The sequence below is a fragment of the Streptomyces sp. NPDC054975 genome (assembly GCF_053609105.1).
This window is the reverse complement of record NZ_JBSGWV010000033.1, coordinates 1-57671: the sequence shown is the minus strand read 5'-3', so window position 1 is coordinate 57671 and position 57671 is coordinate 1. Positions and strand designations below refer to the sequence as shown.

At 71.5% G+C, this 57671-nt stretch carries 44 protein-coding genes and 5 pseudogenes (1 of these 49 running past the window's edge); 31 read left to right on the top strand and 18 right to left on the bottom strand.

Annotated features, from left to right (window positions below; all coding sequences use genetic code 11):
* From ACWF79_RS25050 to ACWF79_RS25040, 3 genes and pseudogenes are all read right to left on the bottom strand, one after another.
* Window positions 1–788, bottom strand: the 5' portion of a protein-coding gene (locus tag ACWF79_RS25050; RefSeq protein ID WP_453730376.1) for a class I SAM-dependent methyltransferase. It extends 70 nt beyond the left edge of the window; 788 of the gene's 858 nt are visible here — the first part of the coding sequence; the start codon lies at window positions 786–788; the stop codon falls past the left edge of the window.
* A 103-nt stretch (window positions 789–891) separates the two neighbouring features.
* The gene (locus tag ACWF79_RS25045; RefSeq protein ID WP_453730388.1) at window positions 892–1722 is read right to left on the bottom strand and encodes a PEP/pyruvate-binding domain-containing protein; all 831 of its coding nucleotides are present in this window, start codon (window positions 1720–1722) and stop codon (window positions 892–894) included.
* Window positions 1723–1781: 59 nt separating this feature from the next.
* Window positions 1782–2045 (bottom strand): annotated as a pseudogene (locus ACWF79_RS25040) (hypothetical protein); the annotation flags it as partial.
* A gap of 73 nt (window positions 2046–2118) precedes the next feature.
* Between ACWF79_RS25040 and ACWF79_RS25035 the strand changes: the two are divergent.
* From ACWF79_RS25035 to ACWF79_RS25025, 3 genes are all read left to right on the top strand, one after another.
* Window positions 2119–2694 (top strand): TetR/AcrR family transcriptional regulator, encoded by a 576-nt coding sequence (locus ACWF79_RS25035; protein ID WP_453730375.1) that lies wholly within the window; start codon window positions 2119–2121, stop codon window positions 2692–2694.
* 81 nt (window positions 2695–2775) lie between these two features.
* Window positions 2776–2994 carry a DUF6480 family protein gene (locus ACWF79_RS25030; RefSeq protein WP_453730374.1) on the top strand — a complete coding sequence of 73 codons (219 nt, stop codon included), beginning with the start codon at window positions 2776–2778 and terminating at the stop codon, window positions 2992–2994.
* Between the two features lie 118 nt (window positions 2995–3112).
* Complete coding sequence (locus ACWF79_RS25025; RefSeq protein WP_453730373.1) at window positions 3113–4927, top strand: thiamine pyrophosphate-requiring protein; 1815 nt, start codon at window positions 3113–3115, stop codon at window positions 4925–4927.
* A gap of 12 nt (window positions 4928–4939) precedes the next feature.
* On the opposite strand, the gene ACWF79_RS25020 is transcribed toward ACWF79_RS25025, so the two are convergent.
* Window positions 4940–5563, bottom strand: a complete 624-nt coding sequence (locus ACWF79_RS25020; protein ID WP_453730372.1) for a flavodoxin family protein — start codon at window positions 5561–5563, stop codon at window positions 4940–4942.
* A gap of 313 nt (window positions 5564–5876) precedes the next feature.
* Between ACWF79_RS25020 and ACWF79_RS25015 the strand changes: the two genes are divergently transcribed.
* Window positions 5877–6710 (top strand): RICIN domain-containing protein, encoded by an 834-nt coding sequence (locus ACWF79_RS25015; RefSeq protein WP_453730371.1) that lies wholly within the window; start codon window positions 5877–5879, stop codon window positions 6708–6710.
* A 40-nt stretch (window positions 6711–6750) separates the two neighbouring features.
* Here the strand turns inward: ACWF79_RS25015 and ACWF79_RS25010 are convergent, their stop codons facing one another.
* Window positions 6751–8154 (bottom strand): family 43 glycosylhydrolase, encoded by a 1404-nt coding sequence (locus ACWF79_RS25010; protein WP_453730370.1) that lies wholly within the window; start codon window positions 8152–8154, stop codon window positions 6751–6753.
* Window positions 8155–8573: 419 nt separating this feature from the next.
* Between ACWF79_RS25010 and ACWF79_RS25005 the strand changes: the two genes are divergently transcribed.
* Both ACWF79_RS25005 and ACWF79_RS25000 read left to right on the top strand, forming a co-directional pair.
* Entirely contained in the window at window positions 8574–9521 is a 948-nt protein-coding gene (locus ACWF79_RS25005) for a hypothetical protein (RefSeq protein ID WP_453730369.1), read from the top strand.
* 94 nt (window positions 9522–9615) lie between these two features.
* Window positions 9616–10068: a hypothetical protein gene (locus ACWF79_RS25000; protein WP_453730368.1), complete on the top strand. Its 453-nt coding sequence runs from the start codon at window positions 9616–9618 to the stop codon at window positions 10066–10068.
* A 67-nt stretch (window positions 10069–10135) separates the two neighbouring features.
* Here the strand turns inward: ACWF79_RS25000 and ACWF79_RS24995 are convergent, their stop codons facing one another.
* The 3 genes from ACWF79_RS24995 to ACWF79_RS24985 all read right to left on the bottom strand — a co-directional run bounded on the left by ACWF79_RS24995 (window position 10136) and on the right by ACWF79_RS24985 (window position 13205).
* A complete protein-coding gene (locus ACWF79_RS24995; RefSeq protein WP_453730367.1) occupies window positions 10136–10945 on the bottom strand; it encodes an SDR family oxidoreductase in 810 nt (269 codons plus the stop codon).
* 50 nt (window positions 10946–10995) lie between these two features.
* Window positions 10996–12096, bottom strand: a complete 1101-nt coding sequence (locus ACWF79_RS24990; protein ID WP_453730366.1) for a carboxylate-amine ligase — start codon at window positions 12094–12096, stop codon at window positions 10996–10998.
* A 125-nt stretch (window positions 12097–12221) separates the two neighbouring features.
* The gene (locus ACWF79_RS24985) at window positions 12222–13205 is read right to left on the bottom strand and encodes a glutathione S-transferase family protein (protein ID WP_453730365.1); all 984 of its coding nucleotides are present in this window, start codon (window positions 13203–13205) and stop codon (window positions 12222–12224) included.
* A gap of 554 nt (window positions 13206–13759) precedes the next feature.
* Here ACWF79_RS24985 and ACWF79_RS24980 point away from each other — a divergent pair.
* Window positions 13760–13948 (top strand): CsbD family protein, encoded by a 189-nt coding sequence (locus ACWF79_RS24980; protein WP_453730364.1) that lies wholly within the window; start codon window positions 13760–13762, stop codon window positions 13946–13948.
* Window positions 13949–14110: 162 nt separating this feature from the next.
* Here ACWF79_RS24980 and ACWF79_RS24975 read toward each other — a convergent pair whose 3' ends face one another.
* Complete coding sequence (locus ACWF79_RS24975) at window positions 14111–15424, bottom strand: MFS transporter (RefSeq protein WP_453730363.1); 1314 nt, start codon at window positions 15422–15424, stop codon at window positions 14111–14113.
* Window positions 15425–15731: 307 nt separating this feature from the next.
* Here ACWF79_RS24975 and ACWF79_RS24970 point away from each other — a divergent pair, with 307 nt between their 5' ends.
* The 12 genes and pseudogenes from ACWF79_RS24970 to ACWF79_RS24915 all read left to right on the top strand — a co-directional run bounded on the left by ACWF79_RS24970 (window position 15732) and on the right by ACWF79_RS24915 (window position 31727).
* On the top strand, window positions 15732–16559 hold the full coding sequence (locus ACWF79_RS24970; protein ID WP_453730362.1) for a class I SAM-dependent methyltransferase: 828 nt from the start codon (window positions 15732–15734) through the stop codon (window positions 16557–16559).
* Between the two features lie 926 nt (window positions 16560–17485).
* The gene (locus ACWF79_RS24965) at window positions 17486–18325 is read left to right on the top strand and encodes a M48 family metalloprotease (RefSeq protein WP_453730361.1); all 840 of its coding nucleotides are present in this window, start codon (window positions 17486–17488) and stop codon (window positions 18323–18325) included.
* Between the two features lie 28 nt (window positions 18326–18353).
* Complete coding sequence (locus ACWF79_RS24960; RefSeq protein ID WP_453730360.1) at window positions 18354–20537, top strand: hypothetical protein; 2184 nt, start codon at window positions 18354–18356, stop codon at window positions 20535–20537.
* Window positions 20538–20644: 107 nt separating this feature from the next.
* On the top strand, window positions 20645–23413 hold the full coding sequence (locus ACWF79_RS24955) for an ATP-binding protein (protein WP_453730359.1): 2769 nt from the start codon (window positions 20645–20647) through the stop codon (window positions 23411–23413).
* Window positions 23410–24618: a C2 family cysteine protease gene (locus ACWF79_RS24950; RefSeq protein ID WP_453730358.1), complete on the top strand. Its 1209-nt coding sequence runs from the start codon at window positions 23410–23412 to the stop codon at window positions 24616–24618. The genes ACWF79_RS24955 and ACWF79_RS24950 overlap by 4 nt, the downstream gene beginning before the upstream one ends.
* 1 nt (window position 24619) lies before the next feature.
* Window positions 24620–24871, top strand: coding sequence for a DUF6406 domain-containing protein (locus ACWF79_RS24945; RefSeq protein WP_453730357.1), 252 nt, complete (start codon window positions 24620–24622; stop codon window positions 24869–24871).
* Between the two features lie 59 nt (window positions 24872–24930).
* Window positions 24931–25521 (top strand): exonuclease, encoded by a 591-nt coding sequence (locus tag ACWF79_RS24940; RefSeq protein WP_453730356.1) that lies wholly within the window; start codon window positions 24931–24933, stop codon window positions 25519–25521.
* 306 nt (window positions 25522–25827) lie between these two features.
* Window positions 25828–27240, top strand: coding sequence for a family 2B encapsulin nanocompartment shell protein (locus tag ACWF79_RS24935; RefSeq protein ID WP_453730355.1), 1413 nt, complete (start codon window positions 25828–25830; stop codon window positions 27238–27240).
* Between the two features lie 63 nt (window positions 27241–27303).
* A pseudogene (locus tag ACWF79_RS24930) lies at window positions 27304–28395 on the top strand (family 2 encapsulin nanocompartment cargo protein terpene cyclase); the annotation flags it as partial.
* Between the two features lie 14 nt (window positions 28396–28409).
* Window positions 28410–29294, top strand: coding sequence for a geranyl diphosphate 2-C-methyltransferase (locus tag ACWF79_RS24925; RefSeq protein ID WP_453730354.1), 885 nt, complete (start codon window positions 28410–28412; stop codon window positions 29292–29294).
* A 125-nt stretch (window positions 29295–29419) separates the two neighbouring features.
* Window positions 29420–30712 carry a cytochrome P450 gene (locus ACWF79_RS24920; protein WP_453730353.1) on the top strand — a complete coding sequence of 431 codons (1293 nt, stop codon included), beginning with the start codon at window positions 29420–29422 and terminating at the stop codon, window positions 30710–30712.
* Between the two features lie 61 nt (window positions 30713–30773).
* Window positions 30774–31727 (top strand): immunity 49 family protein, encoded by a 954-nt coding sequence (locus tag ACWF79_RS24915; RefSeq protein ID WP_453730352.1) that lies wholly within the window; start codon window positions 30774–30776, stop codon window positions 31725–31727.
* 30 nt (window positions 31728–31757) lie between these two features.
* Here ACWF79_RS24915 and ACWF79_RS24910 read toward each other — a convergent pair whose 3' ends face one another.
* Both ACWF79_RS24910 and ACWF79_RS24905 read right to left on the bottom strand, forming a co-directional pair.
* Entirely contained in the window at window positions 31758–32669 is a 912-nt protein-coding gene (locus ACWF79_RS24910; RefSeq protein ID WP_453730351.1) for a hypothetical protein, read from the bottom strand.
* Complete coding sequence (locus ACWF79_RS24905; RefSeq protein WP_453730350.1) at window positions 32666–33154, bottom strand: hypothetical protein; 489 nt, start codon at window positions 33152–33154, stop codon at window positions 32666–32668. The genes ACWF79_RS24910 and ACWF79_RS24905 overlap by 4 nt, the downstream gene beginning before the upstream one ends.
* Before the next feature lie 168 nt (window positions 33155–33322).
* On the opposite strand from ACWF79_RS24905, the gene ACWF79_RS24900 reads away from it, so the two are divergent.
* Complete coding sequence (locus ACWF79_RS24900; RefSeq protein WP_453730349.1) at window positions 33323–36754, top strand: CHAT domain-containing protein; 3432 nt, start codon at window positions 33323–33325, stop codon at window positions 36752–36754.
* Window positions 36755–36796: 42 nt separating this feature from the next.
* Window positions 36797–38014 (top strand): tetratricopeptide repeat protein, encoded by a 1218-nt coding sequence (locus ACWF79_RS24895; protein WP_453730348.1) that lies wholly within the window; start codon window positions 36797–36799, stop codon window positions 38012–38014.
* An 11-nt stretch (window positions 38015–38025) separates the two neighbouring features.
* Here ACWF79_RS24895 and ACWF79_RS24890 read toward each other — a convergent pair whose 3' ends face one another.
* The 3 genes from ACWF79_RS24890 to ACWF79_RS24880 are packed head-to-tail and all read right to left on the bottom strand — an operon-like array spanning window position 38026 to window position 41679.
* The gene (locus tag ACWF79_RS24890) at window positions 38026–39072 is read right to left on the bottom strand and encodes an ABC transporter ATP-binding protein (RefSeq protein WP_453730347.1); all 1047 of its coding nucleotides are present in this window, start codon (window positions 39070–39072) and stop codon (window positions 38026–38028) included.
* The gene (locus tag ACWF79_RS24885) at window positions 39069–40658 is read right to left on the bottom strand and encodes an ABC transporter permease (RefSeq protein WP_453730387.1); all 1590 of its coding nucleotides are present in this window, start codon (window positions 40656–40658) and stop codon (window positions 39069–39071) included. Before ACWF79_RS24885 ends, ACWF79_RS24890 begins: the two co-directional genes overlap by 4 nt.
* Before the next feature lies 1 nt (window position 40659).
* Window positions 40660–41679, bottom strand: a complete 1020-nt coding sequence (locus tag ACWF79_RS24880; RefSeq protein ID WP_453730346.1) for an iron ABC transporter substrate-binding protein — start codon at window positions 41677–41679, stop codon at window positions 40660–40662.
* 172 nt (window positions 41680–41851) lie between these two features.
* On the opposite strand from ACWF79_RS24880, the gene ACWF79_RS24875 reads away from it, so the two are divergent.
* The 3 genes and pseudogenes from ACWF79_RS24875 to ACWF79_RS24865 all read left to right on the top strand — a co-directional run.
* The gene (locus ACWF79_RS24875; RefSeq protein WP_453730345.1) at window positions 41852–44479 is read left to right on the top strand and encodes an AMP-binding protein; all 2628 of its coding nucleotides are present in this window, start codon (window positions 41852–41854) and stop codon (window positions 44477–44479) included.
* A 212-nt stretch (window positions 44480–44691) separates the two neighbouring features.
* A complete protein-coding gene (locus tag ACWF79_RS24870) occupies window positions 44692–46326 on the top strand; it encodes an ABC-F family ATP-binding cassette domain-containing protein (protein ID WP_453730344.1) in 1635 nt (544 codons plus the stop codon).
* Between the two features lie 87 nt (window positions 46327–46413).
* Window positions 46414–46959, top strand: a pseudogene (locus ACWF79_RS24865) (CGNR zinc finger domain-containing protein); the annotation flags it as partial.
* Window positions 46960–46981: 22 nt separating this feature from the next.
* On the opposite strand, the gene ACWF79_RS24860 reads toward ACWF79_RS24865, so the two are convergent.
* The gene (locus ACWF79_RS24860; protein WP_453730343.1) at window positions 46982–47176 is read right to left on the bottom strand and encodes a hypothetical protein; all 195 of its coding nucleotides are present in this window, start codon (window positions 47174–47176) and stop codon (window positions 46982–46984) included.
* A gap of 85 nt (window positions 47177–47261) precedes the next feature.
* Complete coding sequence (locus ACWF79_RS24855) at window positions 47262–48320, bottom strand: alpha/beta fold hydrolase (protein WP_453730342.1); 1059 nt, start codon at window positions 48318–48320, stop codon at window positions 47262–47264.
* A gap of 297 nt (window positions 48321–48617) precedes the next feature.
* Between ACWF79_RS24855 and ACWF79_RS24850 the strand changes: the two genes are divergently transcribed.
* The 6 genes from ACWF79_RS24850 (at window position 48618) to ACWF79_RS24825 (ending at window position 53843) form a co-directional block, all read left to right on the top strand.
* Window positions 48618–49049, top strand: coding sequence for an organic hydroperoxide resistance protein (locus tag ACWF79_RS24850; protein ID WP_453730341.1), 432 nt, complete (start codon window positions 48618–48620; stop codon window positions 49047–49049).
* A gap of 334 nt (window positions 49050–49383) precedes the next feature.
* Window positions 49384–51705 carry a nitrate- and nitrite sensing domain-containing protein gene (locus ACWF79_RS24845; protein WP_453730340.1) on the top strand — a complete coding sequence of 774 codons (2322 nt, stop codon included), beginning with the start codon at window positions 49384–49386 and terminating at the stop codon, window positions 51703–51705.
* Window positions 51702–52106 (top strand): roadblock/LC7 domain-containing protein, encoded by a 405-nt coding sequence (locus ACWF79_RS24840; protein ID WP_453730339.1) that lies wholly within the window; start codon window positions 51702–51704, stop codon window positions 52104–52106. The genes ACWF79_RS24845 and ACWF79_RS24840 overlap by 4 nt, the downstream gene beginning before the upstream one ends.
* A complete protein-coding gene (locus ACWF79_RS24835) occupies window positions 52106–52489 on the top strand; it encodes a DUF742 domain-containing protein (RefSeq protein ID WP_453730338.1) in 384 nt (127 codons plus the stop codon). Before ACWF79_RS24840 ends, ACWF79_RS24835 begins: the two co-directional genes overlap by 1 nt.
* A gap of 16 nt (window positions 52490–52505) precedes the next feature.
* The gene (locus ACWF79_RS24830) at window positions 52506–53066 is read left to right on the top strand and encodes a GTP-binding protein (protein ID WP_453730386.1); all 561 of its coding nucleotides are present in this window, start codon (window positions 52506–52508) and stop codon (window positions 53064–53066) included.
* A 171-nt stretch (window positions 53067–53237) separates the two neighbouring features.
* Window positions 53238–53843 (top strand): GOLPH3/VPS74 family protein, encoded by a 606-nt coding sequence (locus ACWF79_RS24825; protein WP_453730337.1) that lies wholly within the window; start codon window positions 53238–53240, stop codon window positions 53841–53843.
* A 783-nt stretch (window positions 53844–54626) separates the two neighbouring features.
* Here ACWF79_RS24825 and ACWF79_RS24820 read toward each other — a convergent pair.
* Together ACWF79_RS24820 and ACWF79_RS24815 are read right to left on the bottom strand one after the other, a co-directional pair.
* Window positions 54627–54968, bottom strand: a pseudogene (locus tag ACWF79_RS24820) (transposase family protein); the annotation flags it as partial.
* 83 nt (window positions 54969–55051) lie between these two features.
* Window positions 55052–55158 (bottom strand): annotated as a pseudogene (locus ACWF79_RS24815) (IS5/IS1182 family transposase); the annotation flags it as partial.
* A 479-nt stretch (window positions 55159–55637) separates the two neighbouring features.
* Here ACWF79_RS24815 and ACWF79_RS24810 point away from each other — a divergent pair.
* A complete protein-coding gene (locus tag ACWF79_RS24810) occupies window positions 55638–57611 on the top strand; it encodes an RICIN domain-containing protein (protein ID WP_453730336.1) in 1974 nt (657 codons plus the stop codon).
* The last annotated feature ends 60 nt before the right edge of the window (window positions 57612–57671 follow it).

Sequence of the window (57671 nt, the reverse complement as noted above, 5' to 3'; positions counted from 1 at the left end):
TCGAGGACGCCCTCCTGGTAGGCCTTGAGGAAGTTACGGGGCCATGTGCCCGGCTTCCACTGGTCGGACAGCCACCGGTCCCAGCCCTCCCACACCTCCGGACCGATGGAGTCGGCCCGCGCCTCCGTCAGGCCCGCCCGGGTGAACGCCTCCGTCAGGAAGGTGACGGGCCGGGCGATGTCAAGGCCGTCGGCGTACGAGTCGAGGAGGGCCGCGAGGCGCGCGCCGTGGCCCGGGTCGTCGTCCGGGGTGAAGAAGCTCGCGACGGCCACCCTCCCACCGGGCGCCAGGACCCTCGCCGTCTCGTGGGCGAAGGCGATCAGGTCGTCGAAGTGCTGGGCGGCCTCGACGCTGTGGACGCGGTCGAACTCGCCGTCCCCGAACGGCATGCCCTCCGCCGCACCCCGGACGAACCGGAGCTTCGACGGCGAGCCGTCCAGCAGGGCCGCGTTGGCGTGGCGGGCGCGGTCCAGCTGCTGCGGGTGGATGTCCATGCCGGTGACGTACGCCGGCTCGTACTCCCGCAGAGCCAGCGCACACCCGACGCCGAGCCCGCAGCCGACCTCGAGCAGCCGCCGACCTGCGAGCGGTCCGGCGGCGTCGAGCACACGCCGGTACATGTCCTCCTGACTACGCACCCGATCGTCGACCGAGAGCGGCCCGGCGAGGTCGATCGACCGCCAGTAACCGAAGTTGATGAACCCTCCGGCGAACACCGGGACCGAACTGAGGTCGGCCGGCCCGTACGTCTCCCGAACCGCGTCCCGCATTTCCACCGATTCCGCCACCCGCGTCACCTCCGCACACAGTGTGACGGCCCCAACCCGCCCCTGTCGACGGCGCCTCTCCCGCGCGTCGGCGGAGGCCCGGGCCCCTTCCGGGGCATGCCCTCTACCCCTCCAGCGTGACCGTGCCCGTAGCGCCGTCCACGGTGATCAGCTGCCCGTCGGCGATGCGTGTGGTCGCGTTCGGGACGCAGATGACGGCCGGGATGCCGTACTCGCGGGCGACCGTCGGGCCGTGGGCCATTACCGCGCCGGTCTCCGTGACGAGGCCGCCGGCTGTGAGGAACAGCGGGGTCCAGCCGGGGTCGGTCGTCGGGGCCACGAGGATGTCGCCGGGTTCGATGGACGCGTCGGAGGGGTTGCGGACGACCCGCGCGCGGCCGGTGACGCGACCGGGCGCCGCGCCCATGCCCGTGAGCGACCGGCCGTCGGACGGCTCGGCGGGCAGGAGCGTCTCCACGTCCGTACCGTCCGAGAGAAGGGCGACCGGGACCGTGCGACGGCGCAGTTCGCGCGCGTACTCCGCACGCCGGGTGGCGATCGTGTCGCGTAGATCGATCTCGGAGGCCACCACCTCGCGCAGCTCGGGGAGTTCGAGGAACATGACGTCGTCGGGTCGGTCGACGAGCCCCTTCGCGTGGAGTTCCGCGCCGACGGTGAGGCAGCCGCGCTCCCCGTCCTGCGTGCCGTCGAGCACGTAGTGGTCCGCCGCCGCCGTGCCGTCGACGACCGCCGTCCCCAGTCCCGGGGCGGCGTCGACCACGCTCGCGCCGCGCGAGCCGGTCAGCGGGTTGGCGGTGAACAGCACTCCCGCGACGTCGGCGTCGACCATGCGCTGGACGACGACGGCCATGCGGACACCGTCGTGCGGAATGTCGTTGGCCTCGCGGGAGGCGGTCGCGCGCTCGCTGTGGAGCGAGGCCCAGCAGCCCTCGATCGCCTCGATGAGGGCCTCGCCGCCGGTGACGTCGAGGTACGTGTCCTCTGGCCTGCGAAGCTCGCGTGCGGCAGGTCCTCGGCGGTGGCACTGGAGCGCACCGCGACCGGTCCGCCGCCGAGCCGGTCGTACGCCGCGAGCACCTCGGCGCGCGGCACCTCGCCGCTCGCGTACGCGTCGCTCGTCACGCAGAAGCCGTCCGACACCTGCTCGCCGAGGCGGATCAGCGCGGCGAGACCGGCGGCCTTGCCGCCCACCAGGTCCTGGTGCCCTCCGCCGATCGCCCTCAGGTCGAGCACGTGACTGCCGACGACGCCCTTCATGCCCGACCACACCCTTTCCAGTACGACTGCAATGTATAGCCATGACAATACAGGTGCAATGTAAAGTGGTCGTATGCCACGCAAGGTCGACCATCGTGAACGCCGAGAGCTGCTCGCCGACGCCCTGATGCGGCTGGCCGCCACACACGGCCTGGAAGGCGTGAGCCTGCGCCAGGTGGCGGCCGAGGCGGGCGTCTCGACCGGGATGGTGCAGCACTACTTCCGCACCAAGGACGAGATGATGACGTTCGCGCTCGGCATGGTCGCGGACCGGATCCGCGCCCGCACCGAGGAGGCGCCCGGGCCGACGACACCGCGCGAACTCGTCCGAAGCGTCCTCCTCCAGATCCTGCCGCTCGACGACACGCGACGGCTGGAGGGCCACGTCGGGCTCGCGTTCCTGGCGTACGCCGCGGTGAAGCCGGCGATCCAGGCCGGCCGGCGGGAGGACTCGGCGGGGATGCGCCGGTTCCTCGCGGAGCAGCTCCGGGCGGCCGGGGCGGACACCACCGACCCCGAGCTCGCGGCGCTCGGCCTGATGGCGCTCGTCGACGGCCTGGGCATGCAGCTGCTGTCACGGCAGTACGCCGAGGAGGACGCCGTCGCCTCGCTGGACGCGCAACTCACCCTCGTCTTCGGCGCGGCCTGACCACCCTGGGGCGGCATGTTCGGCGCATCCGGGGGCAGCCGCAGGGCGTCACACCCGCCCGGGAGCGGAAAGGAGTGCGACATGGCCGCCTACAACCCCGACCCGGATCCGCGCCAGGACCCGCGTGGCGCCACACAGCCCGGAGAGACACCACCGGCCGAGTCGAGCACCAGTTCGGGCGCCGGCCCGTACCGCCCGCTGAAACGAGGCTGGGGCAAGGGGCCGCTCGTCATCATCGTCGTGCTGGCCGTGCTGGTCGCCCTGTTCTTCCTCGCCTACGCGATCGTCCTCGCCGCATGAACCCGCTTCGGCGCCCCGCCACGGGGCCGCCGGAGCGCGGGCAGGTGTCGGGGCGGGTGCCCCTCACTCGGGTGCCGGGGCGGGTGCTCATCACTTCTACGGACGGAGGCACGTTCTCGTGAGCAAGGAAACGGTGGGAGACCGGATACTGGAGCGCCTGCGGGCCTGGGGGGTCCGTCATGTCTTCGGCTATCCCGGCGACGGCATCAACGGCTTGCTGTCCTCATGGGCGCGGGCCGGTGACGATCCTCGGTTCATCCAGGCGCGGCACGAGGAGATGGCCGCGTTCGAGGCCGTGGGATATGCCAAGTTCTCCGGGCGCGTCGGCGTCTGCGTGGCGACCTCGGGCCCAGGCGCGGTCCACCTCCTGAACGGGCTGTACGACGCCAAACTGGACCACGTCCCCGTGGTGGCCCTGGTCGGGCAGACGGACCGCAGCGCGATGGGCGGCTCGTACCAGCAGGAGGTCGACCTGCACAGCCTGTTCAAGGACGTGGCGGCGGACTACCTGGAGACCGTCAACGTGCCCGAGCAGGTGCCGAACGTCATCGACCGCGCCATCCGCACCGCGTACGCTCGCCGCGCCCCCACCGCCGTCATCCTCCCGGCGGATGTGCAGCAGCTGGAGTACTCCCCGCCCGAACACGCCCACAAGATGGTCCCGTCCAGCCTCGACGTCAGCGGTTGGACGCCGGTGCCCGACGACGACGCCCTCGCGAGGGCGGCCGAACTCCTCAACGAGGGACGGCGGGTGGCGATGCTCGTCGGTCAAGGGGCGGCCGGCGCGCGGCGGGAGGTGGCGGAGACGGCCGAACTGCTCGGCGCCGGCGTCGCGAAGGCCTTGCTCGGCCTGGACGCGCTGAGCGACGAACTGCCCTACGTGACAGGCTCGATCGGACTCCTCGGCACCCGCCCGTCGTACGAGCTGATGCGCGACTGCGACACCTTCCTCACGGTGGGCTCCAGCTTCCCGTACTCCGAGTTCCTGCCGCCCTACGGACAGGCGCGAGCCGTCCAGATCGACATCGATCCCCACATGATCGGTCTGCGCTACCCCAACGAGGTCAATCTCGTCGGGGACGCCGCCGCCACACTGCGCAAGCTGATCCCCCTGCTCACACGCAAGCAGGACCGGTCCTGGCAGGAGGCGACCGTCGACGGGGTACGCCGATGGCGGACGGTCATGGAGCGGCGCGCCGCGCTCGACGCCGATCCGGTCAACCCGGAGTTCGTGGCGCGCGCCCTCGACCCGCTGCTGCCGGACGACGCGATGATCACGTGCGACTCCGGTTCGACCGCCAACTGGTACGCGCGGCACCTGACGTTCCGTGGACGCATGCGCGGTGCGCTCTCCGGGACGCTGGCCACGATGGGCAGCGCCGTCCCCTACGCGATCGGCGCCAAGTTCGCCCACCCCGACCGGCCCGCCATCGCGCTCGTCGGCGACGGAGCCATGCAGATGAACGGCCTCGCCGAACTGGTGACCGTGGCCAAGTACGCCAAGGAGTGGAGCGATCCCCGGCTGGTGGTCGCGGTGTGGAACAACCACGACCTCAACCAGGTGAGCTGGGAGATGCGCGCCCTGGGCGGTACGCCTCCGTTCGAACCGTCGCAGTCGCTTCCCGACGTTGCGTACGCGGACTTCGCACGCTCGCTCGGCATGGACGGAATCCGGGTCGTCCGACCGGACGACGTCGAGGACGCCTGGCGGACCGCGCTCACCGTGGAGGGCCCCACGGTCCTGGACTTCCGTACCGACCCCGCCGTACCGCCGATCCCGCCCCACTCCACCTGGGAACAGATCGAGGCGACCCTGTCCGCCCTGGCGCACGACGAAGGCCGTTTGCATGTGGTCGCCCAGGGCGTGAAGGCGAAGCTCCAGGAGGCCCTGCCCCGCTCGCCGAAGGGCGGGGCAGGGGGCCGGGGCGACTGACCTGGGCCGACGTCAGGAGGGCGGGTACTGCGCCCCTTTGAGGCGTCGGGCGAGGTGACTGGTGTTGGCGGCCAGGGTCTTCGTGGTGGCGGCGGTCTTCTCGGGGGTCTTTTCGAGGTCCTTGAAGTCGGTACCCTGCATGGCTTCGCCCACCCAGTACGTGACGGCGTTGGGGGCGAGCGTGAAGCCGACGTCGTTCAGGCCCTGGAAGAGGTCCGCGCTGACCTTGTGCGCGCCGTCCTCGTTGCCGACCACGCAGACCGCCGCCACCTTGCCGTAGGTGAGCATCCGGCCCTCGTCGTCGGACTCGCCGAGTTCCGCGTCCAGTCGCTCCAGGACCCGCTGGGCGACGCTGGAGGGGTGGCCGAGCCAGATGGGGGTCGAAAGGACCAGGATGTCCGCGCCGAGGATCGTGTCCCGGATCTCGGGCCAGGCATCGCCTTCGCCCATGTCGGCCTCGACCCCGGCCCGCACGTCGTGGTCCACGATCCGGATCACCTTCCCCGTGACGCCGTGCTCGCCGAGCGCGTCCATGACGTGCTCGGCGAGCAGCTGGGAACTCGAGGGGGCGGGCGACGGGGAGAGGGTGCAGACGAGCGCGACGGCGCGCAGTGGTGTGGTCTTGTTCGCTTCCATGAACACGCGGCTACCCCGGCGCTGCCAGGTCATATCAGCGGAGTGGCAGGTTTGACCCGTTCACGGCGGGCGCGGCGCCCGCTCGCCTTGACGGGCCGGCGGCCGCCTCCTCGGGCCCCTGGAGGCCCCACGTAGCCGCTTTCGGCGGTCAACAAAGGGCCCCGGCTTCCCTCTGGAGAGTGGCGGCGGTTGCCCCCAAGATCCGCCGCGCTCTAGGGTTCTGACCGTTCTGACCTGCTGCAACACCATCTGCCCCTCTTGCGGGGCCGGTTGCCCGCACATCATCTGCGGCCCGGAACAGAAGGACGCCCTCATGGCTGCCGACCGGCCTGACGACAAGGAACCGGCCCGCGCGTTGGGCAGGGCGCTGCGCGACCTCCAGCGGCGCTCCGGCTGCACGCTGCGTTCCCTCGAAACGAGCGTGCGCATCAGCGACTCGTCGCTGTCCCGCTACTTCCGGGGCACCACCGTGCCACCGTGGGCGACGGTGCGCGACCTGTGCGAGGCCCTCGACGGCGACCCGGCCGACTTCCGGCCTCTGTGGGAGGCGGCGGACCGGAGCCAGCGCAGACCGGCACAGGGTGCGGACCTGAATGAAGGGGACCCGGAGGCGGCGGAGGACCCGCCGCGCCGTCCCTTCCTGCGGAACGGGCGCGCGGTCTGGGCCCTGGCCGGCACCGCGCTCGGCTTCGTACTCGGGGCCACGGCCGTCGGTCTCCTCCAGCCGGGGAGCCCGGCAACCGGTGACGCGGCCCCGACGCCCGCGCCCGGTGCGACCGGCGCGAGCGGCCACCCCAGGATCTTCGTGAACCGTGCGACGGGTGCCTGCCTCGACGACAGCCTCGACATGGGCACCCGCTCGTACCCGTGCAACGGCCTGCCGTACCAGCGGTGGACCGTCCGCACGGCGGCGGACGGCAGCGTGCAGCTGAGGAACCACGCGACCGGCGAGTGTCTGGACCACCACCCCAGCGGCCCGCGCACCGTGGCCTGCGGTTCGCCGGCCACCCAGCGGTGGTCCGTCAGCGAGCCGGACGACACGGCGGCCCAGATCAGCAGCACGGCGCCCCGAGGCTGCCTGGACGACAGCGCGGAAGGCCTACGGGTCGTGCCGTGCGACCGGACCGCCCGGCAGAAGTGGGCCTGACGCCGGTCCGGTCGGTTCCGGACCGGCGTCCACGCCCGGGCTACGCGACCTCCACGGCGTCCAGCTCCGTGTAACGCTCCCCCTTCGTGAGGCGGACGGTGTTCCACCCGGCGCGCAGCTTCACCGGCACCTCGCGCGCCTGCCACGCGTCCCAGCCGGTGTACGGGTAGTCGACCGTGCCCGCCGCCGCGCCGTTGACCGTCAGCGTGTGGGAAGCCGCCGCCGGCGCGCCCGAGGCGTCCAGCGAGCCGTTGCCGTGGCGGACGGTCAGAGTGTGCGGCCCCGAGGAGGCGGCGAAGACCCGGAACTCCACGAAGCTGTCGGGCTCGTCGATGTGCCCGACGGCCCGGCCGCCCCAGGCGTCCCTGGCCTCGCGCACGGTCGCCCGGTGGACGCGGGCGAGCTCCGCCTCGTGGAGCACCTTGCTGCCGCGCACGACGGGGCGGCCGTCGGCGAAGCCCAGGTCGGCGGCGTACAGCACCCGGCGTTGGCCGTCCGCGCCGTGGCCGTGGAAGAGGATCCGGTCGTGGCCGCCGGGGCGACCGGTGACGACGTCCTGGCCGCCGGGTCCCCTGACCGCTCCGGAGAAGGACCGCGTCGTCATGAGCGGCCCCTCCCCCTTCACGTACGGCCCGGTGAGCGTGTCGGACGTCGCCCAGCCCGTCGCGTAGCCGTCGCCGCGGTAGTCGCCGGCCGAGTAGAGGAGGACGTACCGGCCGTCGCGCTTGACGAGGGTCGGCGCCTCGACGAGGCCGCCCTCCCACGCGCGGTCCTGCTTGACGAGCCGGACGGGGTCGCCGGTGACACGGGTGCCGTCCCAGGAGACGGGCTGGATGTGGAGCCAGGTGTCCTGCCCGCAGCAGTTTCCGTCGCTCTTCCAGAGCAGGTGGCGCTTGCCGTTCTCGGTGTAGCTCGACGCGTCGATGGCGCCGCCCGCCTCGGTCGGACAGACCAGAGGGCGGTCGCCGACCGGCCGGAACGGGCCGTCGGGCGAGTCCGCCACGGCCGCGCCGATGCACTGGCGGCCGCCGGCCCGGTCGCGGGCCGTGTACTGGAGCGTGAATCCGTCGCCGTTGTCGAAGACTTCGGGCGCCCACACGTGGTTCGGAGGATCGAGCGTGACCCACGCGCCGACCTCGGGCAGCACGTCCGTCGCCTCGACGGTCCAGTGGACGAGGTCCGTGGAGGTGGCGTGCTGGACGTTCCTGCCGTGGGCGTTGGTGGCGTAGGCGTGGAAGACACCGCCGACGGCGACGACGTCCGGGTCGGCGAAGTCCTGGTCGAGCACGGGTGACACGCCCCCGACGCGCGCCCCGGCGTCGGCGGGCATCGCCGCCAGGCACGCGGCCGCGGCCAACGCCAGGGCCGCCGCGAGGAGCCCCCGTCCGGGACGACTTCGTTCCCTGCGGCCGAGCCCGCTCTTCTGCCTGCTCCGGTGGTCCACGGATCCGCTCCTTCGTTTCCTCGTCGGCGCCCTCGGCGACGCGGCCTCTGCGGCGCGCCCGGACACACCACGAGAACGACACGGTCGCGGGTGCGTTGCGGGCGGGCGCGGTTGTCAGGGCGGTCCGGTCCTCTCCCCCGCCACGGCGCCCTGTCCCGGGCTCCCGCGCATCCCGGGACATGAGCTTCCTTGCAGGTCAGAGGGGTGGGAATCCCGACTTCGGCGAAGCGCCCGGGACACGGTTGCGGGTCGCTTCCCGACCGGCACAGACTTCGGTTGTCCGGCTGCGGCGCCGCTCGACGGCAGCGTCCCGACCGGTGACCCGACCCCGTGCGCTCCCGTAGCCACGCGGCGGGGCCCAAGGGATTCGCACCCCGTCCCCGGCCCCCATCCCCACCCCTCTTCCCAGGAGATCCCTCATGCCCCGGCACAGCCATGCCCGCCACCGCTCGCTCCTCGTCACCGCCATGGCCGTCACGGGCGCCGTGATCGCGCTCGCCGCGTCCGTACTGACCGGCCCCGACGCACCGGCGGCGGGCGAACGGCCTCCGCCCGCGCTCCCCCCGCTCGCCGGCGGCGTACAGGCGCCCGGCGAGGAAGACCGGCTGCTGCATGACGCCGAACAACTGCTGCTGCGCGACTGCATGGGCCGGCAGGGGTTCACGTACCAGGTCTTCCCGCTCGACGACGATCCGACGGCCACACGCTTCGTGTACGTCCTCGACGACGCGGCCTGGGCCCGCCGGCACGGTTACGGCGCCGAGTTGCGACGGCAGCGGGCGGACCTCGCCCGGCGCGACCCGAACCGCGCCTACTTCGCCGCTCTGCCTCCGGACCGCAGGTCAGCGGCGCTGGTCGCCGCCAACGGCCCTTCTCCCGACGGGCTGACCGTCGATCTGCCAGGAGGCGGGACGGTACGGCGGAGCGACCGCGGCTGCGTCGCGGAGGCGCAGCGGCGGCTCTACGGAGACCTCGGCGCCTGGTTCCGCGCGTCGACCCGGGTGGAGGCTCTGGAGCAGCTCCGGCGGAGCCGCGTCACCAACGAGGCGGAGTACCAGGAGCGGCTCGCCGCGTGGGGGCTGTGCATGCGGCGCGCCGGGCACGCGTTCACCACGCCGGCCGCCGCCCGGGCCGCCGCGCTCTCCTCCGTACGCCCGCTGTCCACGGCGCACGAGGTCGCCCTCGCCCTGGCGGAGGTGCGGTGCGCCGAGGAATCGGCCCTGGCCCGTACCGCCCGGCGCCTCGACGCCCACCACGGCGGGCTTTTGGCCCGCGAGTTCCGCACGGACGTGGAGGCGCGGGACCGGCTCAGGGCCGCCGCGCTGCCCCGTGCGCGCCACGTCCTCGGCGACGCCCCGCAGGCCTGACCTGCCCCCTCGAACTCCGCCGCGTATCCGCGCGGCGGTCCCCCGGCCGCACCGCGACGGACGGTTCGGCCACTCTCGAAGAAGGAGAAGCACCATGCGCACCACCCGTGCCCTCGCGACGGCACTCACCGTCGCCGCCCTCACCCTGCTGACCGCCCCCGGAGTCGAGGCCACCGCTCCCGCGTCCGGCACGGCACCTGAAGCCGCTGTCGCCCCGGCCGCCGTTCCCCCCGCGGACGGATTCCTCTACGCCTGGGAGCACCCCCACGCGGGCGGTTTCCACTGCAAGTGGAACGCGGACAACGCCAACTGGGCCGGCTGCCGTAACAAGGTCTCGGACGTCTGGAACAACGGCTACCCCGGCCGTGCCGAGGACGTGCAGCTCTTCTACGGCCTGGACTGGAGCGGGTCGTGGGTCTGCCTCCACCAGGGCCACTCCCTCCCCGACCTCGGCCTCTCCGGCCTGAGGTTCTTCGGCCCCGGCGCGGGCAAGGGGCAGCTCGTCAACGACAACGTCTCCTCGCACCGATGGGTGGACGCCTGCTGAGCCCCCTCCCACCAGCGACGGCCCGACGGAGCGCCTCCGCCGGGCCGTCGCCCTGGGCGCCGGGGTTTCAACCGCTGCGCCAGGTGTCCGCTTCCATGTGCGAGCCCGCCATCGGCCCCATCCGCAGCATGCCGCCGTCGACGGCCCAGGACGCCCCGGTGACGTAGGAGGCGTCAGGGCCGGTGAGGAACGCGATGACGGCGGCGACCTCGCGTGCGTCGCCCGGCCGTCCCAGCGGGACGCCGGGCCGCTGCTCCGTGGTGACGTCGGTGTCCTCCTGGCCGGTCATCGGCGTGGCGATCTCGCCCGGGGCGACGGCGTTGACGGTGATGCCGTGGGCGGCGAGTTCGAGGGCCATGACCTGGGTCAGCAGCCCGAGGCCGCCCTTGGCCGCGCAGTAGGGGGCGGCGCCGACCCTGGGCTGGTGCTCGTGCACGGAGGTCACGTTGACGATGCGGCCCCCGTGGCCCTGACGGATCATGCGCCGGGCCGCGCGCTGGCCGCACAGCAGGGGGCCGACCAGGTCGACGTCCAGGACCTGCCGCACGGTGTCGTGGTCGAGTTCGACGAAGGGCGTGGAGGTGCCGGTGCCGGCGTTGTTGACGAGTACGTCGATGCCCCCGAGCCGGTCCGCGAGCACGTCGACCACGTCCGCGGCGCCCGGCAACCGGGTCAGATCCAGGTGCTCGACGTGCGCCTTGCGTCCCTGGGCCCGCACCTCGGCCGCTGTCTCCTCCGCGCCCCGCCGATCACTGTGCCAGGTGACACCGACGTCCATCCCGGCCGCCGCGAGCCGGACGGCTGTCGCCCGCCCGATGCCTGAGTCCGCGCCTGTCACGACGGCGGTCCGGGGGTGGAACCCCTGTGGGCTGCTCATGGAATCCTTCTCCCTTCGGGCCGCGGGGGCGCGGACATGTGCGGCCCCTCTCAGGGGGCCGCGGTGAGGGCTGCGACGTCGTCGACCACCGACGCGAACCGCCTCAGCCGGCTGTACGTGGCACGCTGGCGCACGGCTCCGTTGCCCTGCGTCCTCAGCCGCTGCCACTGCTCCTCGACCATCGGGGAGTCACCGTGCGCGTCGAGGCCCGGACCAGCTCGGTCGATCAGTGCGTGCACCAGGTCGACGGCCGGCCGCTCCTGTCCGGTTTCCGGGTCGAGGCCGATACCGGACAGGCCGTGGGCCGCGGCCAGTTCGTGCGCCAGGAGGAGCTGGGTCAGCGGCGTCCGAGGCGGGGCGAGCTCGGCCTCAACGTCCTGGAGCAGAGTCGCGGCGAGCCCTCTCGTCAGCGCCGCGAGCAGGATCACCGTGTCAAGGTCCGCGTTGACGTCGGCCACGCGGACCTCGAGCGTCGGTACGTGCTCCGACGGCCTCGCGTACCAGTACAGCATCCGCCGGTCGAGGACGGTTCCGGTGCTCACCAGGCGTGCGACATGTTCCAGATACTGAGCCTCGTCGAGGACGGGGGGCGGGCCCACGGTGGGCCACACCTCGTACGCGACGAAACGCCAGCTGTTGAAGCCGGTGTCGCGGCGGTAGGCGAACGGGGAGTTTCCCGCGATCGCCTGCAGCACCGGCAGCCAGGGACGTATGTGAGCGGCGAGAGCCAGCGCGGTCGCGCGGCTGAACGAGCCGATGTGGACATGGCAGCCGCAGACGGGATTCCCGTGGGCTCTGACAAGGGTGGGGAAGCGGGCGGCCATGGTCCGGTAGCGCTCGGAACAGGTCACGCTCAGGGGGCCCTCGGACGGCAGAACCGGGGTTCCCGTGGCCACGGGCAGGCATCCGTGCGCCTCGGCCGCCTTGGCCACGTGGGCGCGCAGCTGAGCGAGTTCGTGCCGCAGGTCGCGGCACGACGCGGTCGGGCGGGACGCGATCTCGACCTGTGATTCGAAGAGTTCCGTCTGCACCTGATCGCCCAGGTCCTCGACGGCGTCATGGATCACCAGAGGCGCCCGGCCGACCGGCTTGCGCGTGGCGCGGTCCACGAGGAGGAACTCCTCCTCGACACCCATGGTGAGCCTCTTCATCTCCACCACCTCATGTCGCCAGGCATGTGCCCCGCGCCCGGCCCTTCATGCGCGCCCCCCACCCGGGCAGAAAGAGAACACATTTCAACATAAATCAACCACGAAAACGCCCTCCCCGCCAACGCTCACGGCGCCATGACCCGCTCCGCCGGGGGCGGGGGGCCTGGAGGCGTACCGTCGCCGAAGGGGCGGCCGCCGAGCTCCGCGCGGCCGTGGGGCGAGAGCCAGCCACCGGTCTCGGGGCCCTGGGGGACGATGCCGGTCGGGTTGATGTCGTGGTGGACGACGTAGTAGTGCGCCTTGATCTGCTGGAAGTCGATCGTGTCGCCGAACCCCGGCGTCTGGAACAGGTCCCGCGCGTATCCCCACAGCGCCGGGAGCTCGGTCAGCTTCTGCCGGTTGCACTTGAAGTGGCCGTGGTAGACGGCGTCGAAGCGGACGAGGGTCGGGAAGAGACGGACGTCGGCCTCGGTGAGGGTGTCGCCGACCAGATATCGCCGGTCGGTGAGCCGCTCCTCCAGCCAGTCCAGCCGCTCCCACAGCCTCCGGTACGCCTTGTCGTACGCCTCCTGGCTCTTGGCGAAACCGCACTTGTACACGCCGTTGTTGACGTCCCGGTACACCTTCTCGGCGACGTCGTCGATCTCGTCGCGCCACTTCTCCGGATAGAGGTCGGGCGCGCCGTCCCGCTGGTGTGCCGTCCACTGGCTGCCGAGGTCGAGGGTGATCCGCTCGAAGTCGTTGGTCACCACTTCGCCGGTCGGGATGTCGACGATCGCGGGAACGGTGATGCCGCGCGCGTAGCCCGGCTCGCGCCGGAAGAACGCCTCCTGAAGCCGTTCGATGCCGAGCACCGGATCCTTGCCGCCCGGGTCCAGGTGGAACGACCAGCTGCGCTCGTCGTGCAGAGGCCCGGCGATACCCATCGACAGGACGTCCTCCAGGCCCATCAGCCGCCGGACGATCGCGGCCCGGTTCGCCCAGGGGCAGGCGCGGGCGATGATCAGCCGGTAGCGCCCCGGTTCGACGGGGTAGCCGTCCCGGCCTTCGGCCGTGATCCGTGTCGTGATGTAGTTCCGGTCCCGCTCGAACTCGCCGTCACCAGCCATGTTGGCGAACCTGACCCTCCGCGTGCGGCCGACCCGGCCTTGCAGGCCGGGGCATTCCGGTCATATACGCAGGGGCGCATACCCGCGTCGATCCGCCCTACGCACGGCATGGCGTCCCGGCCGGCACGCGAGCCGGGCACGGGTGGTTCGAGGCGTCGACTCCGGGGCCGCGCGTGCCGCGCCGGCTTGGGCCGCCCCTGGGGCGCCGAGGTGCCGTACATCCGGTCCTCGACCCGGTCCAGGGCGACGAGCATCAGCGCCAGCGAGGGCAGAAGCAGTAGGGCTACGGCGATCACGGCCTTGCCTCCTCGGCGAGTCCCAGCTCTCCTCCTCCAGTTCGGCTGCCCGGTACTCCGTTCGGCGCGCATCCCCGGTCGTGAAGATTCTGCGAGGAGATGGCGGACGAGAGGCGCGGCGCCGGGCTTGGAGGCGCGGCCCTCGACGGCGACGGGGATCCCCGTCGGCGGAGCGGGCGGCCGGTTCGACGGGCGGGATTTCGGGAGCGGGCCTAGCGTGACTCTGGAGCCAATCCACAGAAAAGGAGCACATCGATCATGGCTGGTAAGGGAAAAGCGGAGAAGGCCAAGGGCAAGCTGAAGGAGACCGCCGGCAAGGCCATGGGCAACGAGCGCATGGAGACGGAAGGCAAGACGGACCAGATGAAGGGCAAGGCCCGGGAGGCGGGCGAGACGACTCGTGAGCGCACCCAGGGCGTCCGCGACTCCCTCGACCGCGACGAGTAGGCCCGCCCCCTGGGCCTCACGACGCAGGCTCACCGCGTAGGCCTCACCACGCAGGCCCATCAGGTGGGCCCGTCGAGCGGTACCGGCGTCGATGCCGCTGCCCCCGCCCCTCATCGGAGGAGGCGGGGGCATCGCATGCCCGCCTCCGGTCACCTCGCCGGGTCAGCGGTCCAGTTCCTTGTGCGCGGTCTCCGGCAGCCGGAGGTACACCACCGAGGAGACGAGGCACAGGACGGCCACGTACCAGGGGAAGAGACCTGGGCGGTCCAGTTCCTTGAAGAGGGTCCCGACGTACGGGGCCGTTCCGCCGAAGATCGCGACCGTCAGCGAGTACGGGAAGCCGATCCCGGCCGCCCGGACGCGAGCGGGGAACATCTCGGCGTTCACGGCCGCCGAGATCGACGTGAAGCCGGTCAGCAACAGCATGCCGGCGCACTGCACCAGCAAGAGGTTGAGGAACGAGCCGTCGAGCGCGCGCAGCAGCGGTACGCCGAGCAGGGCGAAGCCGAGACCGAAGAAGAGCAGGAGTGGCCTGCGCCCGAACCGGTCGGAGAGCAGCCCGCCGATTGGCTGCAGGAGGGCGAAGAACGCCAGCGACAGCGTCCCGGCGAGCAGCGCGTCCGCCTTGTCGATTCCGGTGTTGAGCTCCGCGTACGTCGGGAGGTAGGAGGTCCACGTGTAGTACGCGAGGGTTCCGCCGGCCGTGATGCCGCCGATCAGGAGCGAGGCGCGGGGATGGTGCCGTAGCGCCTCGAAGAGGCCCGGCCGGGGAGCGTCGTGTCGTGCCACGTCGTGGGTCTCCTCGGCGCCGCGCCGGATCCAGAAGCCGGCGAGGCTCAGCACGGCTCCGAGGAGGAACGGGATCCGCCAGCCCCAGCCGTTCATCCGCTCGTCCCCGAGCAGGCCGACGAGCAGAGCCGCCGTTCCGGAGGCGGCGAGCTGGCCTGCGGAGGTGGAGACGTACTGGAAGGACGAGAAGAGTCCGCGCCGTCCGGGTCCGGCCGATTCGACGAGAAAGGTGGTCGAGGCCGCGAACTCACCCCCCACCGAGAGCCCTTGGAGCAGCCGGGCGACGACGAGCACCACCGGGGCGAGTACGCCGGCGGCGGCGTACGTCGGGGTGAGACCGACGAGCAGGCTGCTGCCGCCCATGAGCAGGATGGTGACGGTGAGCGCGAACCGCCGGCCGCGCCGGTCCGCCACGGCGCCCATGAGGAGCCCTCCGACCGGGCGCATGAAGAAGCCGACGGCGAAGACGGCGAACGTCGACAGGAGCGGGACCAGGGAGTTGCCGGACCCGTTGGGGAAGACCTGGTTCGCGATGTACGCGGCGAGGAAGGTGTACGCGTACCAGTCGTACCACTCGACCGCGTTGCCGACGGAGGCCGCCAGCAACTGCCGCAACGGGCGCCGGGGCGGTGGCGGGACGGTGGGGCCGGAGGTGGGGGCGAGTCCCACGGGAGGCGTGTCTGTCATGATCACGACCTGCCCCGGCTCGACGTCGCGTACGCCCGCGATCTCCGGCACTGCCGATCCCCCCCCCGGCTCGCGGCCCCCGCCCCCCTTGGCCCGATCGGGTCGGACGCGGCGCGCCTCGGCCGCCCGGGCGGCCGCAGGGGCAGGATCGAGGGCGGCGGCCTCGCGACGACGGCCGCCCGCCAGCCCCACCCGTGGGAAGAGATCCGGCCATGAAACAGATCGATGACCCGACCGTCCCATGCCGCGCCGACCGCGCGCCGGGAGCGGTCCGAGGCGACTCGCCCCGCGCCACGTCGGCGGCGGCGTGAGCACCGCTCCGCGCGGGGACGCGCCGGGAAGTGGCCGCTACGGCGAGGCGGTGTTCCGCCCCGACCGGGTGGGCGAGGGCGAGCGCATCGACTTCGGCGCCCTCGCGTACGACGACACCACCATGGCACGGCTGCGCGCGCTGGGGGCAGGCCCGGGCTGGCGGTGCCTCGACGTAGGCGCCGGAACCGGCACGGTCTCGCGTCGGCTGCTGGAGGAGGCCGGGGTGGAGAGCGTGCTCGCGGTCGACCGTGACGCACGCTTCCTCGCCGAACGGCCCGTGCCCGGACTCGACGTGCTGGAGGCCGACGTCACCGCGCCGGACTTCGCCCCTGGCCGGTTCCGGCTCGTGCACGCGCGCTTCGTGCTGATGCACCTGCCCGAGCACGAGCGCCTGATCACCCGCCTCGCCGATCTCGTCGCGCCCGGCGGTGTACTGGTGCTCAGCGACGCGGTCGACCTGACGAGCGACCGGACGCCCGACACGCCGTACACGACCGCGATGCGGGCGATGTGGCGGGGGCTGCGGGAGACCATCGGCACCGACGTCTCCTGGGTCGCGTCCTACCCCCAACTGCTGCGCGGGGCAGGGCTCGACGCCGTCGCCGCCGAGATCCATGTGCCACCGCTGGAGCCGGGAAGTCCCATCAGCCTTTTCTGGGTGGACACTTGGGATCGGAGCCGAGCCGCGATGCTCGCCACCGGCCTGGTCGACGACGCGGCCGTCGACAGGGCGATCCGTTACCTGGACTCCGAGGAATGCGCCACGCTGTCGGCCGGCATGCTCACCACGTGGGGACGAAAACCAGCCACGACAGCGCCCTGACCGGCTGCGACCCTCTTCTGTTCGCGTCTCACCAGTCAACAACGCAAGTGGACAGCGCCTGTTCGAGTGGATAACGATAGGCCTTTCTTCAAAGGCCAGTGCGACTGCTGTCATAACCGGGGGAAGAGGACGGGGCTCACCATGCCCGTCCTCACTGGTCGCGCACACGCAGTTGTCCGAGGCCCTCGCATACGCGGCAGGGTGGCACAGCTGCCCTGCCGCGGCCTTGAAAGGGAACCTTGGTGAGTCACCCGACGGATCCGTACGCGTCGAGCGAAGGGCAGCACCCACCTGCGCCCCAACCCCCGTCACAGCAAGGGGGATACGGTCCGCCACCTCAGTACGCACCCCAGCCGCCTCCGGTGCAGGGACAGGAGCAGGGACAGGGACAGGAGCAGGGGCAGCAACCTCAGGCGTACCCTCCGCAGCCTCAGCCCGGGTACGGACCTCAGCCCGGGTACGGATCTCAGCCCCAGCCCGGGTACGGATCTGAGCCGCAGCCCGGCTACGGCACTCAGCCCGGATACGGCCCCCAGCCCCAACCCGGCTACGGCACTCAGCCCGGATACGGCCCCCAACCCCACGCCCCGTACGGACATCAGCCCCAACCCCAGCCCGGGTACGCACCCCAGCCCGGCCTCCCTCCCCAACAGCCCCCGCCGTACGGGCAGCCCGCGCAAGGGTTCGCTCCGCAGTCCGGGTTCGCCCCGCAGCAGCCGGTTGGTCATCAGCCTCCCCCGCCGTCGCAGCAGCCCGATCTCCTCGGCGGATACGCCGGGCAGGCACCTCCGCCGCACGCTCCGGTCCCCGCACCGGGGTATCCGCCCGCCCAGGCGCCCACAGCTCCTCCAACCCCCGTCTACGCGCCCGGCCCTGACGCGTACGCAGACGGCCGGCAGATCAACCGCCGTGCCGATGCGACGGCCTTGACGACGCTGTTGCTGATGCTGCCCAACTTCCTCGGCAGCCTCCTCGTGGTGTGGCTGATCTCCTCGCTGATGCCCCCCGGTGTCGACGTGGCCTTCATCGTCGTCTGGCTCGCCTCCGGCGCACTCGTCTTCTACCGCCCCGCGGAGAGGCTGTTCGCGAAAACGGTGCTCAGGTGGCGTGAACCGACCGCTGCGGAGCTCGCCGCACTGCGCCCGCTGTGGGACGACGTGATGCGCAGGGCGAACATCAAGAACCCGGCGACGTACGAGCTGTGGATCGAGGACAAGGAGGAGATCAACGCCGCTGCCGCCGCCGGTCACATGGTGGGTGTGACCCGTTGGTCGCTGAGCCATCTCGCACCGGACAAGCTCGCGGCCGTCCTGGCGCACGAACTCGGTCACCACATCGGGGGACACGCCTGGGCCGGCCTCCTCGGCCTCTGGTACGCCCTGCCGGGCAAGTTCGCGAAGTTCCTGGCTCGTATCGTCCTGCGTGTCGTCGGCGTGGTCGCCCACATCCTTCCGCTCCTGGGTTGCCTTGTCGGCCTCATCTTCGTCGGCCTGGTGATCGCCGTCGCGGTTTCGTTCCCGCCGGTGCTGGTCGTGTTCGTGACGCCGTACCTGCTCGCCTGGGCCGGACGCGCGGCGGAGCTGCGCGCCGACCGGACGGCCGCGGAACTCGGCTACGGCCCCTGGCTGCACGCGGCGCTGAGCGATTGGCAGAGTTCCGACGTCGAGCGAGCGGAGGACAAGCTCGTCGAGCGCCTCATGGCCTCGCACCCTCCGATGCATCAGCGCATCCGCGAACTGGAGAAGTTCGCCGAGGCAGCCCGCTGAGCAACGCGCCCGACCAGGAGTCCATGTCATGACCGTTCAACCCGACGAACCACGCGTGGAAGAAGCGGAGCTGTTGTCCCGGCTGTTCGACCCGGGACAGCGGATCGGCTGGGTCTACCGCGACGCGGAGGCCTACCGCCACGCCTTCACCCAGCCGCCGCCCACGCCCCTCGACGTACCCGAGATGCTGCTGAACAGGGCGCGGGCCGCCCGCCTGAACACCGCGGACCGGAAGGGGACCGCGCTGAAGCTCGGCGGCGGCCTCACCGCGTTCTTCCTGGTGGTCTCCCTGTTCGCCCCTACGACCGGACTGATGCTGGCAGCCATCAGTGCGGTGGGCGCCGTCCTCGTCCACACCCAGACCGGTGGTGCGGCGGCGACGGCCGACCAGAAGGTGGAGCAGGTCCGCCACGAGCTGGCACAGCGGTACCAGCACGAGTCGGCGGCGTGGACACACGCCAAGGGCCAGTTCGAGTACGCCGAGGACCAGCGCATCCGCGGGCTGGATCTCTGGGGTGCCCTGCCGGTGGCCGTAAACCAGCGTCTCGACGTGTTCGGCGGGACGCGGCGCAGCCGGGAGGGCTTTCTCACCGTCTTCGGCGCGTCGACGCTGCGCGAGCGTCCGCTGATCGTGCTGGACTTGACGCAGACTCAGATCTGCCGGGAGCTGTCGGTCCTCACCGCTCAGATGGGCGCGCCTGTCGATGTGCAGTTGCTGCCCAGCCACCAGCCGCAGAGCAGCATCCTCGACGGCCTCCGGCCGGACGAACTGGTCGACGCGCTCGTCGAAGCCGTCTACGGAGACACGTCGGAGGCCACCCGAGCGGGCCGCACCATGGACACCCGGATCCTCAACAGGCTCTGCGAGGCCCTCGGTGACAACGTCACGCCGGCCCGGATCGCCGCCGGTCTGCGAGCACTGCTCGGTGATCTCGACGAGAGCGGCTCTCTGACCCGCGCCGAGCGCAACCGCATTGCCGACGATCTGCTCACGGACAAGAACAAGGACCAGATACGCGAAGGACTGATGCGGCTGGAGGCGTTCATCCAGCCGTTGGCGCAGCTGGGCAGTGAGCGTGCGGGGCGAGGCCCCGGCTATCTCACATGTTTCAGCCTGGACCGGACGACCGGCAGCGCCAGCATCGAACTCCTCACCGACCTCGCGATCCTCAGTGTGGCGCGTCGCCTCTCGACACTCGACGAGCAGGCACCGGCGGTCGTGGTGGCCCTCGGCGAGCATGAGGTGCAGCGGCGTCACCTGGAGCAGCTCGCCAGTGTCTGTGAGTGGCGCGGTGCTCAGCTGACCGTCATGCACGCTCATCTACGGGAGACCGCCCGCGACATGATCGGTGGCGGCGCCGTCGCGTTCATGCGGCTCGGCAACCACCAGGAAGCCGGCGTCGCGGCCGACTTCCTCGGTCGGGAGTACCGGTTCATCCTGCACTCCCTGACCGACACCCACGGCGAGAGCGTCAGCACGTCGGTGGCGCTCACGAAGGGGACCTCCACCTCCACCGCGTCAACGGTCGGCTTCTCGCGGTCCTGGGGGACGAACTGGGGCACCAGTTCGTCCGACACCTACTCCGACGGCCCCGGGTTCCCGACCAGCAGTACGAGTGGCTCCAGCGAGGGCGGCAGCTACACGGAGTCGGAGAACCGGAGCACGACCAGGACGGTCGGTACCAACGAGTCGACGACGCAGACGGCCAGCAGGAGCGTCAGCACGAGCGACGGCAGGACGACACAACGGGTGTACGAATACGTGCTGGAGCCGACGCAGCTGCAAGGGCTCGCGGACTTCAATCTCGTCTTCGTGGAACGCGGTCCTGACGGATCCGTCAGCACCCGTACGGCCCTGTGCAACCCGAACATCGTGAAGCTCGAGCGGTTCAGCAACCAGCCTTTGGCCGAACTTGCGTTGCCCCCGCGCGCCGCGATGCCGCCGCAGCAGCCCGCGGGTGTCCCGGATCAACCCGCCCCGGTCCTGCCGCCCCAGGTGCCCTCGCACCCCGTGCACGAACCGCCGCCTGCCGCGAGCGGCCACCCCTACGGCGCGTACGGCGCCCAGCCGGCCGGGCAGCCCGCACAGCCGGCATGGCCTTGGCCTCAGGGGGCCGCCCCGCAGCAGCCTCCCGGCACCTGGCCACCCCAGGCGCCGCCGGCCCAGCCGAACCAGCAGTGGCCCGGCCAGGGTTGGCCACCGCAGGGGTAACGCCGTCACGGTGGGGCCGCTGCGCAGGTCAGCGGCCCCACCGCCCGCGGAACCGGGCGACTAGGATGCGGTTTCAAGATCAAATCAACGGGGGAATCGAGCCGATCGTGCTGTGGGAACACGTCCTGGACATGCCGACGTACCGCCTGACCGAGGTGCCGCGCCCGAGGCCCGACTCCTCCCGGCCTGTCGATCACGAGGACGATCTACGCGCCCAGAGATTCGCCGCGCTGGTCTCCGCGTGCCACACGCCCGGCCCTGCGGTGACAGCCGGCCCGCCCCCGGGACGTGTCCTGCTCAGCTGGTCCCGTCCGTCGGCCGCACGCTCCGTAGACGTCTTCCTCGGCGGCTCGTCCCTCGTCGGCAGCGCCGACGCCGCCGGCCCGGAGACGGTACTGCTCCGGCTCCCCGCAGGCGCTCGGGCACGGCGCACACCTCCCGGGACGTACAGCGAGGCGATGGCGGGCTTCCCCTACTGGACTGCCATCGCCGGCGTCGCCGACGGGCTGCTGGTCGAGGACGAGCCTCGGGAACGGGGGGCGTCCCGCGTCCGCCCGACCCTTGAGGACAGTCTCCTCGGCGTGTGGCAGGACTCCTTCGCGTGGTTGGTGGTGGCCGACCCGGTCGCGCCGGACGAACTCGACGAGATGGCCGGTGAGACGGCGGACCGACAGCGGCGGGTGCAGTCCAAGGCGGAGAGCTCACCGGAGTACGGCCTGGAGCGCGCTCGACTGGAGCACCGGCACAAGGAGCTGGCCAGGGCGGAGGCCACCGGGCTGTGGCGGGTACGTCTCCTGGCGGGCGCCGCGACAGCCGAGGACGCGCAACGGGTCGCGGCCCTGGTCTGCGCGTCGACGGACGTCGAAGGGCTGCCGTACGCACTCAAGCCGACCGGGCAGGTGGCCGACCTGCCGACCCTGCTCGGCGCGTCCCTGCCGGAGCCCACGGGCTTCCCCTTCCACGCGAGTTCGGAGCTGCTGGCGGCCGTCGCCCGTACCCCTTCCCAGGAAATTCCCGGGATACGTTTCGCGCTCCGCCCCGAGTTCGACGTCACCCCGGAGAGCTCGTCCCAGCGCTCCGGGCCCACCGACGCCCCGATCAGGCTGGGGGCGGTCCTCGACCGCAACCGCAGCCCCGTGGGCGACCTGGACCTGCCCCGCTCCACGCTCAACCGGCACACCTTCGTCTGTGGGGCGACGGGCGGCGGCAAGTCCCAGACGGTCCGCGGCCTGCTCGAAGCCGCCACGCGCGAGGGCCTGCCGTGGCTGGTCGTCGAGCCGGCCAAGGCGGAGTACCGGTTCATGTCCGCGCGGCTGAGGGACGAGGACGAGGTCATCGTCATCAAGCCGGGCGAGCGTGACGCGCTCCCCGCCGGGCTGAACCCCCTGGAGCCCTCCCTCTTCGCCGGGGGTGAGCGCTTCCCCCTGCAGACCCATCTGGACATGGTCCGCGCGCTCTTCCTCGCCTCCTTCGACCCGCAGGAGCCGTTCCCTCAGGTACTGAGCGCCGCTCTGACGCGCTGCTACGAGGACCTGGGCTGGGATCTCACTCTCGGCGAACCGAAGGCCTCCGGGACCGAGCCGCGCTACCCGACGCTCGAGGACCTGGAGCACACAGCCCTCCAGATCGTGTCGGAGATCGGCTACGGCAAGGAGATCACCGACAACGTCCAGGGCTTCATCAAGATCAGGCTCGCCAGTCTCCGGCTCGGAACCACGGGGCGGTTCCTGGAGGGCGGCCACCCCATCGACTTCGGTGAACTCCTCAAGCGGAACGTGGTCTTCGAGATCGAGGACGTCGGCGACGACAAGGACAAGGCGTTCTTGATGGGGACGATCCTGATCCGGCTCATCGAGTACCTGCGGATGGAACAGCGCACGACGCGAAGGCTCTCCTTCCCCTTGCGTCACCTGACCGTCTTCGAGGAGGCCCACCGACTCCTGCGCCGCTCCGAGGAGGGCGGGGCCAGCTCGCACGCCGTGGAGATGTTCGCCGGGCTGCTCGCCGAGATCCGGGCCTACGGCGAGGGTCTGGTGATCGCCGACCAGATCCCCAGCAAACTCGTCCCCGACGTCATCAAGAACACCGCGGCCAAGGTCGTCCACCGCCTGCCGGCACAGGACGACCGCGAGGCCGTCGGCGCCACGATGAACATCACCGAGGCCCAGTCGGAGTACCTGGTCACCCTCAAGCCCGGCGAGGCCGCCGTGTTCACCGACGGCATGGACTATCCGATCCTCGTCCGGATGCAGGACGGTACGGCCCGCGAGGACGCCGCGGCCATCCGGCCGGCGTCTCCGGCACCGCTGATCGCGCCGCGCAGCCGGGCATGCGGCGCGGAGTGCGGCACGGCCCCCTGCACACTCCGGCAACTGCGCACCGCGCAACGCCTGAACGAACAGGACGAGCTGCGCATCACGCTCTGGGCCGAGATGACCGTGGCGTCCCATCTGCTGAGCTGGACCACGCCCCTTCCCGGAGAGGCCATGCGCCGCGCCCTCGCTCCCTACTGGTCCGCGGACCGGCGCATGGTGGAGTGCGCCATCGGCCAGGCTGTGGACCGCGCGGTCCACAGCCGGGTCGGAGCCACGGCCTCACCCGACGCGCTGGCCGAGCATGTCGCCGCGGTGATGCGGGCCCAGCTCGACGGACACGACCCCTGCCCGGTCGCCGAACCGCGATGGAAGGCCCGGAAGGGGACGAAGACGCGGCAGTTCTACCACGGGCGCTACTCGCCGTCGCTGCTGGAGAAGGCGGTCGGCTGCACGGACCCGTCGGAGGAGTGGACCAAGCGCTTCGCCCGCACACTCGCGTGCTTCGACCGCCGACCCGGCAGGCCACCGGCGCCGGAACGGGCCACGGGGAGCCCGGAGTGAGCGAGCTGTACACCCCGCCCGGCGACAGAGCGGACGCGACGATTCCCGAGGTGCCTCCTCGCCCCGACGCCTCTCTCTCATCGACCCCGGTCGACGACTTCGCAGAACCGGCCGAACCCGAGGAACCGGGGGCCCCGGTTCGGGAGACGGACCACGAGGAGTCGCTCGGCGACATCGGCGACGAACCGTCGGAGCCCGGCGAACCGGAGCTGCCGGCGGCGTCGGAAGCGGCGGACGCTGAGGGAGCGCCCCTGGTCGGGGACTTGGTGGGTCGGGTACGGGATGTGGTGTCCGGCTGGAGGGAACCGAACGATCAGCCCGCGGACACGTTTGCCACGGTCGATCAGCCGGACTTCAACGACATGGCGTTACCCGAAGAGGGCATCACCCTTGCACGCTACGGCACCCCCCTGGACGGGCCCGACGGACGGCGGATTCCCCTGTTCGACGGTCCGCCCTCTCGTGACCAGACCAAGCAGGGGGCGCTGAACGACTGCGGCATCGTCTCTACGATGGGCGCGGTTGCCGGACATCGACCCTCGGCGATCTCGGAATGCGTCAAGGAGGGTGAGAACGGAAACTATGAAGTCACACTCCATCAAACGAAGAGCACCTTTGACGGCGACTGGCGTCACTACTCGCCGACGGGTGCCGTCACCGTCCTCACCGTGACGCCGGAACTCCCCGTGAGTGCTCTGTCGCCCGACAGGCCGCTGTACGCGAAATCAGGGGACGGCAATGTGGCGTGGCCGTCGGTGCTCGAGAAGGCGATTGCCGGAGTGGACCAGACCTGGGACGAAGGGCGGAGCAAGCCGAACGAGGGCTATGTCCGGCTCGACCAGGGAAGTTTCCCCAATCACCGTGCGGAGCTCCTCACCCAGCTCACGGGCCGGTCCGCGTACACCGAGGACTTCCCGACGGGATACGACTTCCAGGGAAGAAGCCCCGACCGGCAGCTCCTGGAAGCGTTCCGAGCGAAACTGTCCGACGGATGCCCGGTGCTGGTCGGCACAGTGGGCCTGGAGTCGGAAGACGCGAAGCTCCCGAAGAAGCTCATCCCGGGCCATGCCTACGAAGTGACCGAGGTGGACGACCGCGGGTTGATACATCTGCGCAACCCCCACAACCTGCGGCACCCCGAGCCGCTCACGGTCACGGAGTTCAGGGAATTCATCAAGAATCGCTACACCACTTTGGAGCAATGACATGACCGGTGAAGTCTGGCTGCGGACCGGCGTTCCCGCCCAGAGCGGCGATGTCGATTTCATTCTGGCGCATGTTCAAGTTCGGACGGGCCACCCGCCTTTGGCTTCCTTCACCGTCGCTGCCGACGAGGAACAGGACTACGACCTGGTGCCCGGGGACACCTTCGTCGTAGGGGGCGAGACGTGGGTCTTCGACCGCGTGGAGGAAGTCCCCGACCGGGGCCTGCACGTGGTCATGAAGCGGGTCGACTGATCCCGGCCGGCCGGCACCACCCCGTCCACTCGTCGACCTCGGGATGCGGAGTAAAGGCCATGGCGAAAGCTGAGTTCTACGTGTCGGCCGACGTGGAGGCCGACGGCCCGATTCCCGGCCCGTTCTCGATGTCGAGCTTCGGTCTGGCGGTCGCGGGGGTCCACGACGGACAGGCGTTCAAGCCCGGTGACCCCGCCGAGCGCACGTTCTACGCCGAACTCAAGCCGATCAGCGACACCTACGACCCGGAGGCCCTGGCGGTCAGCGGCCTGGACCGCGGGCTGCTGGCCCAGGAAGGCCAGGACCCCGCACAGGCCATGAATGCCGCGGCGGCCTGGCTCGCCACCGTGTCCGCCGAGCTGGCCGCCACACCGGTGTTCGTCGCGTACCCGCTGGGCTACGACTGGATGTGGATGTACTGGTACTTCATGCGGTTCGCCGACGCCGGCTCGCCCTTCGGCCACTCCCGCTGCATGGACCTCAAGACGCTGTACGCCGCCAAGGCCGCCGTGCCGATCAAGGACGCGACGAAGCGCTCGATGCCGCCCCATCTGCTGTCCTCCCGCCCTCACACCCATAACGCCCTGGACGACGCGATCGAACAGGCCGAGCTGTTCCAGAACCTCATGCGGTGGGCGTCGCACGCCTGATCTCTGGACGTCGGCCCCGGGCGCGCGGCCCGGGGACGGTCCGGTGCCCGTCCGTCAGGTGGCTATCGGTCACGTGGCTCGAAAGTCATCGGTCGCCCGGATAAACCCCCCACGGACCAAGGTCACTTCATCGAGGTAATACCCCCAGGGCCAGGGGTGACCAGGGCGTTTCCGCCGCTACTGTTCATCGGGGTCCGGACGGATTCCCGACGTTTCGACCCCTTTCCTCCCTCGCTCCCATCCCCCTGTCACCGCTTGGCGTGCGCGTACGCCGATCACCAGCCGCGCGTAAGGAGATCTCGTCCCATGACCGTTGAGACCGGTCCGGAAGCGGAGGCGGCGCCGGCCAGGCAGTCCAGCCTGAGCACCGCGGCCGCCCGCAAACTCGCCACCACGACCAAGTCCACCCCGCAGATGCGGGAGATCACCGATCGCTGGCTGCTGCGGATGCTCCCCTGGGTGGATACCAAGGGCGGCACCTACCGGGTGAACCGGCGACTCAGCTACACCGTGGGCGACGGGCGCATCGAGTTCGTCCAGGACGGCACCGACGTACGGGTGATCCCGCAGGAGCTCGGCGAACTGCCGCTGCTGCGTGGTTTCGACGACGTGGAGGTGCTGAGCGCGATCGCCGACCGGTGCGTCCAGCGCGACTTCCGGGCCGGCGAGGTGCTGGTCGAGCGCGGTACACCCGCGCGGCAGGTCCATCTGATCGCCCGCGGCCGGATCAACCAGACCTCTGTCGGCAAGTACGGCGACGAAGTCGGCGTCGCCGTGCTCGCCGACGGCGACCGGTTCGGCGAGCACGCCCTCCTGGACGGCGAGGGCAGTTGGGACTACTCCGCCACCGCCGTGACCGCGGGCACCCTGCTCACGCTGTCGCGCGAGGACTTCGACGCCGTGCTTTCCGCGGCGCCCCACCTCGAGACCCACCTCCGGCAGTTCAGCGCCCTGCCGCGCCAGCGGCAGAACCGCCACGGCGAGGCCGAGATCGCGATGTCCGCCGGCCACAAGGGCGAGGTCGGGCTGCCCGGCGCGTTCGTCGACTACGAGCTCAAGCCGCGCGAGTACGAGCTCTCCCTCGCCCAGACGGTGCTGAAGGTCCACACGAGGGTCGCCGACCTCTACAACGGGCCGATGAACCAGACGGAGGAGCAGCTCAAGCTCACGATCGAGGCGCTGCGTGAGCGCCAGGAGCACGAGCTGATCAACAACCGCGAGTTCGGCCTGCTCCACAACGCCGACTACAAGCAGCGGATCCAGCCCCACGCCGGTCCGCCCACCCCGGACGACCTCGACGAGCTGCTCTGTCGCCGCCGCGGCACCAAGCTCTTCCTCGCCCACCCCCGGACGATCGCCGCCATCGGGCGCGAGTGGAACGCCTGTGGGCTCTACCCGGAGACCGCCGAGCTCGACGGGCGCCAGGTCCTTGCCTGGCGTGGAGTACCGATCCTGCCCTGCGACAAGATCCCCATCAGCAAGGAGAACACCAGCTCGATCCTCGCGATGCGCATCGGCGAGGACAACCAGGGCGTCATCGGGCTGCGCCAGACGGGCCTGCCGGAGGAGTACGAGCCGGGCCTGTCGGTGCGCTTCATGGGCATCGACGAGCAGGCGATCATGTCGTACCTCGTCACCGCCTACTACTCCGCTGCCATCCTCGTGCCCAACGCGCTCGGTGTGCTGGAGAACGTGCAGATCGCCCGTAGGCACGGCTAGAAGCCCCCATCCTTCGAGGAGTTACGGATGCCCGATTCCGGGCTCTCCCCCACCCTGTCTTCCCTGGAACACATCCTGCGCGGCCCCACGGGTCTGGGCACGTCGAGCCTCTATCCGGGCCGGCGCGAGCAGCCCCCGGCGCCTTCGGCCCCCGACTCACCCGCCGAACCCGCCGAGGGAAAGCCGATCCCCGGCCTCTATCACCACCCCGTCCCCGAGCCCGACCCGGTGCGCGTGGAGGAGGTCAGTCGCAGGATCAAGGACTGGGCGGTGGACGAGGTCGAGCTGTTTCCCGAGGAGTGGGAGGGCGAGTTCGACGGCTTCTCCGTCGGGCGGTACATGGTCGCCTGCCATCCGGACGCTCCGACCGTCGACCACCTGATGATCGCCACTCGGCTGATGGTCGCCGAGAACGCGGTCGACGACTGCTACTGCGAGGACCACGGAGGTTCGCCCATCGGCCTCGGGGGCCGCCTCCTCCTGGCGCACACCGCCCTGGACCCCCTGTACACGACGGCGGACTACCAGCCGCAGTGGGCCGAGTCGCTGCACGCGGACGCCCCGCGGCGCGCCTACCGCTCCGCGATGGAGTACCTGGTCCAGCAGTCGACCCCTTCCCAGGCCGACCGGTTCCGGCACGACATGGCCCGGCTGCACCTGGGGTACCTCGCCGAGGCCGCCTGGTCCGAGACGGACCACGTGCCGGAGGTGTGGGAGTACCTCGCGATGCGGCAGTTCAACAACTTCCGCCCCTGCCCCACCATCACCGACACCATCGGCGGCTACGAACTGCCGACGGACCTGCACGCGCAACCCGCCATGCAACGGGTCATCGCCCTGGCCGGCAACGCGACCACCATCGTCAACGACCTGTACTCCTACACCAAGGAGCTCAACAGCCCCGGCCGGCACCTGAATCTGCCCGTGGTGATCGCCGAGCGCGAGGAGTGCTCGGAGCGCGATGCCTACCTGAAGGCGGTCGAGGTCCACAACGACCTCATGCACGCCTTCGAGGACGCGGCCGCCGAGCTGGCCGCCTCCTGCCCCGTCCCCAGCGTCGTGCGCTTCCTGCGCGGCGTGGCCGCGTGGGTCGACGGCAACCACTACTGGCACCGGACCAACACCTACCGCTACAGCCTGCCCGATTTCTGGTAAGAACGGATTGATCTGTGACCCACACCGAGCTCCCCACCGTCAACGGCATCTCCGCGTTCGTGCCCGCCCCGGCGACGCCCTACCAGGGAGACATCGCCCGTTACTGGAACAACGAGGCCAGGCCCGTGAACCTGCGTCTCGGTGACGTCGACGGGCTCTACCACCACCACTACGGCATCGGCGACGTGGACCACGCCGCCCTCGGGGACGCCGAGGACGTCGCGTACGAGAAGAAGCTGATCGCCGAGCTCCACCGCCTGGAGTCGGCGCAGGCGGACGTCCTCCTGGACCACCTCGGCTCCATCGGCCGTGACGACACGCTCGTGGACGCCGGCTGCGGCCGGGGCGGTTCGATGGTCATGGCCCACCAGCGGTTCGGGTGCAAGGTCGAGGGCGTCACCCTCTCGGCCACGCAGGCCGATTTCGCGAACAAGCGCGCCCGCGAACTCGGCATCGAGGACCACGTCCACGCCCGTGTGTGCAACATGCTCGACACGCCCTTCGAGACGGGCCAGGCGGCGGCCTCCTGGAACAACGAGTCGAGCATGTACGTCGACCTGCACGACCTCTTCGCCGAGCACTCCCGCGTCCTGCGGGTCGGCGGCCGTTACGTGACCATCACCGGCTGCTGGAACCCGCGTTACGGGCAGCCCTCGAAGTGGGTCTCCCAGATCAACGCGCACTTCGAGTGCAACATCCACTCCCGTCGGGAGTACCTGCGCGCCATGGCCGACAACCGTCTCGTCCCGCAGGCGGTGGTCGACCTGACCCCCGCCACGCTCCCCTACTGGGAGCTGCGGGCCACGTCGTCCCTGGTCACCGGCATCGAGGAGGCGTTCATCAACTCGTACAAGGACGGCTCGTTCCAGTACGTCCTGATCGCGGCGGACCGGGTCTGACCCGGCGTACGGGGGCGGGCGGGGTGGTCTGTCGGCTGCCGCGCCCGCTCCCCTACAGTGCGTGATGCGCCCCGCCCGACCCGTCCGGTCCGTGCCGACGTACAGCCGTCGAACAGGAGCAGCCCGTGGCCACCACCGCTCGCCCAGGCTCCGTCCCCGAACTGGAGCCCGCCGTCGTCCGGCAGTGGCAGGCGGACCAAGGGGAACTCGTCGACCTGTTCGCCCTGGCGCGCGAACGGCTGGGGGGCGTCGCCGCGTTCCGGCTCGGTCCGCAGCCGACCGTCCTGGTCACCGACCCGCAGGCCGTGCAGCACGTACTGGCGCTCCACCCCGACCGGTACGGGAAGCGTTCACACCGCGCCCGGCTGCTGATCGGCGACGGCGTCCTGGCCGCGACGGGCGAGGCGTGGCAGCGGCAACGGAAGCTGCTGCAGTCGCAGTTCACCGGACGGGGAATGCGCCGCTACGAGCAGCGGATCAACGACGCCGCCAGGACCGCCGCGGCGCGCTGGCACGCGTACGCCCGCACAGGCGAGGTGTTCGACGTCGGCGACGAGATGCGCCGCTTCGCCCTGGACACCATCTGGCGGTCCATGACCGGTCATCCCCTCGACCCCGGCACGGAGCGTGAACTGGGCGCCGTACCCGCGGTGGTGGCCGCGCTGCCCAGCCTGCCCGCCGACGCCTCCGCCGCCGAAGGGGCCGTCGCTGCCGACCTGGCCAGAATCGACGCCGTGGCGAGCCGAGCCATCGCCGCGGCCCGAGACGGAGAGGCCGGGCCCGACGGCCCAGGCCTGCTGCATGTCCTGATCGAAGCGGCCGGAACGCGCCCCGAGTACACCGACCGGCTGATCCGCGACGAGCTTGTCACCCTCCTCGTCGCCGGCCACGAGACCACCGCCACCACCCTGACCTGGCTCTTTCTCCTCCTGGATCGCAACCCGCAGGCCCGGGAGCAGGCCCTCGCCGCGGGCGCGGAGGGCTCTGCCGAACGGCGGCAGGCCGTCCAGGCGCTCGTCCACGAGACGCTGCGGCTCTACCCGTCGGCCTGGATCCTGCCGCGCTGCGCGGCGCAGGACGACGTCCTCGCCGGTTACGACGTCGAGGCCGGGACCGACGTCCTGGTCTGCCCCTACCTCACGCACCGGGACCCGGGGCTCTGGGGCGACCCCGAGCGGTTCGACCCGGGGCGCTTCACGATCCCTGGACGACGCCCCGGCCACCCGGGGAGCTACCTCCCGTTCGGCATCGGGCCCCGGGCCTGCCTGGGTCTGCAGTTCGCTCTCCGGGAGTCGATCGTCCTCCTGGAACACCTTCTGCCCGTCCACGTACCGCGCTTCCGCTCCACGCCGACCAAGGCCGCGTACGGCATCACCGTCCGGCCCGACGGCGCTGCCCTCGCGACGCTGGGGAGGTGATGTCCGAGGCCGCTGATAGCGTGCCGCTCGACGGCGAATCGATCTTGAAGGGACGGCATTCGTGCGGGAAGTGGCGGTTCACGAGCTGAGCGAGGGTCGGACAGCTCAGGCGCTCGACGACATACACGGGCGGGCCTTCGGGAGGTGGCACAGCATGCGTTACGACAGCTTCCGCCTCGACCGGCTGCGGGAGACGGCCGACGAGCTGCTCGACCACGTCGCCGCCCGCTCGCTGACGGAGCCCGGCCTCGACGACACCTCGCGCCTCGCGCTGCTGACGGCCGCGGAGTGCTCGTTGGGTGTGCTCAGCCTCGGCTGCTTCCCCGACGGCGACCAGGTGATCACGTTGCCGCTCGTCCGCGAGGAGTTGACCAGCGAGGAGCTGGCGTTCCGCCACGTCGTCGACGAGGCTCCCACGGCCCGTACGTGGCTCGACACGTTCGCCGCCATCGTGGCCAGCGGCCTGGTGTGGGACTGGCAGCGGGTGACGGGGCTGCTGCTGCGCGACGACTTCGCCCCCGCGATCCGCGACGGCGTTCCGTACTCGAAGCTGACCTCGACGTCGGAGCCGGCCGATCTGGCCGCGATGGAGGCGCTCTGCCTCTATCTGACCGAGTCGCGCGGGCACCTGCCCCGCGACTGGCCGACCGTGCCGCTGCGCAAGCCGGACCCGCAGGAGCGAGCGACCGCCGCCGAAGGCCTCGGCGCCGTCGCGTCGCTGACGCCGGATCAGCGGCTGCTGCGCGTCCTGCTCGACGACGACCAGCATTCCTTCGAACAGGCCCTGGCGGACCGGCTCGTCGTCCACCGCGAGAGCGCCGGCACGGACCCGGCCCCGCGCACGCTGCTGCCGCTCGACACCCTCGCCCTGGCGGCGCTCGCCGTCCAGGTGCACGGATGGGATCTGGACGTGCGCTCCGGATACCTGCCGCACGGCATCGTGGGCCCCTCGGACGCCCTGCGGCGCGCCGCCGAAGCGGGGGAGAACAACCTCGGGGTCTGGTACGCGAAGTAGGCGGGGGCCCAGGCCGGCGGGGCGGGGCCGTCAGCCTGGCTTCCGCAGGGCCCGGGAGAGGCGCTCGCCGAGCGCGCGGTCCATGCCCGACGCGGCGTCGATGCCCAGGGCGGCAGCCAGGTCACGGACGTGCAGGTCGGCCAGCGCCTCGGTGAGTTCGGCGAACGCGTCCGCCGCGGCCCGCCCGCGGCGGACGCCCGCGGTGACGGCGCCGATCCCGACCAGGGCGGCAGGCCACCACCACACGCCCAGCACGAGGTATCCCGCGCCCCAGGCGCACAGGCGCGCCGCCGCGCCGAACCGTACACGGGCATCCTGCAGTTCGGCGCGGGTGCCGTCGGCGGCGAGGAGCCACAGGTGGGGCCAGGCCGCCGCCAGATCCAGACGGTACACACGCCAGAGCCGCTGCCCGGGTGCCCCGAGCCGGTCACCCATCCCGAACGGGTGACGTGGTGCGGCCGCCGCGATTCGGTCACGCTCGGCGAGGTGGCTCTCCGCGAGGTCGGCGAGCCGGTCGGCGTCGTCCGCCCCGGCGATACGGGCCCGGCCGGCCGTGACCAGCGCGTCGCGGAACGCGGCGTCGGCTGCCCGCCAGAGGCGTAGCCGACGGTCGGCGAGACGCCGCAGCAGAGGCCCACGGGGCTCGGCGCACCACAGGAGTTCCACTCCGGCGCCCAGGGCCTGGGCGGCCGAACCGACCGCGGCCGAACCGAGCAGCACCCCCAGCGCCACGAGGGCGATGGTGCCGACGCTCCGGGACACGGGAGAAGCGGCCAGCGTGTCGAGCCACGTCCGCAACTCCCCCACGTCGGCCCAGTGTTCGTGACCGAGCACCATCGCCGTGGTGACGGCGGCGATGAAGAGCAGGCCGGGCAGCGCCAGCAGCGTCAGCCACCGCTCGGCGACCCGGCCCCCCAGTGCGCTGAGGAAGGCGCTGGTCACCGGAGAGGCACCTCGCTCAGCTGCCGGCCGAGGATGCCGCAGGCCGGCCGATCCGGGACGTCGGGGTCCGGTGCCTCCACCCGCCCGCACCGGCCCGTGGGGCAGGCCAGTACGTACAGCGCGGGATGCCCCGACCCGGCCACCGGCAGACTCTGGAAGCCGGGTTTGGGGGGCGGGGGCGTCGTGCGGTACGAGCCGAGCCCGGCAGTGTGTCCCGCGGCCAGGAGCTGCTCTTCCAACGCGTCGAGAAGATCGTCGAGTTGCTCGGGAGAACGGCCGTCGCGCACGGCAGAGACAATGGTCTCGACGAGCCGCGCCCCCTGCTCCCCCAGAGCGCCCAGTTCCGGCGAGGACGAGGGGTCGGTGAGCCGACTGCAGAGCTCCCCGAGCCGCCCGTCGCCCGTGCCGGCACCGCCGCCTGCTCCGGCGCTTTCGCCTGTGCCCGCCCCGTCGCCTGTGCCCGCTCCACCGGCCGTGTGCTCCACGCTCCCGCTCCCCCTCGGACGCCGGTCGTCACGTCGTGGTGATTGTACGGCCGGACGTCGGCGATCGGTCGGCTCCTTGGCTGTCGCGAACACGGGCCGTACCGTGGAAGATACGCGGAGGACGCGCGCGAGGACGCGCGGTCCGGTGGGCGTCGTCCGGGGGTGGTCGTGGTCAGCGCGGCGGATGCGACGGCAGCCGGAGGACCCGGCCCACGGCCCGATGCCGAGCAACTGCTGCGGCACCATGAGGCCACGGGCGACCGCGGCGCGCTCGACGAGGCCATCCGGTTGGGCCGCCAGGAGCTCACGCTCACGCCGCCCGACGACGCTTCCTTACCCGGCCGCGCCGGCAATCTCCTGGTCGCCCTGTACCGGCGGTGGCAACTGACGGGTGATACCGCCGATTTGGCCGCCCTGATCGACCTCGGACATGAACGGCTGGCCGTCGACCGCGTGCGTCCCCAGGACGTGGTCCTCCTCGCCCTGGCGTACCGTCACCGTTTCGACGTCCACGGACAGGCGAGCGATCTGGACCGGGCGGTCGACCTGTTCGATCGGGCCGCCGATCTGCCGCAGAACGCCGAGACCGGGGCGCAGACGCTGGGCTCCCTGGGCGAGGCCCTGCAGGAGCGGCACAGCAACGGCGCAGGCGGCGGCCTTGAGGGCCCGGGTACGGCCGACGGGACGGATCTCGCGCGTGCGACGAGCGCCTTACGGGACGCGCTGGAGATCCTCCCCCTTGGTTCGCCGGACCGGCCCGGCTACCGCAACAACCTCGCCACCGCGCTGCACAGCACCTATCGCCACAGCGGCGACACCGAGGCGCTGCGCGAGGCCCTGGGCCTGTGGCGGGCCGTGGTCCGCGAGAGCCCGCCGGGCGGCGAGATCCGCCGGCTCGCGCTGGGGAACCTCTCCCAGGGCCTTCGCCACTGGCACGAACACCACCCCGACGAGGCGCACCGGGCGGAGATGCTGGACGTGCACCAGGCCGCCCTGGCCGAGAGCCACGTGGGCCATCCGGACCGCCCCGAGCGGCTCGCCGGTCTGGGTGTCGCCCTGCGTCTGGCCGCCGAGAACAACGGCGACCCCGAGCTGCTGCGCCGATCGGCGCACCTGCTGCGCGAGGCCCTGCCGCTGTACGCCGCCGACGCCCCCGAGCGGGCGATGAGGATGAACAGCCTCGGCAACACCCTGCACCGGCTGGCCCAGTCGACGGGGGACGAAGCCGTGCTGGACGAGGCGATCGCCGTGCTGCGGTCCGCCCTGGACCAGCAGCGGCCGGGCACCGGCCCGTACTCCGACACCCTGGCGAATCTCGCCGTCACCCTCTGGGAGCGCGCCGTCCAGACGGACGACCTGGACTCTCTGCGGGAAGCCGCCCGGCTGGCCCGGAACGCGGTCGACGCGGCTGCGGCGAGCCCCGCCGCGCAGGTCGTCCGCCTCGCCAACCTCGGTGTGGTCCTGCAGAGTTGGCACGGCGCGACCGGCGACACGGCCGCCGCCGACGAGGCGATCCGTGTGGCCCGTCGGGCCCTGGCACTGGCCCCTCGGACCGGCCTGGTCCGCGCGGACCGCCTGAACCACCTGGCCAACGCCCTGCGCACGCGGTTCGACGGGAGCGCCGACGTGGCGGACCTCGACGAGGCGATCGGCTTGCTGGAGGAGGCCGTCGAGCACGCTCCGTACGGTGATCCGGTGCTGGCGGTCGTGCTCTCCAACCTCGGATCCGCCCGTCTGACACGGCATCATCACAGCCCCGAGGACGGACTCCTCGAACAGGCGGTCAGCGACGTGGGCCGCGCCGTCTGGTCCGCCCCTGAGGGCAGCTCGGCCCACGGCACCTACCTGAAGGCGTACGGCGACGCCTTACGCGCCCTGCACCACCAGGACGGCGACCCGGGGGTGCTCCGGGCCGCCGAGGACGCCTACCGGCAGGCGGCCGGCACGAAGGCCATGCCCGCCTACGAGCGGGTGCTCGCCGCCTGGGACTGGGGCGCCGCCGCGGCGGCCGGCCTCCGCTGGGACGAGGCCCTGCGCGGTCATGAAAGGGCCCTGGAACTCCTGCCGTTCGCCGCTTCCGGCCGACTGGCGCGTCGCGACCAGGAGCGCGGCCTGTCGCGGGTGCGGGGTCTTGCCGCCGAGGCCGCCGCGTGCGCGGTGAACGCGGGGCGTCCGGAACGCGCGGTGTCGCTCCTGGAGCAGGGCCGGGGTGTGCTGCTGAGCCGGGCCATGGCCACCCGGGACGGGCTCGGGCGGCTGCGCGCCGCCCATCCGGGTCTCGCCGAGCGGTTCGTCTCGATCCGTGACCGGCTCGACGCGCTGGAGGCCGTGGACATGGCGGAGACGGCCCTGGGCCGGGTGCCGTCCACGCCCGCGGACCAGCGGCACACCCTGGCGAGCCGGCTGGAGGAGCTGGTGGCGGAGATCCGCGAAGCACCGGGCTTCTCCGACTTCCTCGCCGCGCCGGACGAGAGAGCCCTGCTCGCGTGCGCGGCGGACGGCCCGGTGGTGCTCGCCTACTGCAGCGGCTACCGCAGCGACGCACTGGTCCTGCGTCCAGGGGGAGTCCTCCTCGTACCGCTGCCGCGGGCCACGCCGGACGCGGTCGCCGAACAGGCGGACCGCCTCCGGCTCGCGCTCGCCGACGCGATGGACCCCGCCCGCGACAAGGCCGCCCAGCGGACCGTCGCCGAGGTCCTGGCATGGACGTGGGACCACGTCACCGGCCCCGTGCTCGACCGGCTCGGGCTGTCCGGCGCTCCCCCGGCAGGGGGCCCGCTGCCCAGGCTGTGGTGGTCTCCGGGCGGGACGCTGGCCGCCCTGCCCCTGCACGCGGCAGGTCACCACGGCGAGAGCCCCGATACCGCGCCGCAGGAGGGCGGGGCCGGGACAGGGCCACGGACGGTCATGGACCGGGTGATCTCCTCGTACACCCCGACCGTCAGGGCTCTCCGGTACGCCCGGGACCGGGCCGCCGCCCCGCGGCCGTCCGGCCGGCTCCTCGCCGTGGCGCTCCCCGACACCCCGGGAGCCGGGCGGCTCGGCGGGGCACGACGCGAGGTGGAGGCGCTGCGCGCGCTGCTGCCGACCGATGTGCTGTACGGGGAAGGGGCCACCTTCGACCAGGTCATGGCCGCCCTGCCGGATCACCCGTGCGTCCACTTCGCCTGCCACGGAGTCAGTGAGCCCGCCGATCCCTCGGCGGGGCGGCTGCTCGTGCACGACCACCGGACACGGCCGTTGACGGTCCGGCAGATCGCCCGGCTCGACCTGCCGGCCGCGCGACTCGCGGTGCTCTCGGCCTGCGAGACGGCGCGTGCCGAGGGGGACCTGGCCGACGAGTCCATCCACATCACCTCCGCGTTCCAGCTCGCGGGCTATCCCCACGCCGTCGGCACGCTCTGGCCGGTGCACGACGTCGTGGCCGTCCGCGTCACCCGCCTGCTCTACCGGGGGCTACGCACCGACGAAGGCGACGGCGGGCCCGCACTGGACGACAGCCGCACGGCGGCCGCGCTGCACCAGGCGGTCCGGGAGTGCCGCACCGCGTTCGCCGCCAGCCCGAGCCTGTGGGCCGCCCACGTACACGCGGGTGCCTGAGGCACTCACACGCACTCACACGGACAAGAGGAGACAGTCGCGATGAGCCGGTGGTGGCGGCGCAAGGCCGCACAGGGGGACGCGGAGCACGGCGCGGACGGTACGGCCGACGCGGCGGGACCGTCCGGACACGGCCAGGAACAGGAACGGATGCGGGAGGAAGGGGGTCGGGTCCGGCGGCCGGCGGGCGGACACATCACCATCACGGAGGTGACGGATGGCCGTCCCGAGGAGGAGATCGCGCGGATCGAGATCTCCCCCGAGGAGTTGCACACGATGCGCGCCCGGGCCGCCATCCAACAACTGGGCCCCGAGCACCCGGAGGCGCTCGACGCGGTGCGCGACCTGGCCCGGGTGCTCGCGGCGACTCCCGGACGCGGCGAGGACGCGGTGGACTTCTACCAACAGGTGGTCCGAGGTCAGTGGACCGTCCTCGGCCCCCACCACGAGGAGACGCTGCGCACCTCCTCGGAACTCGCCGACATGCTCCACCGGACAGGGCAGCTGCAACTCGCCGAATCCGCCTGGCGCGACACCTTCCGCAGCCAGTCGGAGACCCTGGGACGCGATCACCTCGACACCCTGCGCAGCGCGGCCGGGCTGGCCGCCGTCCTGGAGGACCTCAGTCGCGCGCCCGAGGCCGAACCGCTGGCCCGGGACGTGCTGGAGCGGCGCACCAAGCTGCTCGGGCCCGACCATCCGGAGGTGCTGACCGCCGCCAACGCCCACGCCGCGTCCCTGCTCAAGTGCGGCCGCCACAAGGAGTCCGAGCGGGCGCTGCGCAGCCTCGTACCCCGAGTGGAGCGGCGTTACGGGCCCGACCATGAGCGCACCGCGGCAGCCCGGGCCAATCTCGGTGCCGTACTCGTGCGGCTGAACCGCCTCCCCGAGGCGGAGACGCAGCTGCGCGCCGTCATCCGGTCCTTCGAGGCGACCGTGGGGCCCCACGACGAGACCACCCTCAGCGCGCGCAACAACCTGGCGGCCGTGCTGCACGCCATGGAGCGTTACGCGGACGCCGTCCCCGTCCTGCGGGACGTCCTGGCCGCCCGGGTCGCCCTGAACGGCGAGGACCACCCGACGACCGTGTCGACCCGGGACAACCTCGCCAACGTACTGATCGACGTGGGGCGGCACGCCGAGGCGGAAGCACTCCTCGACCGCTGTGTCCGCGACTACCGGCGCATCTACGGCCCGGGCCATCCCCGCCAACGGGACGCCGAGGAGAAGCTGGCCTGGCTGCGGGACGAGGCCGAGTAGACGCGCCCCGGTCAGGCCGTGTGGGGGTGCAGGGTGGCTTCGCCCGTGAGGCGTACGCCGACCCTCTGTCCCGGTGCCACCCGCAGGGGGCTGGGGGTTCGGACGTCGACCGTCCGGTCCAGGCCGTCGACGGCGACCGTGACCATGGCGTCGTGGCCGAAGAAGCGGACCTCGGTGACGACACCTTCGGAGTCCACGGCCTGCGGTTCGGCGAGTTGGAGCTGTTCGGGGCGGAGGAGGACGAAGCCGTCACGGAAGCCCTGGGGGGCCGTGGCCAGCGGGATGCGTCCCAGCGCGGTCGTGGCGACCTCCTTGTCGGCGGTGCCGGGCACGATGACGGCTTCGCCGACGAAGGAGGCGACCCAGGGGTCCACGGGTCTGCGGTAGAGGTCCTGCGGGGTGGCGCACTGCGCGACGCGGCCGTCGCGCAGGACGGCGACGAGGTCGGCGGTGGACAGGGCCTCCTGCTGGTCGTGGGTGACGAGCAGGCCGGTGGCGCCGCTCTCCCGGAGCACGGCGCGGACCTCCGCCCGTACGGTCCCGCGCAGTCCGCTGTCGAGGGCGCTGAACGGCTCGTCGAGCAGCACGAGATGGGGCCGGGGAGCGAGCGCACGGGCGAGGGCCACGCGCTGCTGCTGGCCGCCGGAGAGCCCGTGCGGCATGCGGTCGCCGTAGCCGGGCAGGCCTACCAGGTCCAGCATGTCCGCCACCCGGGCGCGCCGGGCCGCCCGGTCGAGGTCGGTGAGGCCGAAGGCGATGTTCCGAGCCACGCTCAGGTGGGGGAAGAGCGCGCCCTCCTGGGGCAGGATGCCGATGCGGCGCCGCTCGGGCGGCAGATGGACGCCGGGCCCGCCGAGCAGCCGGCCGGCGACGGTCACGGTCCCGGCGTCGGCCTTCAGGAAGCCCGCGATCACGCGCAGCAGGGTGGTCTTGCCGCAACCGGAGGGGCCGAGGACGGCCGCGAAGGAGCCGCCGGGGACGGTGAGGTCGAGACCGTCGAGGACCGGCGCCCCCGGTCCGTACGCCGTGACGACCTGGCGGACCTCGAGCTCGTTCATGTGCGGTGCCTTCCGAGGAGGTACGAGGGGACGGCGGCCAGCAGGATCAGGGCGGCCGCGTAGGGGGCGGCGGCCGCGAAGGACCCGGTTCCGGTCTCGGTCCACAGCCGGGTGGCCAGGGTGTCCATGCCGGTGGGTCGCAGCAGCAGGGTGGCGGGGAGTTCCTTCATGCAGACCACGAAGGTGAGGGCCGCGCCGGCGGCGACGCCGGGTGCGGCGAGCGGCAACGTGACCTCCCGCAGCACGCCGAGGGGCGTCCGGCCGAGGGAGCGGGCCACGTCGTCGAGGACGGGCGGCGCCTGGAGGACGGCGGCGCGGGTGGCGGCCACGGCGACGGGCAGGAAGAGCACCGCGTACGCGCAGATCAGCAGCGGCGTCTCCTGGTAGAGCGGGCGGGCGTAGCGGACGGCGAAGAAGACCATGGCGAGGGCGACGGTGATGCCGGGCACGGCGTGGCCCGCGTAAGCGGCCTGTTCGAGGAGGTGGGCGAGCCGGCCCCGGTGGCGTGCGGCGATGACGCCGACGGGCAGCGCGAGCAGGGTGGTGAGGGCGGCGCCGGCGGCGGCGACGCCGAGGGTGGTGAGCGCGGTGCTGGTCAGCGTGGCCGGGTCCCAGGTCGCGGAGGTGCCGACGGCGAGCCAGTAGCCGAGGGTGGCGAGCGGGAAGCCGACGGCCAGGGCCACGATCGCGCCGCACCAGACGAGGGCGAGGGGCCGTTTGCGGCCGAGGGGGGCGGGGACGGCCCGCCGGGCGGTTCCGGTGCCGGTACGGGCGTAGTCGGCGCGGCCGCGGGTGCGTGTCTCGGCGGCGACGAGCAGCACCGTCATGAGGACCAGGACGGCGCTGAGCGCGGCGGCCGGGGTGCGGTCGAAGCTGGCCCGGTAGGAGGTGTAGATGCCGAGGGTGAAGGTGTCGTACCGCATGAGGGAGACGGCGCCGAAGTCGGAGAGCACGTACAGCGCGACGAGCAGGCCGCCGCCGGCCGCGGCGGGTCGCAGCTGCGGCAGGGTGATCCGGGCGAAGGTACGGAGGGGGCCGTGGCCGAGGGAACGCGCCACCTCCTCGTGGCCGGGGTCGGTGCCGCGCAGGGCGGCGGCGACCGGCAGGTACACGTACGGGAAGCTCACCAGGGTGAGGGCGAGCGCAGAGCCGGTGAATCCGGCGAGCGAGGGGGCCGCCGAGAGCCAGGTGAAGGCGGTGACGTAACTGGGCACGGCCAGCGGCAGGGTGACGAGGACGGACCAGGCGCGGGCGGCCGGCAGCGCGGTGCGCACGGTCAGCCAGGCGAGCGAGACGCCGATCAGCAGGCTGGCGGCGACGACGACGGCGGTCAGGCCGAGGCTGCGCAGGAGCAGTTCGCCGGTGCGGTCGTCGGCGATGACGTCCCAGGCGTAGGCGGGGCCGCGTTCGAGGGCGCGGACGGCGAGGTAGCCCAGCGGCAGGACGGCCAGCAGGGCGGCGGCCGTGGCGGGCGCGATCAGGATCCAGGAGGGCCGGCCCGCGGCGCGCCGCCGCCCGGCGGGTGCCGGGGCACCTGCCGGGCGGAGGGCGTCGTGCGGCCGGACCTGGTCGTCCGGTGAGGTCACGTCAGACAAGTCCGACGTCCTGGAGCATGGCCAGGGTCTCCTTGAGGGAGTCGAGCTTGCCGAGGTCGATCTTCGGCGGCTGCAGGGTCTCCAGCGGCGGCACGCCCTCGGCGGTCTTCACACCGGCGGCCAGCGGGTACTCCTTGGTCTCCTCGGCGAAGTACGTCTGCGCCTCGGCGGAGAGGAAGTAGTCGACGGCCTTCTGCGCGTACTCGGCCTGCTTCTTGTCCGCTCCCTTGAGGATGCCGACGCCGGCGACGTTGACCAGACCGCCGGGGTCGCCGCCCGGCAGGTAGTGCACCTTGGCCTTGAGCTTGTCCGCGCCCTTCTCGGCGGCCTGCTCGTACCAGTAGTAGTGGTTGACCAGGCCGATCGGGACCTCGCCCCTGTCGACGGCCTCCAGCACCTTGAGGTTGTTGTCGTACGCCTTGGGTTCGTTGGCCTTCAGGCCCTTGAGCCAGGTGCGGGCGGCGTCGTCGCCCTCGAGGACGCGCATGCCGGTGACGAAGGCCTGGAAGGAGGCGTTGGTCGGGACGAAGCCGATCTTGCCCTTCCATTCCGGCTTGACCAGCTCGTGCACGCTGTTCGGCGGGGTCGGGACCTGGGCCGGGTCGTACGCGAGAACGCGGACGCGGCCGCTGACACCGGTCCAGTCGCCGGCGGAGCTGCGGTGGGCGGCGGCGACCTTGTCGAGGGTGGCCTTGGGGAGCGGGGCGAGGCGCTGCTCCGCGGAGAGCGCGCCGAGGGCTCCGGCGTCCTGGGAGAGGAAGAGCCCGGCCTCGGTCTTGTCGCCTTCCTCCAGGAGCTGGGCGGACAGTTCGGCGCTGTCTCCGTAGCGGACCTCGACGTTGGCGCCGAGGTGCTTCTCCAGCTTGTCGATGAGCGGCTTCACGAGCTTCTCGTTGCGGCCGGAGTAGATGACGAGATCGGCCGGTTCGTCGCTGCCGCAGGCGGCGAGCGCGGGTGTGAGCAGGACGGCCGCGGCGATCGCGGTCACGGTGCGGGCCAAGGGGCGGCGCATACGGGTGGGGCCTTCCTGCTGTCAGTTACCAAGGAACCTGTGAATACGGCATTGATAAGGTAAAGCTAACCTAAGGGTCAAGCCTGACTTTGATAACAACACGGTTCCGAGTAGGCATCCGGAACCACCTCCCCCTCTTCTCGATAAGGAAAGGCTTACCTACGATGCGCCCGTGACGCTCCTCCCTGCCCCGCCCGTCGGTGGCCACGCCCTTCCGTTCGCCCGTGACCTCGCGCTGCACGGCGACCGCACCGCCCTCGTGACCGCCGGCGGCGAGATGTCGTACCGCGAACTGGCCCACCGGGTCGAGGAGGCGGCCCGCCGACTCGGCACGCACCGCCGGCTGGTCCTGCTGCCCGGCGCCAACACCGTCGGAGCGCTCGTCGTCCACCTGGCCGCGCTGTCGGCGGGCCACGCGGTGCTGCTCGTGCCCGGCGACCACCCCGAGGCGGTCGCCGCGCTCACCTCCGCGTACGACCCGGACGTCGTGGCCCACCCGGGCGACGACGAGGACGGGCAGGGCGCATGGCGGATCGAGGAGCGGCGTCCCACCTCCGCCCACACCCTCCACCCCGACCTCGCGCTCCTGCTCAGCACGTCCGGCTCCAGCGGCTCGCCCAAGCTGGTCCGGCTCTCCTACGAGAACCTCCAGGCGAACGCCGACGCGATCGCCACCTACCTGGACATCCGCGACACCGACCGGGCCGCGACCACCTTGCCGATGCACTACTGCTACGGCCTGTCCGTGATCCACAGCCACCTCCTGCGCGGCGCCGGACTCGTGCTGACCGGCCTCTCCGTGGCCGACGCCTGCTTCTGGGACCTCTTCCGGACGGCCGGCGGCACCACGCTGGCCGGTGTCCCCTACACCTTCGACCTGCTCGACCGCGTCGGCTTCGCCGACATGGACCTCCCCCACCTGCGGTACATCACCCAGGCCGGCGGTCGCCTCGCGCCCGAACACGTCACCCGCTACGCCGAACTGGGCGCGCGCCGCGGCTGGGAGCTGTTCGTCATGTACGGCCAGACCGAGGCGACCGCCCGGATGGCCTATCTCCCGCCGGCCCTGGCCACCACACATCCCGGGGCGATCGGCGTCCCGGTGCCCGGCGGCTCGTTCTCCCTCGAACCCGTCGAGGAGTCACCCGGACCCGACGTCGGCGAACTCGTCTACTCCGGCCCGAACGTCATGCTCGGCTACGCCCACACCCGCGACGACCTCGCCCTCGGCCGGACGGTCGACACCCTGCGCACCGGCGACCTCGCCCGCCGCACCGAGGACGGCCTGTACGAGATCGTCGGCCGGCGCAGCCACTTCCTGAAGATCCTCGGCCTGCGCATCGACCCCCAGCAGATCGAGGCCATGCTCCAACGGCACGGCCTCGACGCCCTGTGCGCGGGCGACGACGAGGCACTCGCCCTCGCCGTCGTCCGCAGACCCGGCTGGGACGAACGACGGATTCGAAGACGCGTGGTGGACGCGTGCGGCCTGCCCGCCCGCGCGGTCCGCGTCCATCTGATGCCCGAACTCCCCCGGCTCCCCACGGGCAAGCCCGACTATCCGGCCGTACGCGCCCTGAACCACCCGGCCGCAGAGTCCCCGGCCGACGCGGGCGCGGCCCCGGAGGACCTCCGCGCGCTCTACGCACGGATCCTCGACCGCCCCGACGTGACGCCGGACAGCTCCTTCGTCTCCCTCGGCGGCGACTCCCTGTCGTACGTCGAGATGTCACTCCACCTCGAACAGCGCCTCGGTCAACTGCCGCCGAACTGGCACACGACGCCCCTGCGCGAACTGGAGAAGCAGGGGACGCCCGCCCGGGAAGGCCGGTCGCGGCGGCACGTGGAGACCAGCGTCGTCCTGCGCGCGGTGGCCATCGTGTGCATCGTCGGCTCGCACATCAGCCTCTTCGAGCTCCGTGGCGGAGCCCATCTGCTGCTCGCCGTCGCCGGTTACAACTTCGCCCGCTTCCTGCTCGCCTCTCCCGAGCGGCGCGAAAGGACGCGTCGTACGGCCCGTGGCATCGCGAGGATCGCCGTCCCCACCGTGGCGTGGACCGCCTTCGCGCTCCTCATCGACGACGACTACGACCTCTCCAACCTCTTCCTCCTGCACAACGCGCTCTGGCCCGAGGACACGAGCACCCGTATACACCTCTGGTTCGTCGAGGCCCTCGTCTACATGCTGCTGGCGCTGATGGCCCTGCTCGCCGTCCCCTCGGTCCACCGACTGGAGCGCCGCTTTCCGTACGCGCTGCCCGTAGCCCTGGCCGCCGTCGGACTGCTCTCCCGCTACGAGTTGGTGGGCCTGCCGCCCCGCGCCCAGATCACCGACGCCGTCAGCGTCTTCTGGCTCTTCGCCCTCGGCTGGGCGGCTGCCCAGTCCTCCACCACGGGCCGGCGGCTCCTCGTGACCCTCGCCGCCCTGGCCACCGTCCCTGGCTTCTTCCCCGGCGAACCGGGCCGTGAGCTGTTCGTCATGGCGGGCTTCTGCCTGCTGGTGTGGTTCCCGGCCCTCCCCAGCAGCCACCGCCTCAATCAGGCGGCCGGCCTGCTCGCCGGCAGCTCGCTGGCCATCTACCTGACGCACTGGCAGGTCTTCCCACTCCTCGACGACGTGTCGGAGCCCCTGGCCCTCGTCGCCTCCCTCGCCTTCGGCATCGCGTACGCCAAGGGCGTCAGCCGCCTCGTCCAGCGCGCCTCGGCCCTGCGCACGGCCCGAAGCCGCCGGTCCGGCAGCCCGGCGAGCCGCCGGTCCAGCCGCCGGTCCAGCAGCCCGGAAATCGTCGTCCCCTCTTGAGGAGGACTGTTAGGCTGGCGGAGACGTAGACCATGTATTGAGGAGTTGCAGTCGTGGCGGGTGACGACGACATCTCCGGGTGAGATCCGGAGCTGACGGCCGCGGGCGTGCTGAAGAAGCGCCGCCGAAGCGGGCCGTTCGTCGTACCCCCGTTCCCCGCGTCTGCCCGGGGCGGAGCTGTCTTCGCCCCCAGCCCTCCCGAGGTCTCTTTCATGTCCGACGTCACCGTCGTCTGCTCGAACCTGTCCTTCTCCTGGCCCGACGACACCCCTGTCTTCCAGGACCTGTCCTTCACCCTGACCACCGGCAGGACCGGCCTGGTCGCCCCCAACGGCTCCGGCAAGAGCACCCTGCTCAAGCTGATCGCAGGCGAACTGCGGCCCGCCACCGGCTCGGTGTCCGTCGGCGGCACCCTCGGTCACCTGCCGCAGACGCTCCCCCTGACAGGCGACGTCACCGTCGCCGAGGTGCTTGGCGTCGCCGCCGTGATCCGCGCCCTGGACGCCGTCGAGTCCGGAGACGTGAGCGAGGAGCACTTCACCACGATCGGCGACGACTGGGACATCGAGGAGCGCACGCGCGCCCAGCTCGACCGTCTCGGCCTGACCGGCCTCGCCCTCGACCGCCGTCTGAGCACGCTCAGCGGTGGCCAGGTCGTCCAACTCGGCCTCGCCGCCCAACTGCTCAAGCGCCCCGACGTCCTGCTGCTCGACGAGCCGACCAACAACCTCGACCGGGACGCCCGGCACAAGCTGTACGACGTGCTGGCGGACTTCAGCGGCATTCTGCTGCTGGTCGCCCACGACCGCGCCCTGCTCGACCGCATGGACGGCATCGCCGAACTCGGCGGCTCCCGACTGCGCCTGCACGGCGGCAACTTCACCGCCTACGAGGAGGCCGTGCGGGCCGAGCAGGAGGTCGCCGAGAAGAACGTCCGCAACGCCGAGCAGGAGCTGAAGCGGGAGAAGCGGGAACTGCAGCAGGCCCGCGAGCGCGCCGAGCGCCGGGCGAGCAACGCGGCCCGCAACCTCAAGAACGCGGGTCTGCCGCGCATCTTCGCCGGGAACATGAAGCGTGGCGCCCAGGAGTCCGCGGGCCGGGCCGGGCAGATGCACGCGTCCCGGGTCGGCGAGGCCAAGGCCCGCCTCGACGAGGCCGGGCGCGCGCTCCGCGAGGAGCAGCGCATCGTCCTGGACCTGCCTGACACGCAGGTGCCCGCGGGGCGCAACCTCTTCCTCGGCGAGGGAATGCAGGTCCGGCACGACGGCAGGGCCGTCTTCGCGGAGGGCGGCGTCGACCTCTCCGTGCGTGGGCCCGAGCGCATCGCCCTGACCGGCCCCAACGGCGCCGGAAAGACCACCCTGATGCGGCTGATCACCGGCGAACTCGCCCCGGACGGCGGGGAGATCAAGCGCGGCGACGGACGCGTCGCCTCTCTCTCGCAGCGCCTGGACCTGCTGGACCTCGACCGTACGGTGGCGGAGAACTTCGCCGCGTTCGCGCCCGAGCGGCCCGAGGCGGAGCGGATGAACCTGCTCGCGCGCTTCCTCTTCCGCGGACCGCGGGCGCATCTGCCCGTCGGCGTGCTCTCCGGCGGCGAACGGCTGCGTGCCACCCTGGCCTGCGTCCTGTGCGCCGAACCGGCTCCTCAACTGCTGCTCCTGGACGAGCCGACCAACAACCTCGACCTGGTCAGCGTGGGCCAGCTGGAGAGCGCGCTGGACTCCTACCGGGGCGCCTTCATCGTGGTCAGCCACGACGAGCGGTTCCTCGCCGAGATCGGCGTGAACCGCTGGCTGCGCCTGACCGACGGAACGCTCGAGACGACGGGGGCCCCGATGGGGTGAGGCGCCGGGTACGCCGGGGGGCCGCCCTGAACGGCTGGACAGCGACGAACCTTGCCCGCCGCCCCAGTCACCTGTCAAGATGGTGATGTGAATCTTGACCATGTTTTCGTGTGCGGCCACCCGGCTCTCGACTTCGCGGCCACGCTGCGCGCCCGGCGTTCGACCCGGTTCGAGATGTTCGTGACGCCGGACCGGCTCAACGCCTGGTTCGTGGAGTCGGGGCTCGTGGACACGGTCACGCCCGGCACGGAGGACGACGTCCGGGAGGCGATCGCGGTGCGCGAGGCGGTGTACCGGCTCGTCACCGACCGTCGCCTCGGTGAGGACTTCGACCGGCAGGCGCTCGCGGTACTCAACGCCGCCGCCCGCCAGGTTCCTGCGACTCCCCAGCTCACCCTGCGGGGCCGGCACACCGACGCGACGCCCGCGCAGGCCCTGGCCACCGTCGCCCGACAGACCGTCGAACTGCTCAGCGGCTCGGACGTCCCGCTCCTCAAGGAGTGCGGCAATCCCGAGTGCACGCGCGTCTACATCGACCGCTCCCGTGGGATGCGCCGACAGTGGTGCGGCATGGAGTCCTGCGGCAACAAGATCAAGGCCGCGGCCTACCGCGCCCGCAAGAAGACGGCGCCGGTCGCGGAAGGCCGACGGCCGCCTACAGCCCCCATTCGAGGGCGAGGCACGAGTGGTACTTCCAGGAGCCAGCGGGGTCGTACGACGCAGCGGCCCCGCCCGGCTCGCTCTCCACCTCTTCGGCCATGTCCTCGAAGCGGATCCGCTCGGGGAGCTTGCCGTAGCGGGCGTGCCGCGCCGCGGCCGCGGCGGCTTCCGCGGCGAGTTCCTCGTTCATCTCCCGTACTCCACTTCATCGGTGTTCTTCGACTGATCTTCCCCTCGTCACTCCTCAACGAGGTGACGAGCGAGTGAGACCCGCCTCAGAGGCGGTCGGCGTCGACGACGGCCTGCGCGAAGGCGGTCGGCGCCTCCTGCGGCAGGTTGTGGCCGACGTCCGCGATGGTGCGGTGCTCGTAAGGGCCGGTGAAGTGGTGGCGGTAGGCGGAGCCGTCACCGGGCGGGGTGAAGGGATCGAGAGCCGGGTCGAGGGTGATCGTGGGCACCCGAACGGGCGGCTGCGCGGCGAGCTGCGCCTCGTAACGGCTGTAGCGGCCCTCCCCCTCGATCAGACCGATGCGCCACCGGTAGTTGAAGAGCACGACAGCCGCGTAGTCGGGGTTCTTGAACGCCTCGGCGGTGCGCCGGAAGGTGGCCTCGTCGAAGTCCCAACGGGGCGAGACGAGGGTCCACACGTAGCGGCACAGGGCGATGCGCTCGTCGACGTCCTCCATCGCCTTCTTGCCGCGCTCCGTGGCGAAGTACCACTGGTACCACCACTTGTGCTCGACGGCCGCGGCGGCGGGCTCCTGCTGCGCCTTGCGGTTGGTGATGAGGTAACCGCCGGTCGAGACAAGGGCCTTGACGCGCTCGGGCCATAGGGCCGCGATGATGTCGGCGGTGCGCGAGCCCCAGTCGAAGCCGGCGAGCACCGCCTTCTCGATCTTGAGGGCATCCATCAGGGCGACGATGTCGAGTGCGACGGCGGACTGCTCGGCGGTGCGGGGTGTACGGCGGGACAGGAACCGCGTACCACCGTGGCCTCGCAGGTACGGCACGATGACGCGGTACCCCAGGCCGGCGAGGAGCGGGGCGACGTCGACGTAGCTGTGGATGTCGTAGGGCCAGCCGTGCAGGCACAGGACGACCGGGCCGTGGGCGGGCCCCGCCTCGGCGTAACTGACGTCCAGGACACCCGCCTTGACCTGCTTGAGTGCGGGGAAGGCAGTGTGGGTGCCGGCCGTGGCGACCGCGACGGATGCACTGGACGCGCCGGACGTACCGCCCATGGCGGACGCCGTGGATGGCAGGCCGGCCGGCGAGACCGCGGCCGCGCCGGTACCCAGGCCGACGGCCTTGCCGAACATACGCCTGTTGATCACGAGAAACCCCTCCGTCGCACGCTTCCGGGGACCGGCCCGCAGCCGGCTGGTGGCACGGCCACCTTCACATGCCGCGAGTCACCTGTCAAACCAGTGACGCGCCCATGCGTCCACCTGCGACTCTGTCAGAACCCCTTAGTCAGCGGCGGTTTACGCGCTCCAGAGTTCCACCCGCTTGACCGGTGACACAGACGCCTGCCACGATGCCGTCACCGCTTCAACCGGTGACGCCCCGACGGTGTCCCGGGGCCATCAGGCATGCCGAAGCGCGTTCACCTCGGACAAGGAGCACGAGTCATGGCAGTCACCTACACGGCCCACGTCGACGTCGACGGAGAGGGCCGCAACGGCGGTCGCGTCCGCTCCCAGGACGGCCTCCTGGAGACCCGGCTCGCCATCCCCAAGGAGTTCGGCGGCTCCGGCGACGCGACAAACCCCGAGCAGCTGTTGGCCACCGGCTGGGCCGCCTGCTTCCTCGGCGCCCTGCGCCGCGCCGCCGCCACCCGCAAGATCCGGCTCACCAGCACCACCATCACCGCCGACATCACGCTCACCCACGGAGATGACGGCGAGTTCTCCCTCTCGGCCGTCCTCAGCCCCGTCCTCGGCGGCGTGGATCAGGCGACCGCCGAGGAACTGGCGCACGCGGCCCACCAGATCTGCCCGTACTCCAAGGCCACCCGGGACAACATCCCCGTCACGCTCAACGCCACCGGTACCGCCGCCTGACGCGTCGGCCGGCGGGGGGCGCCATCCGCTCCCCGGCCACCGGTGCGTGACATCGCGGTTGCGTTCCGATAGGGACTCCGGTCGGCAAAATCTCGCCGCCAAATACCACGCCCCACCATCGGAATCAAGAACTCCGCTCTCCCGGGTGGCTGGTTATGATCGGCACCTTCGTAAGTCGCCGCAGCCGGAGCGGCCGTTCCCCCTGTCCCCCTCCCCAGGGACTGGGCCGCTCCGGCTGTCGGTCCGTCATGGCCCTTCCCCGCTCAGAGGACCGATGTCTCCCACACACCACGAAGGTCCACGCCCGCGGTCGACGACCCGCAGACGGCGTACCGTGCGCCTGCGTACGCTGCTCATCTGGCTGGCGGTGGTCCCCACCGTGGCGATGGGCGCCCAAGTCGCCGTCAGCACACAGCGGCTGCTCGCGCAGTCGGAACACCTGCGGGCCGACGTGGCGGCCGGTGAACGGATCGGCGCACCTCTGTTCAGGCTGATGGCCGAGATGCAGGCCGAGCGGACGATGACGGCCGCGCGGTGGGCGGACGCCGACTCCGTGGCCGACGACGAGCTGCGTCGGCAGCGGACGGACACCGACCGCGTCGTGGCCGAATTCCGCCGGTCGTCGGGCGCTGCCGGGGCGGACGCCGAGCGTACGGACCGTCACCTCGAAGAAGTGACGAGCGCCCTCGACACGCTGGCCGCGCAGCGCGAGCGTGCCGACGAACGTCACGGAAACGTCGAGGCCACGACGGGCTACTACACCGATGCGATCGACCGGATGATCCGTCTCTTCCAGGACGAGTTCAGCCACGCGGAGGACGCCGAACTCACCCAGGAGAGCCGGCCGGTCGTCGCCATGCTCTCGGCCTCCGAGATGACGGCCCGCGAGGACGCGATCCTGGCGTCGGCCGGGCGCTCCAGGGAGCTGAGCTCCGCCGGGTTCGCCGAGTTCATCAAGGCCGTCGGCGCAGGAAACCACCTGCACGACACGTCGATCGTCCCGTATCTGCCCGCTGAAGAGCGCGCTTCCTTCGAGCGGATCACCGGATCGAAGGCGTGGCTGACGAAGATCCGTATCGAGCAGGCGATCATCTCCGACCACCGGGACCTCGCGTCCGGCGTCAGGCTGCCCCGCGAGGTCGGCGGCTGGCAGGCCGCCCACAAGGAGGTCACGGACCAGCTGACCGCGCTCAACGCCGAACGCTCGAGGGACGTGCTCGCCTCCGCCGAGGCCAAGGCCGCGGAGCTCGAGGCCGAGGTCACCTGGTTGGTCGCGGGAAGCGGTGGCGCCCTGCTGGTCGTCGTGGTCGTCGTCTTCCTCACCACACGCTCGATGCTGCGCCGCCTGCGCGGCCTGCACGAACGCACCGTGACCGTCGCCGAGGAGACGCTGCCGGACGTCGTGGCCCGGCTCCAGCGCGGACAGCGCGTCGAGGCCGACGCCCTGCCGGCGGAGAGCGGTGACCGGGACGAGGTCGGCCGGGTCAGCGACGCGTTCGCCCGCGTCGTCGCCGTCTCCGTCGACGGGCACCGCCGGCTCGCGGCGGAACGCCACGGCTTCGGCATGTTCGCCGCCGGCATCGCCTCGCGTACCGGCAACCTGGTCAGCCGCCAGCTGAGCCTGACCGAGGACATCCAGGACGCGTTCGGCCACGACGAGGAGCTCCTCTCCCGGCTGATGCGGTCCGATCAGTTGACGGTGGGTATGCGACGGCAGATCGAGAACCTGCTCATCCTGGCGGGCGGCGAGATCCCCGACCCGCACACCGAGCCCATGCGCGTCGCCGACCTGCTGCGCGAAGCGGCCGCGGAGGTCGAGGACTTCAGGCGGATCGAGCGGCAGGCGCTGGACGAGATCAGTGTGATGCCGAGCGTGATCAGCCAGGTCAGCCATCTCCTCGCGGAGCTCCTCGACAACGCCACCCGGTTCTCCCCGCCGAGATCGAAGGTGGCCATCCGTGCCGAACTCGTGGCGGACGGCCTGTCGATCGAGATCGAGGACCGTGGACCCCGGGTCGCCACGGAGAAGTACGAGGAGATGAACGGGCGCCTGCACTCCGCCCCGCCGTACTCCGTCCTTGCGGAGAACGCGCACCGGCTCGGACTGTTCGTCGTCGGCCACCTCGCCGACCAGCTCGGCGCGGGCGTCACGCTGCGGCGCTCGGTCTACGGCGGCACGTCGGCCGTGGTGGTCCTTCCCCAGGGCCTGCTGGTGCCGACCGAGGAGCCGCCGCCGTCGGGCACTCCGGCGCCGTCCGTCCCCGCGCAGCTCCGGGCCGAGGAGCGCACGCCTGACGAGCTCAAGCCTTCCGAGCGCAAGGGCGCCGAGTTCAGGCCCGCCGACCTGAGGCCCGAACTGGTCCTGCACACCGCGTCCGGGCTGCCGAGCCGCCGAGCTCCCGAGCCCGCGCCCCAGCGGGAGAACCCCCAGCCGGTCCGCCCCGCGCCTCGGGACGGCGACGCGCGGCCGGCCCTGCCCGAGCGCGTCCCGCAGACCCACATGGCAGACCAGCTCCGGGCCCCTCGCGCACCGGAGGCGGCCGTCGACCGGGACGCGGCGACCCCCGAAGAGGTGGCCGACGCCTGGGCGGACTACGAACACGGCACCCAGCAAGCGGAAGACGAGCTCCGACAGGAAACGCGGGAACAGTCATGACTACGCCATCCAACGAAATGATCTACAGCGTCCTGGACAACAACCTGAGCCGGATCGCAGGCGTCGAGGGAGCCGTGCTGCTGTCCAACGACGGGATCATGCTCAGCGCCTACCTCCTCGACAGGCCCCGGGCGGAGCGCATCGCCGCCGCGTGTTCGGGGATCGCCGCCACGATGAAGGCGATATCCCGCGAGGTCGAGGGCGGCCGGGTAATCCGTCAACTGGTCGAGATGGACGACCGGTACCTGTGCATCGTCGGGTGCGGGGAGGGCAGCACGCTCATCGTGGTGACCTCGCGCAAGGCCCGGCTCGGCGAACTGGGCGGCGAGGCGGTACGGACCGCCCAGGCGCTCGGCGAGTGGCTCGGCACCCCCGAACGCGCCCAGGCGCCGAGGACCTGATGGCGGACGAGCCGCAGAGCGGACCAGCGCGGCCGTCGCGGGGCCGCCGCCGGCCGAGGCTGTACGCCCTGACCGACGGGCGTACGGCAGCGCCGCACACCGTCCTCACGATGGACACCACGATCACGGCGGCGGCCGGGGCGGACGCCCGGAGCGGACTGCCCACCGAATGGCGCGCCGTCCTCGACATGTGCGCGCCGCCGGGCGGCCTCGCGGTCGCCGAGATCGCCGCGCGGATGGGGATCCGTCTCACCCCGATGACGATGCTCCTCGGCGAACTCTCGGACCGTGGACTGATCGTCCACCGGCCACCCCTGGAAGGGCCCGAGACCACCAATGTCCACCTGCTCAGGAGAATCAGGGACAACCTTGCCCGGATATGACAGCCCTGCCCAAGAAGTGGCCCCCGTCAAGATCCTCGTCGCCGGGGGTTTCGGGGTCGGCAAGACGACCCTGGTCGAGACGATCTCCGAGATCGAGCCGTTGCGTACGGAGGAACGGCTGACGAGCGCGGGCGTCGGCGTCGACGACCTCGACGGCATCGAGTCCAAGACGGTCACCACCGTGGCCATGGACTTCGGCCGCCTGACGCTCACCGACGCCGGGGTCGTCCTCTACCTGTTCGGCACCCCGGGTCAGGAGCGCTTCTGGTTCATGTGGGACGACCTGCTGAACGGCGCGCTCGGGGCGATCGTGCTGGTCGACACCCGCCGCCTCGACCGGAGCTTCCCGGCCGTCGACTTCTTCGAGAACCGCGGGCTGCCCTTCGTGGTCGCCGCGAACTGCTTCCACGGCGAACAGCCGTACACGGCGGAGGAGATCCGCGCCGCGCTGCGGCTGCGCGACCCGGAGACGCCGGTCCTCATGCTCGACGCCCGCCTGCGCGCAGACGTCCGCGACGTCCTGCTCGCCCTGCTCGACACGCTCATCGACAAGGCGGCCGTCACGACGGGCGGGTGACGGACCTGTCCGGTGTCATCGGCAGAGTCTCCTGCCGTGCGACAGGGCCTTGGCCGCCGGGGCGGAGGCGATACTGATCGTGACAGTCGTCGCCCGGCCGCCGAACCGACTGCGGACGCGGCCCGGGCACGGGTGACACACTTTTGTCGATGTCTCCGAGGGGAGCCGTTCATGACCACGGCGAAAGACCTGTTCATCATCGCCATGGACGCGAGGCCGGAGCATGCCGTGGGACAGGGTGACCTGTCGCTCGCACTCGCCGGGGCCGAGCTGATCGATCTCATCGGTGCGGGTGCCATCACGGTGGACGGCGACCGTATCGTGCCGGGCGGGCCGCCGACGCCGGACGACCGGCTCCTCGGCGAGGCTGCGGAACGGCTCACCCGGCAGACACCCTACGAGCGGATCGAGGACTGGCTGTGGCGCCGGGGCCGAGACCTCTCGGCCGCGTACCAGACCGCCCTGGAGGAGGACGGCGAGCTGACGCGGAAGCGAAGCGGCTGGTTGCCCTTCGGTCCCGAGCAGGTGGAGTCGGTCGATACGGCCACCCGCCGCCGGGCAGAGCACCGCTGGGCGGACAAGGAACCTGTCCTGACCGCCCTGGCCTCGGCCGTAGGCATCGACGACGGACGATCCGACGACGAGCCCGGCCTCGCTGACGAGGCGGTGACCACCGTGGTTGCCGCCGTCCACGACGCCGTGATGGAGCTGGAGGCCGCACGCCAGCGGCGAACCATCGAGAACACGGCCTTCGCGAACCTCTGGCGCGCACCGTGAGTCGGATTCAGGTCCGCGTTCCAGCCCCACGGCAGGACTGAGCGCCTGACCGGCCGCCGGGGCGGTCAGGTTGTCGCCCTGACCAGCCCGGCGCGTCGAACCGTTCGAGCCCGAGGTGGTCGACGAGCTCGAGGACGTCGCGGGAGAGGCGGGCGATGCGGTAGCCGTGCCGCGGCTTGCGGGACAGCCCGTGGCCCCCGGAAGCCGCCCGGTGCCCCGCCTCACGCGCCCGCGGCCTCGATCCGGAGCCCCCCTGTGGACGCCACAGCCGATGGTGATGAGCCCAGGGACCTGCGGTTCTTCCGCCGCTAGCCCTACGAAGTCAGCACCGAACCAGCACCGGAGAATCTCGTGTCGGCAGGTAAACGAGGAATACGCGTTCGGACTCTCGGCGGCCTTGAGCGGAACCACCAGGTTCGGTCACTTACGTAGTGCGCTGCCCCGCTGGTGAGCTCGTGCACGACAGACGGGTGAGACGTTGAATCGTCAATGGTTGATCATGCTCGGATCGTGCGGGACGTGACTCGCTCAGTGGCCCTCAGCAACCGCCGAACCACGAGCCCGTCCGCTGGCGTGAAGGGCTCCATCGAGGATGGCCCGATGGGCTCGCCGGGCCCGTCAGAACTCTCCCCTGGAAACGCAGGCCCCGTGTGCGGCAGCTTCCTGACGCCCCCTGACTGGGCCCGCACGGAACGTACACTGACGGGTCCTGGCCCGCCGGCGGGGAAGACGCTCAGGCGAGGGCGCATACCGTGAGGGCGACGGCGCAGGGAAGCCGGGCCGTGTCATGGCGAGGTTGTGCATGATGGCGACGGCCTGGCCCGCGTGAAGGAGGCCGTCCTTTTTGGCTGCAGTCGCGCAGGATCTTCCAGTTCTTCATCCGGCGAAGGTGTGCTCGACGCGGGCACGGACGTGTCGGTGTTCAGCGTTGTCCTCCTCCTGGCCGCGCAGGAAGGGGCGACCAGCTCTCTTGCGGTGCGGAACGATCAGGCCGGTGCCGAGGTAGGGGCCGTCCGCGATCACCGTCGCCCCGGCCGCCCCCGGCAGGCCCGGCTCCCGCCATACGTGGGCGTCCGCCTTGTTCCCCGGCGCCGGCCGGGCCGGGGCGATCACCAGGCGGCTGTCCACACCGGCCCACCGCCACAGCGCCCGCGGACTCCCCGGATGGGGCTCCTCCGAATTCCGGCCGGAACTGACACACAGAGACACCCTGGGTGGCCGCTGACCGAGCGGTGCCGGTCTTTCCACGCCGTGGCCAGAGGCTCGACCAACCGCCACTGCCCATCGGCCCGTCGCCCGGGCACGGCTTGCGTTCAACTCAAACGCTCACGGACCGCCCTCTTGGTCTCCGCCCGCATGAACACCGGCCTGCCCTGGCATCGGCCTTCACCCTTTGCACAACCGAAGTTGACGGGTTCTCACCGGCCGTAGCAGGGCCAATTCGGCTTGTAGTAATTAGATGAATCCTCGACTGAATTAACGTCAATAAGGGCTCAGGGCTTATCTCGATTCGATAACGAGATCGCCTAAAAGGCCTGGACCATCCCCGGTGCAGTCGACTAACTACCTTACTCCCAAACAGAATTGACTGTTCATCAAATAGGTAGGGCAAGGTAACAGTCAGATATCTTGCGCCTAATTCCCGTTTGCCCGAAATCTCCACCGTACCCGTCTGGCAGGCTTCCGCTCACCCACTCCTTCGACCAGGGATTTGAGGTGCACATGACGAGTCATCGTCGAAAGAGACGTGAACATCGGCGCAGACCACGTAGGTTGATACTTCTCACCGCCGCCATGGCTTCGGCAGCGGTGATAGCGGGGGGTATCGCCTACTCCGGCCTTGGTGACCAAGCCAAGGCGGGAACGCCTGCGCAGGCCAGACCTGCCGAGAACGCCCTGTCACCGGCCGCCGCACCGGCCCGCGAGGCGGAACCGGAGCCGATCGTGGGCAGCCCCGCCAACGACACGGCGCGCGGCATGGTCTTCGACGGCCTCAAGGCCGCGCCGAAGGGCGATCATTGCGTCGGGGTCTACCGAACGGCGGCTGGACACTGCAGCCACGGTCCCGACGCGCCGCCCAAGGGCGTCGACATCAAGAAGGATGTTTCCCCGGTTGTGAAGACCCGGGCCGTGGCGTCCGATCCGGCCAAGCCCAACGGCGGCGCCGCGACGGCTGAAGGCAGCGGGCGCCCTCAGGACGCGCCCGCCGCCGACGCGAGCACCGCGAAGACTCCGGCCTCGAAGGCCCCGGCCCCCGCAGGCGGCAACCGCCAGGCCGTCGCCGCCGGGCCCGCAGGCCAGACCGTCCAGTGCGACGGTGACGGCAGCTCCGGCAACCGCGTCCAGGTGGTGTACGTCCACGGCCCCGGCCGGGACCGGTACGCCGAGTACGTCGCTTCGTTCCGCAAGTGGGCGGCCGACGCCGACCTCATCTACTCGGCGAGCGCCCAGGAGACCGGCGGAGTACGCCACATCCGCTACGTCACGGCCGCGGACTGCACCCCCACGGTGCTCAACATCGAGGTCCCGGCCTCCGCCCTTGCCGAGTTCAGCGCGACCAACAGCGCGCTCGCCGCCAAGGGCCTCGACCGCCGCGACCGCAAGTACATGATCTTCGCCGACAGCAAGGTCTACTGCGGCATCGGCACCTTCGCCGGCGACGAGCGTCCCGGTCAGGCCAACCAAAGCAACTTCGGCCCGTCCTACGGCCGTACGGACTCCGGCTGCTGGGGCGGCCACACCGCCGCCCACGAACTCGGCCACAACCTTGGTGCGGTCAACAACAGCGCCCCCAACACCAGCCGGGGCGCCCACTGCACCGACGAGTTCGACGTCATGTGCTACTCGGACACGCCGTACTACCCGCAGATGCGCAACGTCTGCACCAACAAGGCGTCCGAGAACATCCTGGACTGCAACCACGACGACTACTTCCACACCAGTCCCAAGGCCGGAAGCTACCTGGCCACGCACTGGAACATCGCCGACAACCAGTTCCTGATGAAGACCAAGGGCGGCGGCGTCGATCCGGGCCCCAACCCCAACCCGACGCCCAGCCCGACCCCGACCAAGAAGCCCACCGACGAGCTGGCGGTGACGGTTGGTCAGATCCAGTCGAACTCTGCCGTGGCGAGCTGGTCCAAGGCTGACGGCGCCGCCTGGTACCAGGTCCTGCTGAACGGCAAGCACCTGACGTGGGTTCAGTCGCAGGCCGTGCGCATCTACAACCTACAGCCGGGCACGGAGTACAAGGTCGCCGTCTCCGTGCGTGACGCGTCCGGCCGCGACAGCGGACCCGGCAAAGCCACCACCTTCCGTACGGCGGGCGCCGACGACCGCACCACTCCTGGCGCCCGCTACACCCTCGGCAACGGCAGCACCGGCATGGCCGCCGAGCTGTGGGGCGGTCGCAGTGCCGACGGCACGGTGCTCGTCGGAGCGCGCGCCAACGGCTACGCCCACCAGCAATGGCTCTTCGAGGACGCGGGCGGCGGGCTGGTCCGCATCAAGTCCGCGGTCTCCGGCAAGTGCCTGCAGACGGGCGGTGCCCCGGCCGAGGGCACGTGGATCGCGCAGCAGCCCTGCGGCAACGGCTCCACCCAGCGGTGGAAGCTGAACACCAAGGGCGGCACGACCACCATCACGGACCCGAGTGGCGGATACGCCCTGACGGTCAGCAAGCGCCCGTACTACGGCGAGTGGCTGCTCGACCTCCAGCGCGCGGACGACCGCGCGACCCAGATCTGGACGGTCCAGAAGGTCGGCTGACCTTCCTCCGGCCGGCATCACCACCGGTCGGCCGTCCACCGGCGGGCGGCTGCCCCAGGC

Coding starts and splice junctions, on each gene's coding strand:
- ACWF79_RS25035 (WP_453730375.1), top strand. CDS start 2,119: ATGCCACGCAAGGTCGACCATCGTGAACGCCGAGAGCTGCTCGCCGAC.
- ACWF79_RS25030 (WP_453730374.1), top strand. CDS start 2,776: ATGGCCGCCTACAACCCCGACCCGGATCCGCGCCAGGACCCGCGTGGC.
- ACWF79_RS25020 (WP_453730372.1), bottom strand. CDS start 5,563: ATGGAAGCGAACAAGACCACACCACTGCGCGCCGTCGCGCTCGTCTGC.
- ACWF79_RS25015 (WP_453730371.1), top strand. CDS start 5,877: ATGGCTGCCGACCGGCCTGACGACAAGGAACCGGCCCGCGCGTTGGGC.
- ACWF79_RS25005 (WP_453730369.1), top strand. CDS start 8,574: ATGCCCCGGCACAGCCATGCCCGCCACCGCTCGCTCCTCGTCACCGCC.
- ACWF79_RS25000 (WP_453730368.1), top strand. CDS start 9,616: ATGCGCACCACCCGTGCCCTCGCGACGGCACTCACCGTCGCCGCCCTC.
- ACWF79_RS24995 (WP_453730367.1), bottom strand. CDS start 10,945: ATGAGCAGCCCACAGGGGTTCCACCCCCGGACCGCCGTCGTGACAGGC.
- ACWF79_RS24990 (WP_453730366.1), bottom strand. CDS start 12,096: ATGAAGAGGCTCACCATGGGTGTCGAGGAGGAGTTCCTCCTCGTGGAC.
- ACWF79_RS24985 (WP_453730365.1), bottom strand. CDS start 13,205: ATGGCTGGTGACGGCGAGTTCGAGCGGGACCGGAACTACATCACGACA.
- ACWF79_RS24980 (WP_453730364.1), top strand. CDS start 13,760: ATGGCTGGTAAGGGAAAAGCGGAGAAGGCCAAGGGCAAGCTGAAGGAG.
- ACWF79_RS24975 (WP_453730363.1), bottom strand. CDS start 15,424: ATGACAGACACGCCTCCCGTGGGACTCGCCCCCACCTCCGGCCCCACC.
- ACWF79_RS24960 (WP_453730360.1), top strand. CDS start 18,354: ATGACCGTTCAACCCGACGAACCACGCGTGGAAGAAGCGGAGCTGTTG.
- ACWF79_RS24945 (WP_453730357.1), top strand. CDS start 24,620: ATGACCGGTGAAGTCTGGCTGCGGACCGGCGTTCCCGCCCAGAGCGGC.
- ACWF79_RS24940 (WP_453730356.1), top strand. CDS start 24,931: ATGGCGAAAGCTGAGTTCTACGTGTCGGCCGACGTGGAGGCCGACGGC.
- ACWF79_RS24935 (WP_453730355.1), top strand. CDS start 25,828: ATGACCGTTGAGACCGGTCCGGAAGCGGAGGCGGCGCCGGCCAGGCAG.
- ACWF79_RS24895 (WP_453730348.1), top strand. CDS start 36,797: ATGAGCCGGTGGTGGCGGCGCAAGGCCGCACAGGGGGACGCGGAGCAC.
- ACWF79_RS24890 (WP_453730347.1), bottom strand. CDS start 39,072: ATGAACGAGCTCGAGGTCCGCCAGGTCGTCACGGCGTACGGACCGGGG.
- ACWF79_RS24880 (WP_453730346.1), bottom strand. CDS start 41,679: ATGCGCCGCCCCTTGGCCCGCACCGTGACCGCGATCGCCGCGGCCGTC.
- ACWF79_RS24870 (WP_453730344.1), top strand. CDS start 44,692: ATGTCCGACGTCACCGTCGTCTGCTCGAACCTGTCCTTCTCCTGGCCC.
- ACWF79_RS24860 (WP_453730343.1), bottom strand. CDS start 47,176: ATGAACGAGGAACTCGCCGCGGAAGCCGCCGCGGCCGCGGCGCGGCAC.
- ACWF79_RS24850 (WP_453730341.1), top strand. CDS start 48,618: ATGGCAGTCACCTACACGGCCCACGTCGACGTCGACGGAGAGGGCCGC.
- ACWF79_RS24840 (WP_453730339.1), top strand. CDS start 51,702: ATGACTACGCCATCCAACGAAATGATCTACAGCGTCCTGGACAACAAC.
- ACWF79_RS24835 (WP_453730338.1), top strand. CDS start 52,106: ATGGCGGACGAGCCGCAGAGCGGACCAGCGCGGCCGTCGCGGGGCCGC.
- ACWF79_RS24825 (WP_453730337.1), top strand. CDS start 53,238: ATGACCACGGCGAAAGACCTGTTCATCATCGCCATGGACGCGAGGCCG.
- ACWF79_RS24810 (WP_453730336.1), top strand. CDS start 55,638: ATGGCTTCGGCAGCGGTGATAGCGGGGGGTATCGCCTACTCCGGCCTT.